General features: G+C 59.3%; 56 protein-coding genes, 4 tRNA genes and 2 pseudogenes (1 of these 62 cut by a window edge). 26 read left to right on the forward strand and 36 right to left on the reverse strand.

The window, feature by feature from the left end; all coding sequences use genetic code 11:
• Positions 1–1,216: retention module-containing protein (locus AACY02_RS03480; protein ID WP_339430770.1), on the reverse strand; the 1,216-nt coding region annotated here is incomplete at its 3' end.
• 533 nt (positions 1,217–1,749) lie between these two features.
• Between AACY02_RS03480 and AACY02_RS03485 the strand changes: the two genes are divergently transcribed.
• From AACY02_RS03485 to AACY02_RS03495, 3 genes are read left to right on the forward strand one after another with little or no spacing between them, the layout of a single operon-like run.
• Positions 1,750–3,108 (forward strand): TolC family outer membrane protein, encoded by a 1,359-nt coding sequence (locus AACY02_RS03485; RefSeq protein ID WP_339430771.1) that lies wholly within the window; start codon positions 1,750–1,752, stop codon positions 3,106–3,108.
• A 33-nt stretch (positions 3,109–3,141) separates the two neighbouring features.
• On the forward strand, positions 3,142–5,301 hold the full coding sequence (locus tag AACY02_RS03490; RefSeq protein ID WP_339430772.1) for a type I secretion system permease/ATPase: 2,160 nt from the start codon (positions 3,142–3,144) through the stop codon (positions 5,299–5,301).
• A 10-nt stretch (positions 5,302–5,311) separates the two neighbouring features.
• Positions 5,312–6,673, forward strand: coding sequence for an HlyD family type I secretion periplasmic adaptor subunit (locus AACY02_RS03495; RefSeq protein WP_339430773.1), 1,362 nt, complete (start codon positions 5,312–5,314; stop codon positions 6,671–6,673).
• 121 nt (positions 6,674–6,794) lie between these two features.
• Here the strand turns inward: AACY02_RS03495 and AACY02_RS03500 are convergent, their stop codons facing one another.
• Together AACY02_RS03500 and AACY02_RS03505 are read right to left on the reverse strand one after the other, a co-directional pair.
• Positions 6,795–7,391 (reverse strand): tRNA-uridine aminocarboxypropyltransferase, encoded by a 597-nt coding sequence (locus tag AACY02_RS03500; protein WP_339430774.1) that lies wholly within the window; start codon positions 7,389–7,391, stop codon positions 6,795–6,797.
• An 18-nt stretch (positions 7,392–7,409) separates the two neighbouring features.
• Positions 7,410–8,303: a LysR family transcriptional regulator gene (locus AACY02_RS03505; RefSeq protein WP_090282283.1), complete on the reverse strand. Its 894-nt coding sequence runs from the start codon at positions 8,301–8,303 to the stop codon at positions 7,410–7,412.
• 314 nt (positions 8,304–8,617) lie between these two features.
• On the opposite strand from AACY02_RS03505, the gene speB reads away from it, so the two are divergent.
• From speB to AACY02_RS03535, 6 genes are all read left to right on the forward strand, one after another.
• Positions 8,618–9,568: an agmatinase gene (speB, locus tag AACY02_RS03510; RefSeq protein ID WP_339430775.1), complete on the forward strand. Its 951-nt coding sequence runs from the start codon at positions 8,618–8,620 to the stop codon at positions 9,566–9,568.
• Between the two features lie 10 nt (positions 9,569–9,578).
• Positions 9,579–10,019 (forward strand): YybH family protein, encoded by a 441-nt coding sequence (locus AACY02_RS03515; protein ID WP_339430776.1) that lies wholly within the window; start codon positions 9,579–9,581, stop codon positions 10,017–10,019.
• Positions 10,020–10,094: 75 nt separating this feature from the next.
• Complete coding sequence (locus AACY02_RS03520; protein ID WP_339430777.1) at positions 10,095–11,606, forward strand: purine-cytosine permease family protein; 1,512 nt, start codon at positions 10,095–10,097, stop codon at positions 11,604–11,606.
• A 93-nt stretch (positions 11,607–11,699) separates the two neighbouring features.
• Positions 11,700–13,079 carry a sodium:solute symporter gene (locus AACY02_RS03525; protein ID WP_339430778.1) on the forward strand — a complete coding sequence of 460 codons (1,380 nt, stop codon included), beginning with the start codon at positions 11,700–11,702 and terminating at the stop codon, positions 13,077–13,079.
• An 86-nt stretch (positions 13,080–13,165) separates the two neighbouring features.
• Complete coding sequence (locus tag AACY02_RS03530; RefSeq protein ID WP_339430779.1) at positions 13,166–13,891, forward strand: MBL fold metallo-hydrolase; 726 nt, start codon at positions 13,166–13,168, stop codon at positions 13,889–13,891.
• Positions 13,892–13,934: 43 nt separating this feature from the next.
• Complete coding sequence (locus AACY02_RS03535; protein ID WP_339430780.1) at positions 13,935–14,183, forward strand: acyl carrier protein; 249 nt, start codon at positions 13,935–13,937, stop codon at positions 14,181–14,183.
• An 89-nt stretch (positions 14,184–14,272) separates the two neighbouring features.
• Here AACY02_RS03535 and AACY02_RS03540 read toward each other — a convergent pair whose 3' ends face one another.
• Both AACY02_RS03540 and ptrR read right to left on the reverse strand, forming a co-directional pair.
• Positions 14,273–14,401, reverse strand: coding sequence for a PA1414 family protein (locus tag AACY02_RS03540; protein WP_003184145.1), 129 nt, complete (start codon positions 14,399–14,401; stop codon positions 14,273–14,275).
• Between the two features lie 142 nt (positions 14,402–14,543).
• Positions 14,544–15,437 (reverse strand): putrescine utilization regulator PtrR, encoded by an 894-nt coding sequence (gene ptrR / locus AACY02_RS03545; protein WP_339430781.1) that lies wholly within the window; start codon positions 15,435–15,437, stop codon positions 14,544–14,546.
• 104 nt (positions 15,438–15,541) lie between these two features.
• Here ptrR and AACY02_RS03550 point away from each other — a divergent pair, with 104 nt between their 5' ends.
• Positions 15,542–16,723, forward strand: coding sequence for an MFS transporter (locus AACY02_RS03550; protein ID WP_339430782.1), 1,182 nt, complete (start codon positions 15,542–15,544; stop codon positions 16,721–16,723).
• Here AACY02_RS03550 and AACY02_RS03555 read toward each other — a convergent pair.
• The 3 genes from AACY02_RS03555 to AACY02_RS03565 form a co-directional block, all read right to left on the reverse strand.
• Complete coding sequence (locus AACY02_RS03555; RefSeq protein ID WP_221733691.1) at positions 16,671–17,600, reverse strand: DMT family transporter; 930 nt, start codon at positions 17,598–17,600, stop codon at positions 16,671–16,673. The two genes, AACY02_RS03550 and AACY02_RS03555, sit on opposite strands and share 53 nt — an antisense overlap.
• 249 nt (positions 17,601–17,849) lie before the next feature.
• Entirely contained in the window at positions 17,850–18,254 is a 405-nt protein-coding gene (locus AACY02_RS03560) for a DUF2177 family protein (protein ID WP_339430783.1), read from the reverse strand.
• A gap of 45 nt (positions 18,255–18,299) precedes the next feature.
• A complete protein-coding gene (locus tag AACY02_RS03565) occupies positions 18,300–19,136 on the reverse strand; it encodes a CvfB family protein (RefSeq protein ID WP_221733693.1) in 837 nt (278 codons plus the stop codon).
• 340 nt (positions 19,137–19,476) lie between these two features.
• Between AACY02_RS03565 and AACY02_RS03570 the strand changes: the two genes are divergently transcribed.
• From AACY02_RS03570 to AACY02_RS03580, 3 genes are all read left to right on the forward strand, one after another.
• Positions 19,477–19,665, forward strand: a complete 189-nt coding sequence (locus AACY02_RS03570) for a hypothetical protein (protein WP_016985943.1) — start codon at positions 19,477–19,479, stop codon at positions 19,663–19,665.
• Between the two features lie 209 nt (positions 19,666–19,874).
• Entirely contained in the window at positions 19,875–20,591 is a 717-nt protein-coding gene (locus tag AACY02_RS03575) for a TorF family putative porin (RefSeq protein ID WP_339430784.1), read from the forward strand.
• A 77-nt stretch (positions 20,592–20,668) separates the two neighbouring features.
• The gene (locus tag AACY02_RS03580) at positions 20,669–21,538 is read left to right on the forward strand and encodes a DUF6279 family lipoprotein (protein ID WP_339430785.1); all 870 of its coding nucleotides are present in this window, start codon (positions 20,669–20,671) and stop codon (positions 21,536–21,538) included.
• 52 nt (positions 21,539–21,590) lie between these two features.
• On the opposite strand, the gene AACY02_RS03585 is transcribed toward AACY02_RS03580, so the two are convergent.
• Complete coding sequence (locus AACY02_RS03585) at positions 21,591–21,983, reverse strand: transcriptional regulator (protein WP_339430786.1); 393 nt, start codon at positions 21,981–21,983, stop codon at positions 21,591–21,593.
• A gap of 176 nt (positions 21,984–22,159) precedes the next feature.
• Between AACY02_RS03585 and AACY02_RS03590 the strand changes: the two genes are divergently transcribed.
• The 4 genes from AACY02_RS03590 to AACY02_RS03605 all read left to right on the forward strand — a co-directional run bounded on the left by AACY02_RS03590 (position 22,160) and on the right by AACY02_RS03605 (position 24,905).
• Complete coding sequence (locus tag AACY02_RS03590) at positions 22,160–22,900, forward strand: DUF899 domain-containing protein (protein ID WP_339430787.1); 741 nt, start codon at positions 22,160–22,162, stop codon at positions 22,898–22,900.
• A gap of 268 nt (positions 22,901–23,168) precedes the next feature.
• A complete protein-coding gene (locus tag AACY02_RS03595) occupies positions 23,169–23,444 on the forward strand; it encodes a hypothetical protein (RefSeq protein ID WP_339430788.1) in 276 nt (91 codons plus the stop codon).
• 264 nt (positions 23,445–23,708) lie between these two features.
• Positions 23,709–24,293, forward strand: coding sequence for a papain-like cysteine protease family protein (locus AACY02_RS03600; RefSeq protein ID WP_339430789.1), 585 nt, complete (start codon positions 23,709–23,711; stop codon positions 24,291–24,293).
• A 12-nt stretch (positions 24,294–24,305) separates the two neighbouring features.
• Complete coding sequence (locus tag AACY02_RS03605; protein WP_339430790.1) at positions 24,306–24,905, forward strand: hypothetical protein; 600 nt, start codon at positions 24,306–24,308, stop codon at positions 24,903–24,905.
• A 61-nt stretch (positions 24,906–24,966) separates the two neighbouring features.
• Here the strand turns inward: AACY02_RS03605 and AACY02_RS03610 are convergent, their stop codons facing one another.
• Positions 24,967–26,307 carry a DEAD/DEAH box helicase gene (locus tag AACY02_RS03610; RefSeq protein WP_339430791.1) on the reverse strand — a complete coding sequence of 447 codons (1,341 nt, stop codon included), beginning with the start codon at positions 26,305–26,307 and terminating at the stop codon, positions 24,967–24,969.
• 190 nt (positions 26,308–26,497) lie between these two features.
• Here AACY02_RS03610 and AACY02_RS03615 point away from each other — a divergent pair, with 190 nt between their 5' ends.
• A complete protein-coding gene (locus tag AACY02_RS03615; RefSeq protein WP_339430792.1) occupies positions 26,498–27,796 on the forward strand; it encodes a mechanosensitive ion channel family protein in 1,299 nt (432 codons plus the stop codon).
• A 50-nt stretch (positions 27,797–27,846) separates the two neighbouring features.
• Here the strand turns inward: AACY02_RS03615 and AACY02_RS03620 are convergent, their stop codons facing one another.
• From AACY02_RS03620 to AACY02_RS03680, 13 genes are all read right to left on the reverse strand, one after another.
• Complete coding sequence (locus AACY02_RS03620; protein ID WP_339430793.1) at positions 27,847–28,713, reverse strand: carboxylate/amino acid/amine transporter; 867 nt, start codon at positions 28,711–28,713, stop codon at positions 27,847–27,849.
• A gap of 141 nt (positions 28,714–28,854) precedes the next feature.
• A complete protein-coding gene (locus AACY02_RS03625; RefSeq protein ID WP_339430794.1) occupies positions 28,855–29,451 on the reverse strand; it encodes a nucleotidyltransferase family protein in 597 nt (198 codons plus the stop codon).
• The gene (locus AACY02_RS03630) at positions 29,448–30,428 is read right to left on the reverse strand and encodes an XdhC family protein (RefSeq protein WP_339430795.1); all 981 of its coding nucleotides are present in this window, start codon (positions 30,426–30,428) and stop codon (positions 29,448–29,450) included. The genes AACY02_RS03625 and AACY02_RS03630 overlap by 4 nt, the downstream gene beginning before the upstream one ends.
• A complete protein-coding gene (locus tag AACY02_RS03635) occupies positions 30,428–32,749 on the reverse strand; it encodes a xanthine dehydrogenase family protein molybdopterin-binding subunit (protein ID WP_339430796.1) in 2,322 nt (773 codons plus the stop codon). The genes AACY02_RS03630 and AACY02_RS03635 overlap by 1 nt, the downstream gene beginning before the upstream one ends.
• Positions 32,746–33,216: a (2Fe-2S)-binding protein gene (locus tag AACY02_RS03640; protein WP_221733707.1), complete on the reverse strand. Its 471-nt coding sequence runs from the start codon at positions 33,214–33,216 to the stop codon at positions 32,746–32,748. The genes AACY02_RS03635 and AACY02_RS03640 overlap by 4 nt, the downstream gene beginning before the upstream one ends.
• A 247-nt stretch (positions 33,217–33,463) precedes the next feature.
• The gene (gene murB, locus AACY02_RS03645; protein WP_339430797.1) at positions 33,464–34,483 is read right to left on the reverse strand and encodes a UDP-N-acetylmuramate dehydrogenase; all 1,020 of its coding nucleotides are present in this window, start codon (positions 34,481–34,483) and stop codon (positions 33,464–33,466) included.
• Complete coding sequence (locus tag AACY02_RS03650; protein ID WP_339430798.1) at positions 34,480–34,944, reverse strand: low molecular weight protein-tyrosine-phosphatase; 465 nt, start codon at positions 34,942–34,944, stop codon at positions 34,480–34,482. Before AACY02_RS03650 ends, murB begins: the two co-directional genes overlap by 4 nt.
• Positions 34,944–35,708, reverse strand: coding sequence for a 3-deoxy-manno-octulosonate cytidylyltransferase (gene kdsB, locus AACY02_RS03655; protein ID WP_221733710.1), 765 nt, complete (start codon positions 35,706–35,708; stop codon positions 34,944–34,946). The genes AACY02_RS03650 and kdsB overlap by 1 nt, the downstream gene beginning before the upstream one ends.
• Positions 35,705–35,890, reverse strand: a complete 186-nt coding sequence (locus AACY02_RS03660; protein ID WP_187677807.1) for a Trm112 family protein — start codon at positions 35,888–35,890, stop codon at positions 35,705–35,707. Before AACY02_RS03660 ends, kdsB begins: the two co-directional genes overlap by 4 nt.
• Positions 35,891–35,912: 22 nt before the next feature.
• Positions 35,913–36,923, reverse strand: coding sequence for a tetraacyldisaccharide 4'-kinase (lpxK, locus tag AACY02_RS03665; protein WP_339430799.1), 1,011 nt, complete (start codon positions 36,921–36,923; stop codon positions 35,913–35,915).
• The gene (locus AACY02_RS03670; RefSeq protein WP_221733712.1) at positions 36,923–37,351 is read right to left on the reverse strand and encodes an ExbD/TolR family protein; all 429 of its coding nucleotides are present in this window, start codon (positions 37,349–37,351) and stop codon (positions 36,923–36,925) included. The genes lpxK and AACY02_RS03670 overlap by 1 nt, the downstream gene beginning before the upstream one ends.
• Positions 37,348–37,983: a MotA/TolQ/ExbB proton channel family protein gene (locus AACY02_RS03675; RefSeq protein WP_221733720.1), complete on the reverse strand. Its 636-nt coding sequence runs from the start codon at positions 37,981–37,983 to the stop codon at positions 37,348–37,350. The genes AACY02_RS03670 and AACY02_RS03675 overlap by 4 nt, the downstream gene beginning before the upstream one ends.
• 101 nt (positions 37,984–38,084) lie before the next feature.
• Positions 38,085–40,319: a DNA internalization-related competence protein ComEC/Rec2 gene (locus AACY02_RS03680; RefSeq protein WP_339430800.1), complete on the reverse strand. Its 2,235-nt coding sequence runs from the start codon at positions 40,317–40,319 to the stop codon at positions 38,085–38,087.
• Positions 40,320–40,455: 136 nt separating this feature from the next.
• On the opposite strand from AACY02_RS03680, the gene AACY02_RS03685 reads away from it, so the two are divergent.
• Entirely contained in the window at positions 40,456–40,974 is a 519-nt protein-coding gene (locus AACY02_RS03685) for a DUF2062 domain-containing protein (protein ID WP_339430801.1), read from the forward strand.
• Positions 40,975–41,049: 75 nt separating this feature from the next.
• Here the strand turns inward: AACY02_RS03685 and AACY02_RS03690 are convergent, their stop codons facing one another.
• The 4 genes from AACY02_RS03690 to AACY02_RS03705 form a co-directional block, all read right to left on the reverse strand.
• Positions 41,050–41,829 carry an ABC transporter permease gene (locus AACY02_RS03690; RefSeq protein WP_339430802.1) on the reverse strand — a complete coding sequence of 260 codons (780 nt, stop codon included), beginning with the start codon at positions 41,827–41,829 and terminating at the stop codon, positions 41,050–41,052.
• On the reverse strand, positions 41,826–42,758 hold the full coding sequence (locus AACY02_RS03695) for an ABC transporter ATP-binding protein (protein WP_339430803.1): 933 nt from the start codon (positions 42,756–42,758) through the stop codon (positions 41,826–41,828). Before AACY02_RS03695 ends, AACY02_RS03690 begins: the two co-directional genes overlap by 4 nt.
• 136 nt (positions 42,759–42,894) lie before the next feature.
• Entirely contained in the window at positions 42,895–43,518 is a 624-nt protein-coding gene (locus AACY02_RS03700; protein ID WP_339430804.1) for a glutathione S-transferase family protein, read from the reverse strand.
• Positions 43,519–43,561: 43 nt separating this feature from the next.
• On the reverse strand, positions 43,562–44,221 hold the full coding sequence (locus AACY02_RS03705; protein ID WP_339430805.1) for a transglutaminase-like domain-containing protein: 660 nt from the start codon (positions 44,219–44,221) through the stop codon (positions 43,562–43,564).
• Positions 44,222–44,469: 248 nt separating this feature from the next.
• Here AACY02_RS03705 and AACY02_RS03710 point away from each other — a divergent pair, with 248 nt between their 5' ends.
• Together AACY02_RS03710 and AACY02_RS03715 are read left to right on the forward strand one after the other, a co-directional pair.
• Positions 44,470–46,917 (forward strand): acyl-CoA dehydrogenase, encoded by a 2,448-nt coding sequence (locus tag AACY02_RS03710; RefSeq protein WP_339430806.1) that lies wholly within the window; start codon positions 44,470–44,472, stop codon positions 46,915–46,917.
• Positions 46,918–47,004: 87 nt separating this feature from the next.
• Positions 47,005–47,412: a PA2817 family protein gene (locus AACY02_RS03715; protein WP_339430807.1), complete on the forward strand. Its 408-nt coding sequence runs from the start codon at positions 47,005–47,007 to the stop codon at positions 47,410–47,412.
• 61 nt (positions 47,413–47,473) lie between these two features.
• Here the strand turns inward: AACY02_RS03715 and AACY02_RS03720 are convergent, their stop codons facing one another.
• Positions 47,474–48,472: a LysR family transcriptional regulator gene (locus tag AACY02_RS03720; protein WP_339430808.1), complete on the reverse strand. Its 999-nt coding sequence runs from the start codon at positions 48,470–48,472 to the stop codon at positions 47,474–47,476.
• Between the two features lie 90 nt (positions 48,473–48,562).
• Here AACY02_RS03720 and AACY02_RS03725 point away from each other — a divergent pair, with 90 nt between their 5' ends.
• The 3 genes from AACY02_RS03725 (at position 48,563) to AACY02_RS03735 (ending at position 50,689) form a co-directional block, all read left to right on the forward strand.
• Positions 48,563–49,189, forward strand: coding sequence for an alanyl-tRNA editing protein (locus tag AACY02_RS03725; protein ID WP_339430809.1), 627 nt, complete (start codon positions 48,563–48,565; stop codon positions 49,187–49,189).
• 89 nt (positions 49,190–49,278) lie between these two features.
• Positions 49,279–50,049 (forward strand): 2OG-Fe(II) oxygenase, encoded by a 771-nt coding sequence (locus tag AACY02_RS03730; RefSeq protein ID WP_339430810.1) that lies wholly within the window; start codon positions 49,279–49,281, stop codon positions 50,047–50,049.
• A gap of 1 nt (position 50,050) precedes the next feature.
• Positions 50,051–50,689 carry a LysE family translocator gene (locus tag AACY02_RS03735; protein ID WP_339430811.1) on the forward strand — a complete coding sequence of 213 codons (639 nt, stop codon included), beginning with the start codon at positions 50,051–50,053 and terminating at the stop codon, positions 50,687–50,689.
• A gap of 137 nt (positions 50,690–50,826) precedes the next feature.
• On the opposite strand, the gene AACY02_RS03740 is transcribed toward AACY02_RS03735, so the two are convergent.
• The 4 genes from AACY02_RS03740 to AACY02_RS03755 form a co-directional block, all read right to left on the reverse strand.
• Positions 50,827–50,902: transfer RNA gene (locus tag AACY02_RS03740), tRNA-Gly, on the reverse strand.
• Positions 50,903–50,905: 3 nt separating this feature from the next.
• Positions 50,906–50,981: transfer RNA gene (locus tag AACY02_RS03745), tRNA-Glu, on the reverse strand.
• A 104-nt stretch (positions 50,982–51,085) separates the two neighbouring features.
• Positions 51,086–51,161: transfer RNA gene (locus tag AACY02_RS03750), tRNA-Gly, on the reverse strand.
• Positions 51,162–51,163: 2 nt separating this feature from the next.
• Positions 51,164–51,239 (reverse strand) — tRNA-Glu (locus AACY02_RS03755).
• A 385-nt stretch (positions 51,240–51,624) separates the two neighbouring features.
• Here AACY02_RS03755 and AACY02_RS03760 point away from each other — a divergent pair.
• A complete protein-coding gene (locus AACY02_RS03760) occupies positions 51,625–52,383 on the forward strand; it encodes a hypothetical protein (RefSeq protein ID WP_339430812.1) in 759 nt (252 codons plus the stop codon).
• Between the two features lie 141 nt (positions 52,384–52,524).
• Here the strand turns inward: AACY02_RS03760 and AACY02_RS25925 are convergent, their stop codons facing one another.
• The 4 genes and pseudogenes from AACY02_RS25925 to AACY02_RS03775 all read right to left on the reverse strand — a co-directional run bounded on the left by AACY02_RS25925 (position 52,525) and on the right by AACY02_RS03775 (position 55,820).
• Complete coding sequence (locus tag AACY02_RS25925; protein WP_401160011.1) at positions 52,525–53,406, reverse strand: methyl-accepting chemotaxis protein; 882 nt, start codon at positions 53,404–53,406, stop codon at positions 52,525–52,527.
• Positions 53,386–54,492 (reverse strand): annotated as a pseudogene (locus AACY02_RS25930) (HAMP domain-containing protein); the annotation flags it as partial. The gene AACY02_RS25925 and the pseudogene AACY02_RS25930, both read right to left, overlap by 21 nt.
• 177 nt (positions 54,493–54,669) lie before the next feature.
• Positions 54,670–54,867 (reverse strand): annotated as a pseudogene (locus AACY02_RS03770) (PLP-dependent aminotransferase family protein); the annotation flags it as partial.
• Between the two features lie 191 nt (positions 54,868–55,058).
• Complete coding sequence (locus AACY02_RS03775; RefSeq protein WP_339430814.1) at positions 55,059–55,820, reverse strand: SDR family oxidoreductase; 762 nt, start codon at positions 55,818–55,820, stop codon at positions 55,059–55,061.
• A 237-nt stretch (positions 55,821–56,057) separates the two neighbouring features.
• Between AACY02_RS03775 and AACY02_RS03780 the strand changes: the two genes are divergently transcribed.
• Positions 56,058–56,191: the start of an NADP-dependent oxidoreductase gene (locus tag AACY02_RS03780; protein ID WP_339430815.1), read on the forward strand. Its footprint extends 871 nt past the window's final position; only the first 134 of its 1,005 coding nucleotides appear in the window; its start codon is at positions 56,058–56,060; its stop codon lies off the right edge, out of view.

The following is a 56,191-nucleotide window of genomic DNA, read 5'->3' on the forward strand; positions in this document are numbered from 1 at the left end:
CGGTGCCGTTGCCGCCGCCGTGCAGCGCTTTGAAATCCGCATCGCTGGTGTTCAGCGTGTAGGTGTAAGTGCCGTTGGCGTTCAATACCAACGTGCCGTAGGTGCCGGTGAATGTACCGGCCGTCACCGGCCCGGTGGGTACACGGTCGGCGCCTTGCACGTCGTTGGTCAGGACGTTGCCGGTCAGCGTGAGCAAGGTTTCCGAGGCGGTCGACGCGTTGCTGTCATCGAACGCTTTGGGCACGTCGTCGATGATGTTGATGTCCAGCGTACCGGTCGCGGTATCGCCATTGCTGTCGCCGGCGATCACGGTGAACTGTTCGCTGAGACTATTGGCGCCGCCACCCGTCGCATGGGTGTCGTTGCCATTGAGGGTGTAGCTGTAACTGACCACGCCGGTCGCCGCGTTGTAACCGGTGATGGTCAGGGTGTTGCCCAGTTGCGTGGTGACCGATTGCGGGAAACCGACGGCCACCCCACCGCTGATCACGTTGATGCCGCCGATGCTCAGACTGTTCAAACCGTCCGGTGCCGTTACCGTGAAGCTTGCGTTTTGGGTCAGCGCGCCAGCATTGGCCGCCGAGCCGTCTGGCAGATTCGCTTCGTTGAGTGTCAGTTCGCCCCCGGGCACGGCAAGGCCGGTGAGGGTCACGAGGTTGTTGACGGGCGGCACGACAGGCGCGGGGGTGCCATCGCCGTTATCGATCACAGCGTTGTGGCGCTCTTCGGGAAATTCGGGAATGCCATTGAACCCGGCAGTGGGGAAACCGATGATCGGATCAACCCGCCCGCCGACTTCCGTCAGCAAGACAAAACTGTGCCCGCCGCCCACTGCACCACCGGTATCGCCCGGGGCGTTGGGGCCAGCGGCGGTGGCTTCAGCGGTTTTGGTCGGGTCGTCACCGGCGGCGATGGCTTTCTGAATCTGCTCGACGTCAGTCAGTTGCGCTTCGCTCGGGGTCACAGCCTCCGGCGCGTTCACATGGGCGGCCTGATCGGCGAGCAATTGGCCGGTCATGGTCAGGCTGCTGTCGCGGCCCAGGGTCAAATCCTGGCCATTTTGCAGATGAACGGCGACGGCGCCTTCGGCCCCGGTGATCAGTTGATCGCCAGCAAACAAACGGTCGCCCTCGACCAAGGCGCGACGAGTGCCGTCAGTACCTTGCGCGAAAACCTGACCAATGACTTTAGTGACGATACCAATGAGCGTTGCCATGTGAATTCCTCCGCTGCCGACCACCGTCGGCACTGGTTCGCGAAGCAGCCCATGGCTCAATCGGGTTGTCGGGGCGACGCTCGCACCCTCGACAGTTCGTTTGGCCGGTGACGCCTCAAGGGGAAACTTCAGTGCTATCAAGCACTTGCAAACCCCGATTGAAGCAGCACACCGACTAACGCTACGTAACGGTGGTGAATCACCCAGGTGACAAAAATCTGTCACCCCTCAACCGCTACGCGTCCCTCCCCTTCAGCAGTACTTCGCCGTATGTCGCAAAGTGAATGGAACTTTCCTCAAGCCTTTTCGCGCTCCCTAAAGCACATAAAACAAAGGCTTTCGACCTGAACAATGTGCCGGTTTTTACAAAGCGCATAAGTTTTTTTCGGCATAAGCCTTATGAAAATTTTTTCTTAGCTACGCTTCAGGATGTTCTTAGCTCTGTTGTTACAAGAGTGAAACGCCTACAGCTAAAAATATCGCCAAATTTTTGGCGACAGTAACACACCATCAGGAATCAGGGAGATGCACCCATGCGCGTTCTAACCCCCCTCTGCAGCGCGGTTTTGCTGGCCATGGCTTGCACTTCTCAAGCTCAGGCCATGAACCTCACCGAGGCGATTCAAAGCACCATCGCCACGCACCCGGAACTGGCTTCACGCGTGGACGCACGCCTGGCTGCAGATGAACAAATCAAAGTCGCCAAGGGCGGTTTCTACCCGTCCGTCGATTTGAACGCATCCTACGGGCGCGGCTACAGCGACAACACCACGACCCGGTCGCTGGGTAACCACCACACCTCGATCCTCAACTACACACAGTCCGAATTGCGGCTGCGGCAGATGCTCTTCGACGGTTTCAACACCGCCAACGAGGTTGAACGCACCAAAGGCGTGTCCAACTCGCGCGCTTACTACGCGCAAGGCACCGCTCAGGATCTGGCCCTGCGCACCATCGAGGTTTACCTCGAAGTGCTCAAGCGCCGCGAACTGGTGACCCTGGCCCGCAACAACCTGCAGGCGCACTTGCGTGTAAACGACCAGATTGGCCTGCGTACCGAGCGCGGTGTTGGTAGCACCGCCGACTCCGACCAGTCGGGTGCCCGTAAGGCACTGGCGCAAAACAACCTCGATACCGCTGAAGTCGATCTGGCCGATGCCGAATCGAATTTCTACAGCGTGGTCGGGCGCATGCCCGACGAGCTGGAAGCGCCGGCATCGACCCGTGGCGAGTTGCCCGCCACCCTGCCGGAAGCCCAGCAGAGCATGGTCGAGAACAACCCGTATCTGAAATCCGCACAGGCCGATGTGCAGTCGGCAGAGAGCCAGTACGAAGTGGCCAAATCGCCGTTCTACCCTCGCTTCGACGCGGAAGCGGCAGTGGGCGCGAACAACAACGTGCAGGGTGACCAGGGCCACGACAACGAATGGCGCGTGGGCGTGGTGATGAACTACAACCTGTTCCGCGGCGGCAGCGACAAGGCACGACTGGCCTCCGATGCACACCAGATCAATCAGGCCATGGACATCCGCAACAACGCCCTGCGCCAGCTCAACGAGAACATTCACCTGGCCTGGAACGCCATGGTCAACGCCAAGAAACAAACCCCGACCGCCCGCGAATACGCCGAAACCACCAAACGCGTGCGCGCCGCGTATCAGGACCAGTTCGGCCTCGGCCAACGCACCCTGCTCGACTTGCTCGACAGTGAAAACGAGCTCTACAACGCCAACCGCCGCTACACCGAAATCCGTTACACCGAGGAATACTCGATGTACCGCGTGCTGGCGAACATGGGTCAGTTGCTGAGCAAGCAACGGGTGGTGCTGCCTGCCGACGCGATCGCTGCGACCGAGGTGAAAAACGAAGCGCGCTTGCCTGAACTGAAGTAAGTCCAATGAAGCGGTAACAGGGGAACAATCAATATGACCAGCATGGAACCCGGCCATTGCGGAGTCGATCCGCGGCTGAGCTTCGATGATCCGTTACTCGACGGTCTGTTGATCCTCTGCAAACTCCATGGCGCGACGGTCAGTCGCGCCAGCCTGAGTGCCGGTCTGCCGCTGAACAAACAACGCCTGAGCCTTGATCTGCTGCCCCGCGCCGCCGCCCGTGCCGGGTTACAGGCACGGTTGTTGCGGCGAGACCTGAACGACATTTCGCCGCTGAACCTGCCGCTTCTGTTGCTGCTCAACGACGGTCGCACCGCCGTGTTGCGGCGTTTCGGCGACGACGGCAAAGCGCTGATCCTGCCCAGTGAAGCCGATGGCGGCGAGCAATGGGTCAGTCGCGAAGAGCTCAGCGAGCACTACAGCGGCCAGGCCTTGTTCGCTCGACCTCGGCATGAACTCGAAGACCTGCGCTCACCGCTGGTGCCACGGGTACATGCATGGTTTCGCGACACCCTGAAGCTGTCGAAATGGCTGTACAGCGATGCAATTCTCGCCAGTTTCCTGATCAACCTTTTAGGCCTGATGGTGCCGCTGTTCGTCATGCAGACCTACGACCGCGTGGTACCCAATCAAGCCACCTCGACCCTGTGGGTGTTGTCGATCGGTCTGCTGATCGGCACCGGTTTCGAACTGGTATTACGGGTGGTGCGCGCGCACCTGCTCGACACCGCCGGCAAGAAAACCGACGTGATCCTTTCCGCGACGTTATTCGAGCGCATCACCGGCATGTCGATGAAGGCACGACCGGCGACCATCGGCGGTTTCGCTCAGAGCATTCATGACTTCCAGGGCCTGCGCGAATTTCTTACGGCGGTAACCCTGACCAGTCTGATCGACCTGCCCTTCGTGGTGTTGATGCTGGTGGTCATCGGCCTGCTGGGCGGCTGGCTGGTGATGATCCCGCTGCTGGCCTTCCCGATCACCATCGTCTTCGCGATGATCATTCAGGTGCGTCTGCGCGACACGGTGCAAAAAAGCCTGAGCCTGGGCGCTGAGCGTCAGGCGCTGCTGATCGAAACCCTCGGTGGCCTGGAAACCCTCAAGGCCTGCAGCGCCGAAAGCGAGCGCCAGCACAAATGGGAAAGCACCCACGGCGCCCTCACCCGCCTCGACAGCCACGCGCGCAACCTCTCGGCGCTGGCGACCAACGGCACGCTGTTCATTCAACAGTTTTCGGGGATGGCGACGATTGTCGCCGGGGTCTACAGCATCATCGCCGGCAACCTCAGTGTCGGGGCGCTGGTGGCAACCTACATGCTCGGCAGCCGCGTGCTCGCCCCCCTGGGGCAGATTGCCGGGCTGATCACTCGCTACCAGCAAGCGCAACTGACCATGAAAAGCACCGACGCGCTGATGTCGTTGCCACAGGAACGCGACGGCAAACAGCGACCGCTGGAGCGTACGCAACTGCAAGGCGCACTGGACGTCAGCGGTGTGACGTTTCACTACAACGGCCAGAATGCGCCGGCCCTGAGCAACGTCACTTTCAGCCTGAAGCCCGGAGAACGGGTCGGTATCATTGGCCGTAGCGGCTCAGGCAAAAGTACCCTGGCGCGGCTGGTGATGGGGTTCTACGAACCGGAGGAAGGCCAGTTGCTGCTCGACGGCCTTGACCTGCGGCAACTGGATGTCGCCGACCTGCGCCAGCAGATCGGTTACGTCGCCCATGACCTGCCGCTGCTGGCGGGCAGCCTGCGCGACAACCTGACCCTCGGCGCGCGCTACGTCAGCGATTCACGGATGCTTGAAGTGGCCGAACTGACCGGTGTCACCGAACTCGCCCGGCAGCATCCACAAGGCTTCGACCGCCCCGTCGGCGAGCGCGGGCAATTGCTGTCCGGCGGTCAACGCCAGGCCGTATTACTCGCTCGGGCATTGCTGCTCGACCCGCCCATCATGCTGCTCGACGAACCGACCAGCGCCATGGACAACAGCAGTGAGGACCTTCTGCGTCAGAAACTGCACAACTGGGTACAAGGCAAAACCCTGCTGCTGGTCACCCACCGCACCTCGATGCTGAGCCTGGTGGACCGGTTGCTGGTACTGGACAACGGCCGGATCGTCGCCGACGGTCCGAAAGAAGCGGTCATCGATGCGCTGCGCAAGGGCCGTGTCGGCTCGGCGGCGGTCTAGGAGTTGCCCCATGTCTGCTTCTTCAGATAGCAAATCACGCGGCTACTTCGACAGTTTCAGCAAAAGTGCCGAAGCCGATTTCATGCCGGAAACCGCCGGCGCCTCGTTGCAGGATTCGCCGCGCTGGTCGCGGATTACCGTGTGGCTGGCGGCGGGGTTGCTGATCAGCGCGCTGGTCTGGGCCAAGTTCGCGGTGCTGGAAGAAGTGACCATGGGCGAAGGCAAGGCGATTCCGTCGAGCAAGGTTCAGGTGATTCAGAACCTTGAGGGCGGCATCGTCACCGAGATTTTCGTCCGTGAAGGCCAGATGGTGAACAAGGGCGACACCCTGTTGCGTCTGGATGACACGCGCTTTTTATCGAACAAGGGCGAGAGCGAAGTCGACCGATATGCATTGACCGCACAGGTCGAACGGCTGGCGGCAGAATCGGAAGGTCGGCCGCTCAAACTCTCCGAAGAGGTCATCGCCAAGGCCCCGCAAGTGGCTGAAGACGAGCGCTCACTATACGAACAACGCCAGCGGCGACTGGCCAGCGAACAGCGCACCTTGACCGAACAGTTACGGCAAAAGACTCAGGAACTGGCGGAGTTCCGCTCCAAGCAAGGCCAATTCAGTTCAAGCCTGTCATTACTGCAACAAGAGATGAACATGTCCGAGCCACTGGTCAAGGCCGGCGCGGTATCGCCGGTGGAGATCCTGCGGCTCAAGCGCAGCGCGGTGGAAATCCGTGGCTCGCTGAATGCGACGACACTGGCGATTCCCCGTGCGGAATCGGCGATTGCCGAGATCCGCAGCAAGATCGACGAATCGGAGCAGACCTTCCGCTCGGAAGCCGCCAAAGAGCTGAATGAAAAACGCACCGACCTGTCGAAAATCACTGCAACCAGCATCGCCATCGACGACCGCGTCAGCCGCACCACCGTGACCTCACCGGTACACGGGGTGATCAAGCAATTGAAGGTCAACACCATCGGCGGCGTGGTCCAGCCGGGCAGCGACATGTTGGAAATCGTGCCGCTGGAAGACAACCTGCTGATCGAGGCCAAGGTGCGTCCGCAAGACGTCGCGTTCCTCCATCCGGGTCAGAAAGCCATGGTCAAGTTCAGCGCTTATGACTACACGATCTACGGTGGGCTCAGCGCCAAGCTTGAGCTGATCGGCGCCGATACCATCACTGATGACAAGGGCAACAGCTTCTACCTGATTCAGGTGCGTACCGATAAAAACCATTTGGGCGGGGATGTGAACCCCCTGCTGATCATCCCGGGAATGGTGGCGACGGTGGACATCATTACCGGGGAGAAAAGTGTGCTGGATTACCTGCTCAAACCAGTGCTCAAGGCCCGAACCGAGGCGATGCGCGAACGCTAGTGATTCCTGATTTTGTGATGATTGATCTGGCGCTTTCGCGAGCAAGCCCGCTCCCACATTTTGGAATGCGTTCCCCCTGTGGGAGCGGGCTTGCTCGCGAAAAGGCCGGCATTATCAACACCTATCTTTCGCCATGGTTCTTCTGAAAGGTCTCCTCCCCCATCGCCGCAATCTGCCCCTCGATCAACGCTTCAAACGGCTTGAGCAATGGCTCAAACGAGGCCGGTGCTTCCAGCGTGTGCAATGCCTGCACAATCGCCTCAACCGTCGACAACGCCCCCGGCCCTGGAGCCTTGCGCAACCGATAGCGCGACACCCCGCCCTCTGCCAGCGTCACACGTGGCAACGCCGCCAACAATGGATTGAGATGGAGCATTTTGCGCGCCTTGCGCCAGGTGCCATCGGGCACGACCAGCAACAGCGGTTGATCAGACTCACCATAGGCCTGCATCACCTGCGCATCGTCCGCCGGAAACAACAACCGCGCCTGATAGCCCGGTTGATTCAACAGCGTCGGTAAATCCTCGAACACCTCACCCACGATCAGCTCGGCGTTGGTCAAACCCAGCGCCGCCAAGCGCGCAGTATTGAGCGCATGATTGACCTCGCTGGGATGCTGCAACACCAACACTCGGGTGCGGCTATCGAGACGCGGAATCAGCGCGCACAGGCAATGGGTTTGTGGGCGCAGGCAGCGCGGGCATTGGGGTCTGGACATACTTCTTTTTCCTTCGAGCTACGCCTGATTGAGCTGGGCTTTGAGCAAATCGCGGAACGTCTGAATCAACGGCTCGCGGCTTCGGCCACGGCGCATGATCATCGAAAACGGCGCCTGATAACCGAAAGTCGCTGGCAGCAACACGCGCAAATCACCCTTGTCGGCCCAGGCCTGAGCGTAGTGTTCTGGCAGATACCCGATGTAGGCGCCGGACAGCACCAGAATCAGCTGCGCTTCCATACTTTCCACGGTGGCGGCGCTGTGTTTGAAGCCGTGACGTGCCAGTTCCGCCTGGCTCCAGTAGCCGCGACCGACCATGCGTTGCTGAGTGATGACTTGCTCGGGAATGCGCCGTTCGTTGAACAACGGGTGGCGACTGCTGCAATACAGCCAGTGCTGCTCGCGGTACAGCGGCATGTAGACCAGACCGCTCATGCGTGTGGAGAACGCGCCGATCGCCAGATCGAGGCGGTTGTCCTGTACGCCGAGTTGCAGTTCGTAGGGGCTCATCACCGACAGGTGCAAATGCACTGCCGGGTGTTCCTGACTGTAGGCGCCGATGGCTTCGGCGAAGGGCAAGGCCTTGTCGCTGACCGTGGAATCGATCACGCCGAGGTTGAGTGTGCCGCGCAACTCGCCCTTGAGCGCAGCGGCGTATTGCTCGAAACCTTCAAGTTCGCCGAGCAGGCGCAGGGTTTCCTGATGGAACAGCTCACCCTTGCTGGTCAGGCTGAAGCCGCCACGGCCGCGATGGCACAGCACCAGACCGAGCGCGGCTTCGAGCTGGCTCATGTAGGTGCTGATCGCCGAGGTCGACAGGTTGAGTTCCTGCTGCGCGTTGGCGAAACCCTGATGACGCACCACGCTGACGAAGATGCGCAACAGTTTCAGGTCGGGTAAAGCGTTGGCCATGTCTACTCCATGTTCCTGTCGAAACGCCTTAAATGTGGGAACGGGCTTGCTCGCGAAAGCGTCGGGCCAGCCGACATCCACGTTGCCTGACACACCGTATTCGCGAGCAAGCCCGCTCCCACTGAGGCGCCATGTTCACCCCGGTGAACGACAACGAGTCTATCTTCAGCCTCGCCGTTAGTTTAGAAAAATCTGAACTAAGTATTTGCCCGTAGCGATTCTTCCCCACCCCTGCATTTCGCAGAATCGGCCCACAGCGGTGCCCGCCAGCCGGCGCGCCGACATAAATAAAACAAGACGATGAGGCCCTACCCGTGGACAAAATTCTTCACCAACCACTGGGCGGCAACGAAATGCCGCGCTTCGGCGGCATCGCCACCATGCTCCGACTCCCCCATGTACCGAGCGCTGCCGGCCTGGACGCTGCCTTCGTTGGCGTGCCGCTGGACATCGGCACTTCGCTGCGCCCCGGCACCCGCTTCGGGCCACGTGAAATCCGCACCGAATCGGTGATGATCCGCCCTTACAACATGGCCACCGGCGCCGCGCCGTTCGACTCGCTGTCGGTGGCCGACATCGGTGACGTGGCGATCAACACCTTCAACCTGCTCGACGCCGTGCGCATCATCGAAGAAGCCTACGACAACATCCTCGAGCACAACGTCATCCCGATGACCCTGGGTGGCGACCACACCATCACCCTGCCGATCCTGCGTGCCATCCACAAGAAACACGGCAAGGTCGGTCTGGTACACATCGACGCCCACGCTGACGTCAACGATCACATGTTCGGCGAGAAAATCGCCCACGGCACCACCTTCCGTCGCGCCGTCGAAGAAGGTCTTCTGGACTGCGATCGTGTGGTGCAGATTGGTTTGCGCGCGCAGGGTTACACCGCTGACGACTTCAACTGGAGCCGTGATCAGGGTTTCCGCGTGGTGCAGGCCGAAGAGTGCTGGCACAAGTCGCTGGCACCGCTGATGGCCGAAGTGCGGGAGAAAGTCGGCGGCGGTCCGGTGTACCTGAGCTTTGACATCGACGGCATCGACCCGGCCTGGGCGCCTGGCACCGGCACCCCGGAAATCGGCGGTCTGACGACCATTCAGGCGATTGAAATCGTTCGCGGCTGCCAAGGCCTCGACCTGATCGGTTGCGATCTGGTAGAAGTTTCGCCCGCTTACGACACCACCGGTAACACCTCGCTGCTGGCCGCCAACCTGCTGTACGAAATGCTCTGCGTACTGCCTGGCGTAGTTCACCGCTGAGGGTCGGGTCATGAGCGAACGTGATCAGGTATTGAAAGCGGCCGCCGAGCTGGTGTGCGCCTTCGCCCGTAACGATCGCGAGGCTTACTTCGGCGCGTTCAGCGCTGATGCGAGTTTCGTGTTCTACACCCTCGAACAGCCGCTGCTGTCGCGCGACGCCTATCAGGCGTTGTGGGACAACTGGCGCGCCGAGGATGGCTTTGAAGTGCTCTCGTGCACTTCGAGCAACGCCTTCGTCAGCCTGCAAGGTGACGTGGCGATTTTCATCCATGACGTGGCCACCGAGCTGCGCATGCAAGGGGAGCAACACTTCAGCCAGGAGCGCGAGACGATTGTTTTCAAGAAACAAGCGTCGAGCCTAGAACAACAAGGCCTTTGGCTGGCCTGTCATGAACATTTATCCGCGATGCCGGAAGGGCTGCCATCCCTAGGGTCTGCTGACGTTGGGTGACGACCGCGACGGAGACCCTACCCAAACAGGTGACGCTCACACACGATGAGCGCGCCTTTATGATCGGAGCAGATCATGAATAACAACAACAACGACCAAAGCCTTACGCAAATTGAAACCCACGGGGTCGAACAGATCCCGGACAACGAACGCACCGCAGGCCCGACGGATTTGTTCCGGATGATCTTCGGTGGTTCCAACACCTTTGCCACCGCCGTGCTCGGCAGCTTCCCGGTGCTGTTCGGCCTGTCGTTTCAGGCTGGCGTCTGGGCGATTGTCTCGGGCGTGCTGCTGGGCTCGCTGATCCTCGCACCGATGGGCCTGTTCGGCCCGCTCAATGGCACCAACAATGCCGTGTCGTCCGGTGCGCATTTCGGCGTGCACGGGCGGATCGTCGGCTCGTTTCTGTCGCTGTTGACCGCCATCGCATTCTTCTCGCTCTCGGTGTGGAGTTCGGGCGATGCGCTGATCGGCGGTGCGAAACGCTTGATAGGCTTGCCGGAAACCGACCTGACACTGGGTTTGGCCTACGGCCTGTTCGCGATCCTGGTACTGACCGTGTGCATCTATGGCTTCCGCTTTTTGCTGTGGGTGAACAAGATCGCGGTATGGAGCGCCAGCCTGCTGTTTCTGCTGGGCGCGGTCGCTTTCGCCGCTCCTTTCGACGCGCAATACGCCGGCACGGTCAGTCTCGGTCAGCCCGGTTTCTGGGCCGCGTTCATCGGCGCCGCACTGGTGGCCATGAGCAACCCGATTTCCTTCGGCGCGTTCCTCGGCGACTGGTCGCGCTACATCCCGCGTGACACCTCCAAGCAGCGGATCATGGCCGCCGTCGTGCTGTCGCAGATCGCCACGTTCATCCCGTTCCTGTTCGGCCTGGCCACCGCGACCATCGTCGCGATCAAGGCGCCGGACTACATCGCGGCGAACAACTATGTGGGCGGTCTGCTGGCGGTGTCGCCGAGCTGGTTCTTCCTGCCGGTGTGCCTGATTGCGGTGATCGGCGGCATGTCCACCGGCACCACATCGCTGTATGGCACCGGGCTGGACATGTCCAGCGTGTTCCCTCGCGTACTGTCGCGGGTCAAGGCGACGTTGCTGATCGGCGTGCTGTCGATTGCCTTCATCTTCATCGGGCGCTTTGCGGCGAACCTGGTGCAGAGCGTGTCGACATTCGCCGTGCTGATCATCACCTGCACTACGCCGTGGATGGTGATCATGATCATCGGCCTGCTGGTGCGTCGTGGCTTCTACTGCCCGGACGACCTGCAAGTGTTCACGCGCGGCGAACAGGGCGGACGCTACTGGTTCAGTCACGGCTGGAACTGGCGTGGCCTGGGCGCCTGGATCCCGAGTGCGGCGGTCGGCCTGTGCTTCGTCAACCTGCCGGGGCAGTTCGTCGGCCCGCTGGGTGAAATGGCCGGCGGCATCGACATCAGCCTGCCCGTCACCCTCGGCCTGGCTTCGGTGGTGTACCTGACGCTACTGCGCCTGTTCCCGGAACCGCGCGACGTGTTCGGCCCGCAGGATGCCCGAAACCAGGGCGCAAACGCGCCGGCTAAAGCGTCGTTGCGCCAGGCCGCCTGAAGAAACACATAACCCCTGTGGGCGCGGGCCCGCTCCCACAAGGGCAAATCGATTCGAGCCTCACATAAAAAAGACAATCGGAGACACGCCATCATGGCTTTGGATTTAATCGTCGTACTCATCTACGCCGCCGCGATGCTGATTCTGGGCTATTACGGCATGCGCAAAGCCAAGACCCACGAAGACTATCTGGTCGCCGGTCGTAACCTGGGCCCGAGCCTGTACATGGGCACCATGGCCGCAACTGTACTGGGTGGCGCGTCCACCGTCGGCACCGTGCGTTTGGGTTATGTGCACGGTATTTCCGGGTTCTGGCTGTGCGCAGCACTGGGTTGCGGCATCGTTGCGCTGAACCTGTTCCTCGCCAAGCCACTGCTGAAACTGAAAGTGTTTACCGTCACCCAGGTGCTGGAAAAACGCTACAACCCGATGGCTCGTACCGCCAGCGCCACCATCATGCTGGCCTACGCCTTGATGATCGGCGTGACCTCGATCCTGGCGATCGGCACCGTGTTGCAAGTGCTGTTCGGCCTGCCGTTCTGGATGTCTGTGCTGCTGGGTGGCGGCATCGTCGTGATCTATTCGACCATCGGCGGTATGTGGTCGCTGACCCTGACCGACATCGTCCAGTTCGCCATCCAGACCGTCGGCCTGATGTTCCTGCTGCTGCCGATCTGCCTGTACCGCGTCGGTGGCTGGGATCAACTGGTGGCGCAATTGCCGGCCGCCAGCTTCAGCTTCACCAGCATCGGCTGGGACACGATCATTACCTACTTCATGATCTACTTCTTCGGCATCCTGATCGGTCAGGACATCTGGCAGCGTGTGTTCACCGCCAAAAGCGAGAAAGTCGCGAAGTACGCCGGCACTTCGGCCGGCATCTACTGCATCATCTACGGCCTGGTCTGCGCCCTGATCGGCATGGCTGCACACGTCCTGATCCCGGATCTGGACAACGTCAACAACGCCTTCGCCGCCATCGTCAAAGTCTCGCTGCCGGACGGCATCCGGGGTCTGGTGATCGCTGCTGCACTGGCCGCGATGATGTCCACCGCCAGCGCCGGCCTGCTCGCCGCATCCACCACGCTGACGGAAGACCTGCTGCCAAAACTGCGCGGCGGTAAACAATCCAGCGTGGCCGTCAGCCGCCTGTTTACCCTGTTGACCGGCGTTGCGGTGCTGGGCATCGCACTGGTGGTCAATGACGTCATCAGTGCCCTGACCCTGGCCTACAACCTTCTGGTCGGCGGCATGCTGATTCCATTGATGGGGGCGATTTTCTGGAAACGCGCGACCACCGCAGGCGCGATCAGTGCGATGACCCTGGGTTTCGCCACCTCCTTGATCTTCATGTTCAAGGACGGGATGGACGCCAACTCGCCGATCTATTACAGCCTGGGTATCAGCCTGGCAAGTTTCGTGCTGGTCAGCCTGTTCTCGCGCCGCCCTGCGATGGTGGCGAGTGCGCTATAAGCTTTGATGTAACCACTTGATGCTTTCTTCGACGGGTGTGGCGTCGGTTGCCACACCCGTTTTTTTTCGTTTTAAGGAATGTACTGATGAAGATTGTTTCTCGCGATCAGTGGTTCGAAGTGCAAACCCTGAGTGACGGCATCCGCCTGATTCACGAGCCGTACATCCGCCCGTTCTACCGCTGCAACCTGTGGCACGTTCAGGGCCGCGACAAGGATTTGTTGCTCGACAGTGGTTCAGGGCTGGTCAGCCTGCGCGAGCAACTGCCATGGCTGACCGAGCGGCCACTGGTGGCCGTGGCCAGCCATTGCCATTTCGACCACATTGCAGGCCATCACGAGTTTGCCGAGCGGCTGGTGCACCCTGCCGAGGCCGACATCCTTGCCGCGCCGGATGGTGAAAACGATTTGAGCCGAGCTTTCGTCGGCGATGACATGTTCGAAGCACACCCGGATTGTCCGCTGTGCTACGCCGAATATAGGGTCAAAGCGGCACCGGCGACCGGGTTTGTCGAAGACGGGGATGTGCTGGATCTGGGCAACCGCACGTTGCAGGTGCTGCACACGCCGGGGCATTCGCCGGGCGGGATCAGCCTGTTTGAAGCGGCGACACAAACACTGTTCAGTGGCGACATCATCTACGACGGGCCGCTGATCGAAGACGCCTACCATTCGAATCTGGACGATTACGCCGCCAGTCTGCGACGTTTGCAGGCGTTACCGATCCGTACCGTGCATGGTGGACACTTCGGCAGTTTTTCCGGTGAGCATTTGCGCTTGATGATTGACGAATGGTTGCGCCGACATCAGTGAGGCCTGCTGTAATCAAGCAAAACAATGACTAGAACTGTTTGCCATGAGAAGAGCTGCCGTGCGTGCCGCTGTGCATCGGTTCATTCGCCGACTGCTGGAAAACCGCGAATTCGATGACCACACCCGTCTGGTGCAATTGGGACTGGAGAAAGCGGATATCGAGGATCTGATTTTTCATCTGGAGGATGAATTCGGACTGACGGCATTCACCGCCGAAGAAGATCAACTGCTCAAGACTGCGAAGACCGCGAATGACTTGAGCCGGTTTTTACTGATGATTGCGCGGCACTGAATGCAGAAGATCGCAGCCTTCGGCAGGTCCCACACCGCTCTGTGTGGGACCTGCCGAAGGCTGCGATCTCTCGATCAATTAATGAGGCATTACCGCCGACGCGGCTGACGCCGACGCTGTTCGTCGTCTGTGCGAATCGGTACCGGTTGCAGAGGCGGTTCGATCAAGCCGAGGGCAACACCCAAATCGTGCAGCCAATTCTGAATTTTCTCTTTCATCGTAATGCCCCCTTCAGGGTGGTGCCGAGCGACCGGAATTCTGAGGCCGCCTCGCACTGATAATAGTCCGAAGTCCTGCGCAATGCTCGGCCTAATCCGCAATGATCTGTTACTGAATAGAACAGAATCCGTTGCCATCGGTTCAAGCCGTTTCACGGGTTTCAACCAGAGCCGCAGGATAGACGGCCTGCTGCACTTCAATCCACGCATTGAGGTTGGCGCCCAGCATGCCCTTGCGCCACATGAGCCACGTTGTCGCACGCTCGAACGGTTCGGCCAGCGGATGCACCGCGACGCTCTCGCGCCCAGGCAAACTGGCCAGCATCGACTCCGACATCAGCGCCACACCGCTGCCGGCAATCACGCAGGCGAGCATGCCCTGATAGGACTCGATCTCCATCGCCCGTCCCATCGCCGCATGCGAGTGAGAGAACCATGCCTCCAGACGCATGCGATAGGAGCAGCCCTGGCGAAAGGTGAACACCGAGCGCCCTTCTACATCCTGCGCACTGTAAACCGGCGGATGATCAGCTTCGGTGATCAGCACCAGCCGCTCCTCGCACAGCGGCACGCCGTCGAGCCCGGCCAGTTCGAGCGGGCCGTCCACCAGCGCGGCATCCAGACGTCCGGTAAGCAGGCCTTCGAGCAGTTCACCGCTCGGCGCCGACTGCACTTGCAGGTTCACCGCCGGGTATTGCTTGTGATAACGCGCCAGCAACGCCGGCAGATGGATCGCCGCCGTGCTGTACATGGTGCCGAGCACAAAGTCCCCGGCCGGTTGTCCGCCCATCACCGCCGCGCGGGCCTGATCCCTTAGGGCAAAGAGTTTGCCGGTGTAGTCCAGCAGGACTTTTCCCGCAGGCGACAGTTGCAAACGCTGACGCTCACGAACGAACAATTCGACACCCATTTGCTCCTCGAGCTGTTTAAGCCGAGTCGACAGGTTCGATGGCACGCGATGCAGCCGTTCGGCCGCGCGAGTGATCGAACCTTCCTCGGCAACCGCCTGAAAGATCCGCAGTTGGCTGAACTCCACAACCTTTCTCCAGAACAGAACAAGTTAATCACTATTATTCAATTTTAAAGAAAGTCAATCAGTCCTAGCCTGACGGTCGTTACTCTTTCAATGGAATCCAGACCATGTCGCCGCTGATTCGCTTATCCGCTTGTTTCGTTGCCCTGATGCTGGCCATGGGCATCGGGCGTTTCGCCCTCACTCCACAAATGCCGCACCTGCTCAGCGAGGGACAGATCGACCTGACTGCCGCCGGTCTGATTGCGGCGGCCAACTACCTCGGATACTTGCTCGGTGCCGTGGACGCGATGTTTGCCCACCGTCCGCAACAGGTTCAGCGCCGACTGCACGGCGGTCTGTGGTTGTGCGTGCTGCTGACACTGGCCTCGTTCTGGGCTGACGGCTTCTGGTCGCATCTGGTTTTGCGCTTTGGCACCGGCGTGGCGAGTGCCTGGGTCTTGGTGATGATCACCTCGCTGAGTCAGCCGCTGGCGGCGGCGGCCGGTCGTCCACGGCTTGGGGCCTTGGTATTTGCCGGACCGGGGCTGGGGATTTTTCTGACAGGGTTGCTGGCGCTGGTCTCACATCTGCTGAACCAGACGTCCGCGACGTTGTGGCTGATTTATGCCGCAGCCGCGTTGGTAATGATGTTGGGGGTGTGGCGCCTGCTGCCGCAACCAACCACCGCCAAGACCATTGCGGCAACCTCCGTCAGTCCGTCGAGTCGTGGCATTGGTCGGTTGGCGGTGATTTACGCACTCTACGGCCTCGGCTACATCATCCCGGCCACGTTCCTGTCGCAGATGGCCACCGCGCAGTTTCACGGGCAATGGCAGGCAGATTTGCTCTGGCCGTGCTTCGGCCTGGGCGCGACCATCGGGGTGCTGCTGGTGAGTCTGCGCCGTCACGATCCTCGGACCACGCGTCACTGGTTGATGGCGACGTTGTGGCTGCAAGCGGCCGGTGTTTTTGCCTGCCTGTCGGGCAGCGGTTGGGGCCTGGCACTGGGCGTCATCCTGTGCGGCACGCCGTTCCTGGCCTGCATGCAGCTAGTCATGCAACGCTCGCGGGAACTGGCGCCCCACACCATCCAGCGCAACGCCGGCATGCTCACCGCTTGCTTCGCCGTCGGCCAACTCAGCGGCCCGTTATTGGCCGCGTTGAGCAGCCATTTCAGCGGTGGCTTGCAGCCGGCGCTGGTCATCGCCGGATGCGGTTTGTTGATTGCCGGCGGACTGGCGATGCAATCGACTACTACTGGCCGAGCGCTTTGCGCAAACGCCGACGCAACCACTGCTCAGCGCTGACGAAAGTGATGCCGAGCAACACCAGTACCGCGCCGATGACGAAGTTCAGGCTCAGTCGCTCGCCGAGCAGCAACACACCGAAGGTGACCCCGAACAGCGGCGTCATGAATGAGAACACCGCCAGATTCGCCGCCAGATAACGGCGCAACAGCCAGAACCACACCAGATAACTGAAGAACGACACCACCAGCCCCTGGAACAGCACACTGGCCACCGCCACGGAGGTCAGGCTGACATGGGTGATCTGGCCGCTGAACAACGCGATCAACAACAGGCCGATGAAGCCGACGATCAACTGATAGAACAGGGTCAGTGTCACCGGAGCATCCGACAGGCGTGAGGCGCGCACCACCACGGTGGTCGCGCCCCAACAGGCGCCGGCCAACACACCGAAGGCATCGCCCAGCAACATGCGACGGTCGATGTTATCCCACGACACACCGCCGGCGAAGGCCAGCGCAATGCCGATGAATGCCAACACAATCCCCAGCCACTGCAAGGGCCGCAGACGCTCACTGGCCAACAGAAAATGCACGCCCAGCGCGGTGAAGATCGGCGCGGTGTAGAGGAACACCGACATGTGCGCAGCGGTGGTCAGTTGCAAACCTTCGCTGATAAAGAAGAACTCCAGGCCGAACAGTGCACCGGCCAGCAAACCGCCGCGCCAGGTGCTGCCGACCTGATCCCAGCCACCCTTCCAGCAGATGAGCAAGCCTACCAGCAACGCGGAAATCCCTGACCGCCCGGCTGCCTGCATCACCGGCGCGATATCCGGTGCGGCCCACTTGATCATCACTTGCTGCACGCCCCAGATCAGACACAGGCCGATCATCACCTGCAAGGCAAAACGGTCGGCATTGCGCCGCTCGGCACTCACCGCAACACCTCGAACACACACAACATGGCAGCCATCCAATGGTCAAAAACAGTGCCGAGGATTATCAGTCAGCCAGACAGAAAAAACCGTCCGGAAAAGACATTTAATTCTTCCATTGCGTCAGCAGTGAATGGCTGGTGAAGACAGTGCCTCCCACAGATGTTTGTGTCGAACGCAGGACTCGTGAACGACATCAATCACGGTGGGAGCCGGGCTTGCCCGCGAAGAGGCCCGTTCAGACAATAAAGATCAATGATGCGAAGCGCATAACCTGCGAGCCACCGAAAACCCGACAGTACACGCCACAGCGGTGGCAAACGCCCCCCACATCCAATCCATCAACGTCACCTGCACCGACCATCCGCGCAATGTCGCCCAATTGGTCAGGTCATACGTGCCATACGCCACCAGCCCCAACAACGCGCCCATCTTCGCTGCCCGCTGCCAACTCGATGCCGGCAACACCACAAACACCACACACCCGAAAACGTACAGCCAATAAAAAACCGCTGCCGGAACCAGCAGCGGTTTTTCGAGCATCAGTGAACCGAGCAGTTCACGATAGGTCGGCGCCATCAACAGGCCGAGCCAGATGCCGTCGAGCAACAGAAACGTCACCAGCGTGGCGACATAGGCAATCAGCGCTTTTTTCATTCAACCGACCTCAAGTAAGCCCATGAAACATGGGCCACGCAAGGCTCAGGTTAGTTCAATGCGATCAGCATGAATGACGATCTTGCCTTCCTTGTACAGCGAACCGATAGCCTTCTTGAAGTTGCCTTTGCTGACGCCAAACAGGCTAGTGATCAACACCGGATCACTCTTGTCGCTGACCGGCAGTGTGCCGGCGTTCTCGCGCAACTTGGCGAGGATTTTCGAGTTCAGGCTGCTGGCCGCTTCCTGGCCAACCGGTTGCAGGCTCAGGCTGATCTTGCCGTCGGCGCGCACTTCCTTGATGAAGCCTTTCTCGATCATGCCGGCGCGCATGAACTTGAAGATTTCGTTCTTGTGGATCAAACCCCAGTGCTTGTTGTTGATGATCGCCTTGAAGCCCATATCGGTGGCTTCGGCGACCAGCAGATCAACTTCCTGGCCCTGGCTGTAGTTGGCAGGGGTCTTGTCGAGATAGCGATCCAGCCGCGCGGTGGCGGTGATACGACGGGTGTGTTTGTCGAGGTAGACGTGCACCACGCAATATTCGCCGGCCGTCATCTGACGCTTTTCTTCGGAATACGGCAGCAACAGATCCTTCGGCAGCCCCCAATCGAGGAACACACCGATGCTGTTGACTTCAACAACTTTCAGACTGGCAAATTCACCTACCTGAACTTTTGGTTTTTCTGTGGTAGCGAGAAGTTTGTCTTCGCTGTCCAGATAAACAAAAACGTTGAGCCAGTCTTCATCTTCGCTGGGAATATCTTTCGGGATATAACGATTAGGCAAAAGAATTTCGCCGTCAGCACCGCCGTCCAGATATAAACCGAAGTTAGTGTGTTTAACCACTTGCAAACTGTTGTAACGCCCGACTAAAGCCATTTCCAGAACCCTCATTGCGTGGGCGGCATTCTACCCGTTTTGCCGTGAACGATGGCCGGCAGATTCCCAGGTTTCAGTAAAATCTGCGCAAAGCCTTGATTTTCCTTGGGCTCGGCTGCGCGGGTTGCCGCTCGTCAGGCCGGTTTGGCGCATTACGGCAGCTCGCCACAGCCCGGTGGAATATAAGTGATGTTATTTAAAACAGCAGGTTAGCCGATTATTTCGAGTATTGAATCGAGCGTAATGCCGTCACGGGATGGGTTATTCCGAGGGATATTTAACAAGCTATTGTCAAGTTATTCCTGTACGATGCCTGGCCGAGTTACTTTTCTACAGGTTAATGGCCGCCATGCGTGTAAAAGCATCCACCAGCAAAGCAAAGCCAGCTCCAGCCGTTGAAACCAGCGAATCGATCAACGATCAGATCGCCGCGTTCCTCAAGTCTGGCGGCGAGATTCAGCAAATTGCCAAAGGCGTCAGCGGCCAGACGTTCGGCCCGTCCAAGCAGATCAGCCTGGGCAAGAAGTAACACCCGGTTTTACCCCCGTCCAGAGGCGCTTTGAGCTTCGAAGCGTCTGGACTGGCACCACGCAATACTCCCCCCGTTTAAAACAAACAAATACTCATAAATCGACGAACGGACATCAATGCCGATCATTCGCCGGTATCCTTGCACGCGTCTGGATCAAGCGTTTCAGCAGGCCCGCCGCCCTGCGCTCGCTGTTCATGGAGTGACGCATGCGCAAATCATCCTGTTTATTGCTCTCAAGCCTGATGGCTTGCACAGCTGTGCATGCGCAGGTTTTCCAGCGTGAACTTGGCGACTTCGACCTGAAACTCGACACCACACCCAGCCGCAGCATGGCCCAGGGCCTGGTCAAACCGGCGGTCGCTGGCTCGTTTCATGGCGGGCTCGACCTCAGCCACGACAGTGGCCTGTATTTCGGCCAGTACGCGCCGAGCATGGGCATCACGCCGGGCAAGAACCTCGAAATCGATTCCTATGTCGGTTTTAAACAACCTTTCGATCAAACCCTCGGCTATGAAATCGGGATGATCCACTACAGCTATCCCGAGGTAGACACACTCGACAGCCAGGAACTGTTCGGTGGCCTGACCCTGCTCGGCAGCCGTTTCGGCATCGCCCTGAGCCACGACCCGGACAAACAGAACAACACGTTGTTTGCCGATCTTGGCGGCAACCAACCGTTCGGCATCGGCGTCAGCATGAAATACACCACCCACCAGTTGAACACGCCCGTGGCCGTTGACGGCGGTTATGTCAGCAACTTTACCGATTGGTCGGTGAAGCTGTCCCGGCCGTTAATGGGCGTCGATCTCAACCTGATCTACAGCAACTCCAGCCTCAGCGGCAGCGATTGCTCGGCCTACTCCGGACACAACAGCCAGTGCGACGGCCTCGTCACATTCAAGGCCGAGCACGCATTCTATTGATCGGCTGAACTGCCGGGTTCACTGTGCGTTCACATAAGAATCAGATCCCCAAGGCTGGCTATCGCAAGGATTCGCCCATGTCTCGCTGGTTCAAACATATCGCTACCCTCTTGATCTTCACCCTTGCCCTCGGCGCCTGCAGCCGCGTCGGCCTGGCTTATCGCAACCTCGACGTGATCATCCCGTGGACGCTCAGCGACTACCTGGACATGAACGGCGAGCAGAAAGGCTGGTTCAACGAACGCCTCAAAGAACACCTGAGCTGGCACTGCAGCACGCAATTGCCAGAGTATCTGGACTGGCTCGACCGCCTGCAAACGATGGTTGAAAACAATCAGGTGACCGACACAGCGCTGCAGACACGCACGGAAGAAGCCAAGCAGGCGATTGATCAAACCGCACGGGAAATCACTCCGTCAGCCATCGAGTTGCTGCAAGGCTTGGATGACAAACAGGTCGCGGAAATGAACGACGCATTTGCCAAGGATTTGCGTAAACGCCAGCGGGAATATTTGAACCCGCCGCTTGCCCAGCAGATCGCCGAACGCGGCGCACGCATGGTCAAACGCCTCAACGACTGGCTCGGGCCATTGAGCGTCACTCAAGAACAGCGGGTAATGGCGTGGTCGACCGCGCTGGGCGACCAGAACACCCAATGGATCGCCAACCGCGCACATTGGCAGCAGCAGTTCAGTAACGCCGTTGCCCAGCGTAAAAGTACCGAATTCCCACAGCGAATCGAGACACTTCTGGTCAACCGCGAGCGTTTATGGACAACGGATTACCAGAAGGCCTATGCGAACACCGAAGCGCAAGCGCGCTCGCTGGCGGTGGATCTGATGGCCGAGAGCACACCGCAGCAGCGTCAGCGGTTGCTCAAGAAAATCGAAGGGGTGCGTAAAGACTTCAATGACCTCAAATGCCTCAAGGCCACACAAAAACCTTGAATCAGACCACAAACCAATGTGGGAGCGAGCAAGCCCGCTCCCACAAAGGCTATCAGGCAATCTGCGCCTTGGAAGCCACCTCATCAAACGTCGCTTCATCCAGCGCATCTCCCTGCTCGTCCAGCACCTGCCGCGGATGATCATTTCCGGGAATGCTGCTGTCGATCAAGCTCAGCAGGCTTGATCCGCGTGGCGTCAGAATGAAATTGCTGCCGGTACTGCCCATATGATCCGGGCGCGGTTCGATAAATCCACGATCAAGCAACAAGCCTTCATATTCGCAGGCCACCGTTTTCAGGTGATCCAGATTCTCAATCGGCTCGCCTGCACTGGCTTTCTCGGCCGCATAGTCCTCGGCGTATTTTCGAGGGGCGAAACTTTCGCCAGCACTGTTCTGCACTTCATGCAGCAAGCGTTCAATCAAATCCCAGTTATAAGTCGTCATCCTGATTCAACCTCCGGTGCGCGTGATTTGGGGCGCTGTCATAGGTTGTGACCGGTGCCTGTCGCCGCCGTTCAGCCGCATTTCACGCCGCGACCGACCGGCGGTCTGTCGAATTGATCGAGGGTTAAACGACTAGTCTGACAAAGACGGTTTCAACCCCCGCAGGAGAAATCATCATGAACGTTGAGAATCATCCGGTGGTATCGCGCGAAGAATGGCTCGCTGCGCGCAAACAACACCTGGCCGAAGAAAAAGCCTTCACCCGCGAGCGCGACCGCTTGAGCGCCAAACGCCGCGCATTGCCTTGGGTCAAAGTCGACAAGGACTACCGCTTCCACGGCCCGAACGGCGAGCTGAAACTGACTGACCTGTTTGGCAAACACAGCCAGTTGATCGTCTACCACTTCATGTTTGCCAAGGACTGGGAGGAAGGCTGTCAGGGGTGTTCGTTTCTGTCCGACCACATCGACGGTGCCAATCTGCATCTGGCGCATCACGATATTGCCGTGGTCGCGGTTTCCCACGCACCGTTCGAGCAGTTTCAGGCCTTCAAACAGCGCATGGGCTGGAGATTCGACTGGGTGTCGTCAGACGGTTGCGATTTCAACTATGACTTTGGCGTGTGTGCGCGCGCTGAAGATGTCGCTGCAGGAAAGGCTACGTATAACTACGAAAAGACTGACAGTGCCGAGGAAGAAATGCCCGGCCTGAGCGTGTTTTATCGTGATGCAAAAGGAGACATTTTCCACACCTACTCAACCTATGCCCGCGGTCTGGACATGCTGGTGGGTGCCTACAACTACCTCGACCTCACGCCCAAGGGCAGGAATGAGGACGAGATCATGGAGTGGGTGCGGCATCATGATCGGTATGAGTCGGCAATCAAGTCTCAATGCTGTCATGGGAAAGAAGGTTGAACAAAGTAGCCAAAGCGGGGGCCCATGGCCATCCGCTGTTTACTTAGAGAACGGGGCAGATTTGTTATCTGAATTGCTAATCGCTACGGCTCTGCAAGAGCGCCATTCTGATCATCGAAGATAGCAGCGATCTCAAAATAGTGACCATCCAACAGATAATTTCGACCCGATCAAGTCAATGGGTTCAGCACGTTTGTTGCGCTGAACTTTATCCCTGAAAAGCTCCTCAACCGGTTAACCCGCCTTAACCGGAACGAAGGCCTACCCCATGAAAACCCTGATCAAGCTCACCCTCGCCGCCACGCTCGCCTGCGCCCTGCCCGTCTGGGCTTGCACGCCGGAAGAAGCCACCGCCAAACGCGAACAACTGGCCAAGGAAGTTGCGAAGCTCACGCAGCAGAATCCGACCAAAGCCAAAGAAATGAACGACGAACTAAAGAAAATGGACCTGGGCACGGCCAGTGCGGATCTGCCAGACAAATGTCAGTTGATCGATCAGCGCTTGAAAGAGCTGGATTCGGCCGAGAAGAAAACCGAGGGTTAATCACCGCAGAATCAAAAGATCGCAGCCTTCGGCAGCGCCTACACCGCCCCCTGTAGTAGCTGCCGAAGGCTGCGATCTTTTGACTCTAAAAATGCATCAATGCATTTTTTACTTGCATAAACGCATACATGGACTAAGGTTATCTCGAGCAAGGAGATCGGCACCGTTCATCGCAGATGAAAACCTTTAACCACCGATCGCTCGGCAACACCGCTACAACCACACAAGCTGGACGCTTGTTTTCACTCATGGAGGATTGAAAAAATGTTAACCAATGAAGCAACCCGATTCACCGGCGAAACGCTGCCAAGGTGCTTGAGCAGCCATCTGCTTGACCCGCAACTGGTCGAAGTCGAAGCGGCTGAACAGATCAACGCCCTCGCCACTGCAAGCCTCAATTTCAGCATGCAGAAACAGACCCAGACCAACTGGTGCTGGGCCGCCGTTTCCGCTTCGGTCGGCAACTATTACGGCACCGGGTCCTGGACCCAGTGCGGTGTGGCCAGTTCGGAACTGAATCGCAACTGCTGCAATCAGCCGGGGCCGTGCAACGTTTACGGCTATCTGGATTCCGCCCTGCGCACCACGCGCAGTTACAACGGCATGAATCAGGGTTCGCTGCAGATGTCGGCCATCCAGAACCAGATCAACATGGGCCGTCCGGTCGGCCTGCGCTGTGCCTGGTACGGCGGCGGTGCGCACTTCCTGACGATCTATGGCACCAACGGCAACTACGTGCTGGTCGCCGACTCGATCTATGGCTATTCGACCCGTGCGTTGAACGCTTTCCCCGGTTCGTATAACGGTGGCGGCAACTGGACCCACACTTACTTCACCGCCAAAAACTAGGAGGGCGACATCATGCAACTGACTTATCCAAAGGCGCCTTCCAACGGCGTTCAGACACTGCGTCCGGCGCTGCAAGCCGCACTGCAAACCCAAGGCTTCGGCGCCAATCGCCAGTTTGCCAATGCAGCACCTGCGAAAATCAGCCTCAGCGAAGCCTATCGCGGCTACTCATTGAGTCTGGATGACCTGAGCACCGGCAAAGGGCTGAAAGACGCCAAGGTGGGCGACTGGCATTACCTGGTGTTCGCCGATGGCGTGACGATTGCCGATGCGCAACTGGCCGATGTACGCGGTCACGTCGAGTTCGCCTCGTTGAACCACGGGACGCTCGCCGCCGCGACTGTCGGAGCGCTGAAACTGGCCGAACAGTCACCACAACTGCAGGGTAAAACCGTTGAGCTGCGGGTGTTGTTTGTTTCAGCGCTGCACGTTGTGGCGATCTGGCTGCACGCCGACGGTGAAGATGTGCTGATTCCAATCGATCCAACGCCCAAAGAACTGGCGGGCACCCGGTTGTACAGCGAGGCGGCGCTGCTCGCCCTGCTGAAGCCGGCCGCTGACACGGCAAAGCAACGTTTTGATGCCGACACCAGCGGGCAGCTCGGGAGCTGACAAATCCCGGCCGTAAAAAACCCGGACACTGTCCGGGTTTTTTGTGTGCGCCTGAAACGACTTACTCAGCCGCAGGCTCTGCCGGCTTGCGGCGCTTGAGCGGGGCCATGCCGTCGCTGCTCACCAGAGAGTCCGGCTTCGGACGATTGACGCTCTTGCGCTTGGTCGGCGTCTTGGCGGCGGTTTTCTTCTTGTCGCCCTTGGCGTCGGTCTTTTTCTTCTTCACGCCGACGGCTTTGCCCGAGGCCTTGACCTTTTTCGGCCCGCCGTAGGTGCCTTTGACTTCCTTGACGGTGCGGCGCTCGAAGCTTTGCTTCAGGTAGCGCTCGATGCTCGACATCAGGTTCCAGTCGCCATGGCAGATCAGCGAGATCGCCAGACCGTCGTTACCGGCACGACCGGTACGACCGATGCGGTGTACGTATTCGTCGCCGCTGCGTGGCATGTCGAAGTTGATAACCATATCCAGACCATCGACGTCCAGACCACGGGCCGCGACGTCGGTCGCTACCAGAATCTTCACCCCGCCCTGCTTCAGACGATCGATCGCCAGTTTGCGATCCTTCTGGTCTTTCTCGCCGTGCAGCACGAACGCCTTGTATTCCTGAGCCACCAGACGACCATAGATGCGGTCGGCCATGGCGCGGGTGTTGGTGAAGATGATTGCTTTCTGATAGGTCTCGTTGGCCAGCAGCCAGTTCACGATCTGTTCTTTGTGCTGGTTGTGGTCAGCGGTGATGATCTGCTGACGGGTGGTCGAGTTCAGTTGGCTGACCGCGTTGAGCTGCAAGTGCTCAGGGTTGTTCAGCACCTTGGCGATCATCTCGCGCAGGCCGGAACCGCCGGTGGTGGCGGAGAACAGCATGGTCTGCTGACGGTTCGGGCATTCATCGACCAGACGCTGCACGTCTTCGGCAAAACCCATGTCGAGCATGCGGTCGGCTTCGTCGAGCACCAGCACTTCAACTTCTTTCAGGTCGAGGTTGCCGGCGTTGAGTTGCTCGATCATCCGGCCTGGGGTGCCGATGAGGATGTCCGGCACCTTGCGCAGCATGGCGGCCTGCACCTTGAAGTCTTCACCGCCGGTGATCAGGCCGGACTTGATGAAGGTGAACTGCGAAAAACGCTCAACTTCTTTCAGGGTTTGCTGGGCCAGTTCACGGGTGGGCAGCAGGATCAGCGTTTTGATGCTGACGCGGACCTTGGCCGGGCCGATCAGGCGGTTGAGGATCGGCAGTACGAAAGCGGCGGTCTTGCCGCTACCGGTTTGCGCCGTCACCCGCAGGTCACGCCCCTGGAGCGCCAGCGGAATGGCCGCGGCTTGCACAGGCGTTGGCTCGACAAATTTCAGCTCGGCCACGGCTTTAAGCAGGCGTTCGTGCAGGGCGAATTGGGAAAACACGGGTGCTACCTCGAAGATATGCAAAAAAACAGCTGCATAGGTTACCGGTTTCGAGCGCTCAGGCCGAGTTTCTTTATACAAACGGTGCTAATCAGTGTTTTTTTGTTGCCTGATTTGTCTCTTACGGTAATACACAGCGTCTTAAATGCTCTAATCGCCCATCGCGTCTTACAGAAGAATCGTTTCTCTTATGGATTTCAAACAGCTCTGGCTCAACGCCCAGGACCTCTGGGGCACCCTGGAACAGCATCCACTCTTGCAGGCCGGCCTGGCTTTGGCAGTGTTGCTGGTGATCGCGCTGGTACTCGGACGAGTGGCGCGCTACCTGATCCTGCACGCCAGCCGCATGCTCGGCCGCCAGCCTTCGCTGCACTGGATCAACGATTTTCGCCACAACAAGGTGTTTCAGCGTCTGGCGCAAATGACGCCATCGCTGGTCATCCAGTTCGGCCTGCATCTGGTGCCCGAACTGAGTGACACCGCCATGACCTTTCTGGGCAACGTGGCGCTGGCGTTTACCATCCTGTTCCTGTTGCTGTCGGTCACCGCCCTGCTCAACGCCTTGCTCGACATCTATGCACGCACCGAACACGCCCGCACTCGCTCGATCAAGGGCTATGTGCAACTGGCGAAAATGGTCTTGTACGTGTTTGGCGCAATCATCATCGTCGCCACCCTGATCGACCGTTCGCCACTGTTGCTGCTCTCGGGTCTGGGCGCGATGTCGGCGGTGATTCTGTTGGTCTACAAGGACACGCTGCTGTCGTTCGTCGCCAGCGTGCAACTGACCAGCAACGACATGCTGCGGGTCGGCGACTGGATCGAGATGCCACAAGTCGGTGCCGATGGCGACGTGGTCGACATCACCCTGCACACGGTCAAGGTGCAGAACTTCGACAAGACCATCGTCTCGATCCCGACCTGGCGCCTGATGTCCGAGTCGTTCAAGAACTGGCGCGGCATGCAGCAGTCTGGCGGGCGGCGGATCAAACGCTGCCTGTTCATCGACGCCAGCGGTGTGCGTTTCATTCGCGATGATGAAGAAGAGAAGCTGAGCCAGGTACATCTGCTGACCGACTACATGGGCCGCAAGAAAGCCGAGCTCAAGGCGTGGAACCAAGCCCAGGGCAATGTCGCGGCGATGTCCGCCAATCGTCGACGCATGACCAACCTTGGAACGTTCCGCGCTTATGCGCTGGCGTATCTGAAAAGCCACGCAGAGATCCAGCCGAACATGACCTGCATGGTCCGTCAGATGCAGACCACGGCTCAAGGCATTCCCCTGGAAATCTACTGTTTCACCCGCACCACGGCGTGGGCCGATTACGAGCGGATTCAGGGAGATATTTTTGACTATCTGCTGGCGGTGTTGCCGGAGTTTGGCCTGAGCCTGTATCAGCAGCCAAGCGGCGGGGATCTGCGGACGGGCTTGCTGCCGGCGGTGTTGGGTGCAAGCCACATTCCCGAAGCCCAGAAACACTTGATGTAACACCGCGAAGCAAAAACGGTGGGAGCGGGCTTGCTCGCTCCCACAGTGGGTTATGCGCTGGCCAGTGGTTTGCGGATCCCCAACCGGCTGATCCACACCGCTGCCAGAATCACACTCGCGCCGAGGAACAATCTTCCAAGCGCCTCATGCTGATTCCAGATCAGCAGATTCAGCAGCAAGCCCAACGGTACATGCAGGTTGTTCATCACCGCCAAAGTCCCGCCGTTGACCAGGCACGCTCCCTTGTTCCACCAGTACATGCCCAACGCCGTCGAGACCAGACCGAGGAACAGCAACACCCCCCATTGCAGCGGCGCTTCCGGCAGGAAGTTGGCTTTGCCGAACATCAGGAACGCTGGCAACACCACCGCCAGCGCACCGAGATAGAAGAAGCCGAAGCGCCGGTAATGCGGCAGATCGCTGGGATGTTTTGCCACCAGATGCTTGTACAGCACCTGCCCGGCGGCGTAGGTGAAGTTGGCCAGTTGCAGCAGCAGGAAGCCCATGAAGAAGTCCGGGTTGACCCGGTCGAAACGAATCACCGCCGCGCCGCCCACCGCCACCAGTGCGGCGACCAGCGCCCATGGGTTGAAGCGGCGATTCAGCGCATCTTCGATCAGCGTTACGTGCAACGGCGTGAGGATGGTGAACAGCAACACCTCCGGCACCGTCAACACCCGGAAGCTCAGGTACAGGCAGACGTAGGTCACGCCGAACTGCAAGGCGCCGATCAGCAGCATGCCGCGCATGAACGCCGGCTCCACCGAACGCCAGCGGGTCAGCGGGATGAACACCAGCCCGGCCAGCACCACACGCACCAGCACCGCAAAGTAACTGTCGACATGACCGGCCAGGTATTCACCGATCAGACTGAAAGAAAACGCCTGGATCAGCGTGACAAAAAGTAGATAGCCCATGCTCGCCTCTGTTTCGAATGGCGGCGACGATAGCGGGTTTTGTCGTGAAGCGGATAAATCGCAGGCAAAAAAACCTCGAAAAAACTGCCTGGTCAGTCCCCTCGCCTTTCGGGTGAGGGCTATCAAGAACCCCCAATAAGCTCAAGCTTGAGCAAAGACCAAGGCTTGCGGCACATCGATGTCCCAAAGCACCCCGGGATCCTCCACCACCACCTCCACCACCCGTCCCTGCTTGAACAAAGGCCTGGCACCGCGCTCACCCGACAACGCCTGCAACCGCGCCCCCAACGAACGGCCGAACCCGACTGGATGCCCAAACTCGCCATCCAGCACCGGCACGCTCACCGCATCATCGGCCATCGCCGCCACCACCTGCTCGATACTCGACGGCAAGATAAACGGCATATCCCCCAGCACGATCAGCCAGCCATCCACATCCGGACACGCCGCCACACCCGCTGCAATACTGTCGCCCATCCCGGTCGATGCAATTGACAGCACCTCGCAACCATAAGCCTGCGCCATGCGCATCGCCTGCGGCCGCGCTTCAGTCGTCACAAGGATTCGCTTGTCGAGACTGGCCGGCAGATTGACCAAGACCTGCTCGATCACCGAGCGCACGGCGCCATCACGACCCGCGCAATCAGCCAGTAACTTATCCTTGTCGGCGCCCGCCACTTCGCGAAAGCGACGGCCCTCGCCCGCTGCCAGCACAATCACAGCAATGGATCGACTCATGCGCCCTCCACTGCCCTTTTCTGTTTCAGCTCGACGCCGTTTTTGATCGCGACGATTTCTGCCAGCAAGGACAAAGCAATTTCCGCCGGCGAATGACTGCCGATGTGCAGCCCGATCGGACCGTGCAATCGACTGATGGCCTGTGCCGACAAGCCTAGCTGGGCCAGATTTTCCCGACGCTTCTGGCTGTTGACCCGTGACCCCAGCGCGCCGACGTAAAAAGCTCGCGAGTCGAGCGCGGTGAGCAGCGCCATATCATCCAGGCGCGGGTCGTGAGTCAGCGCGACAATCGCCGTGCGTTCGTCGGTCTGAATGCTCAACACTGCATCATCCGGCATGCCGGGGACGAAACGACCGTGATGCTCTTCCCAGCCATAGACGAACTCGGTGCGCGGATCGCAGATCAACACCTCGAAATCCAGCAACCGCGCCATGTCCGCGACGTAACGTGACAATTGCCCGGCACCGATCAACAGCAGACGCCAACGCGGGCCATAGATGGCACGCAGGGTTTTGCCGTCGAAGAGCAGCGAATCGGACTGGCTGGCTGGCGACAACACCACTTCACCGGTGTCGATATTCAGCTCGCGCGCCACAATCTCGTGGGCTTCGCAACGTGCGAGCAATTCGGCCACCCACGCCGAATCGCCGACGCGCTCTTCAGTCAGACGCAACGTGCCACCGCAAGGCAAGCCGAAGCGCGCCGCTTCTTCACGGGTAACGCCGTAAGTGATCAATTGCACGGGCGGCCCGTCGGTAGCGATGCGTCCGTCGTGCAGACGGGCGATCAAGTCATCCTCGACACACCCGCCCGACACCGAGCCGATCACCACGCCATCTTCGCGCAACGCCAACATCGCGCCAGGAGCCCGGGGCGCGGTGCCCCAGGTCTGCACCACGCTGAACAGCACGACCCGCTGCCCGGCGCGGCGCCATTCGAGCACGCTGCGCAGGACGTTCAGGTCGACGCTGTCCATCACGCTTTCGCCTTCTGCCAGCCCTGCAACTGATAACGCACCGGCAGGTTCCGGATGCGTTGGCCGGTCGCCGCAAAAATCGCGTTGCACAACGCCGGCGCGATAGGCGGCACACCTGGCTCACCGACGCCGCCCAATGGCACATCACCCGGCGGCGTCACCAGATGCACCGCGACGTCCTTGGGCGCCAGCGACATGCGCGCCACTTCATACATGTGGAAGTTGTCTTGTTGAACCTTACCGTCCTTGAAGCTGATTTCACCCAGCACCGCGTTCCCCAGGCCCATGACACACGCGCCCTCGAACTGCGACCGGATGCGTTCAGGGTTGATCTGCGGCCCGCAATCCACAGCGATGTCAGCCTTGTGCACGATCAGCGTGCCGTCATCCTTGACCTCGACCTCAATCACCGCTGCCACGTAAGTCACGAAGCTGTAATGCACCGCCAATCCCAGACCACGGCCCTTGGGCAGTTTGCGCCCCCAACCGGCCGCCTTGGCAGCGGTTTCCAGCACGGTGCGCATACGCCCGGTGTCGATCGGATAACGCTCAGGGGATTCGCCGTAGTTCCACTCTTCACTCAACGTGCGCGGGTCGATCTGCCGATCCGGGCCAAGCAGCTTGATCTGGTACTTGAGCGGATCCTCACCGGCCTTGTGCGCCAGTTCGTCGACAAAGCTCTGGATCGCGAAACCATGGGGAATGTTCGACACCGAGCGATACCAGCCAACCCGCGTATGCACCGTGGCTTCGGGGTTTTCCAGACGCACATTGGGAATCGCATACGCCATGTTGGTGAAGCCCATGCCCAACTCGAACGCCGCTTCATGATTCATGCCCGGCGCGAACAGCGCGGTAATGCTTGGCGCCACGGTGCGGTGCAACCAGCCGGACGGCATGCCGTCCTTGTCGACGCCAGCCTTCAGGTATTCAGCGGACACGGTGTGGAAGTACGAATTGTGAACGTCATCTTCGCGCGTCCACTGTACCCGCACGGCTTTGCCGGGGAATTGCTTGGCGAGGATTGCCGCTTCGATGACAAAGTCGGGTTTCGACTTGCGACCGAAACCGCCGCCGAGCAAGGTGACATTAACGGTCACGTTGTCGAAAGGCAGCCCTAAACGCTCGCTGATTCGCTCACGGGTAACCTGCGGTGCCTGACTCGGCGCCCAGGCTTCGCAGTGGCCGTCCTGGTAGCGGGCAATCGCGACCATTGGCTCCATCGGCGCTTGCGCCAGATGTGGCAAATAATAAGAGGCTTGAAGGGTGCTCGCGGCGCCGCTCATGGCTTTGTCGATATCGCCAGTGTTGCGCACCACTTTGCCGGGTTTCAGCGAAGCGGCTTCCAGTTCCTTGCGGTAGGCAACCGAGTCGTAACTGGCGTTCGGGCCGTCATCCCACTCGATCTTCAGCGCCTCGCGCCCCTTGATCGCAGCCCAGGTGTTACTGGCGACCACCGCCACTCCGCCCAACGGCTGGAACTCCGAGGGCAACGGACGACTTTCGATCTGCATCACTTTAAGCACGCCGGGGACCTTCAGCGCGGCGCTGTCATCCAGCGATTTGACCTTGCCGCCATACACCGCTGGCCGGGCAATGGTGGCGTACAACATGCCATCGAAATGCACATCGGCGCCGTACACCGCGCGCCCCTTGACGATGTCATCACCGTCGATGGCTTTGGAGCCCTCCTTCCCGATGTAGCGAAATTCGGACGGCTGCTTGAGGCGCAGACTGTCACGCGCCGGCACCGCCAACGCACTGGCCGCAGCGGCAAGTTCGCCATAGCCCAGCTCACGGCCGGACGGTTTATGCAGCACTTTGTGCAACTGTGCATGACACTCGCCAACCGGCACTTTCCACTGCTCGGCCGCCGCTTGTTCCAGCATCGTCCGGGCTGCCGCGCCGCAGCGGCGCATCGGTTCATACCAGTGGCGCATGCTGCGCGAACCGTCAGTGTCCTGGTTACCGAAACGCACTTCATCGCCCGGTGCCTGCTGGACTTTGACGTGAGCCCAATCGGCCTCCAACTCGTCGGCCACCACCATGGTCAGACTGGTACGCACGCCCTGGCCCATCTCGGAACGGTTGCAGACCACGGTCACGGTGCCATCCGCGGCGATGCTGACGTAAACCTTCGGATCGTCGATCCAGCCGTTGGGCATGCCGTCGGCGCCGAACTTCTTCGGTTTGTCCTCAGCCAACGCATCCTGCCAACCCCAACTCGCTGCCAACACCAGTGCACCGGTGGCGGTGGCGCCTTTGAGAAAACCGCGACGGCTGAGATTGCTCAGGGCGAAATCATGGGGTAGACGACTCATGCCTTGGCCTCCTTCAAATGAGTGGAAGCCTGACGGATCGCGGTTTTGATTCGGTTGTAGGTGCCACAGCGGCAGATATTGCCAACCATCGCTTCTTCGATCTGTTGGTCGCTCGGGTTCGGGTTGGTTTTCAGCAATGCAGTGGCCGACATGATCTGCCCGCCCTGACAGAAACCACACTGGGCCACGGCGCTGTCGAGCCAGGCTTGCTGGACGACTTGCCCGACCGGATCAGCGTGCAGGTTGTCGATGGTCGTAACGTTCTGCCCGACGACCGAGCCGATCGGCGTGATGCAACTGCGTGCCGGCAAGCCGTCGATATGAATCGTGCACGCGCCACACAAGCCCATGCCGCAGCCGAACTTGGTGCCGTTGTAACCGGCGACGTCGCGAATGGCCCACAGCAGCGGCATGTCTTCGGTGACGTCAAGGGAATGGTCTTGACCATTGAGTTTCAGGGTAATCATGGGCACGCCCGCATATTCATGGAGGTTATGGGGTCGAGCAATCTGCTGCCGAAAAAGCAACGGAGGGTTCACGCAGATCGACTCAGGCTAATGCGGCTCTCTTGTGCCGACGGGAACGCCTGCACCGGGCCTTTGATGGAGCAAATGGCTGGTATCGTTAGCTCACTAAGTTAACCCAGCGTTAACAAAAAAGCCCTGCACTTTTTAATCGGTGCAGGGCTTGGGATGGTGTTCTGCAAGCGTAGCCTCAATAACGATTGGGCTCCATTTCAAGCTCGACATTGAAACGCTCGGCAATATCGTTCTGGATACGTTGCGCCAGATCGAGCAATTGCAGGCCTGTCGCCGTCCCGTAGTTGACCAGCACCAGCGCCTGCAATTTATGCACACCGGCATCGCCCTCACGAAAACCTTTCCAGCCTGCGCGCTCGATCAGCCAACCGGCCGCCAGCTTCATCTGCCCGTCTGGCTGCGCGTACGCCACCAGATCCGGGTGCTGCTCCTTGATCTGCGCCACCCGCGCCGCCGACACCAGCGGGTTTTTGAAGAAGCTACCGGCATTGCCGAGCACTGCCGGGTCCGGCAGTTTTTCGCTGCGTATGCTGCAAATGGCGCGGCTGACGTCGGTGGGCGTCGGCTGTTCGATGCCCTGTTCGGTCAAGCGCTGACGCACCGGGCCGTACTCCAGGTGCAGATGTGCCACGCGATCGAGTCTGAAGCGCACCCGCAGAATCAGCCAACGCCCCGGCTCCTGTTTGAACAGGCTGTCGCGGTAGGCGAAGTTGCATTCTTCCAGGGTGAAATCGCGCAGCTCGCCGCTCTGACGATCCAGCGCGGTGAGCCCGGCAAATACATCCTTGATCTCGACACCGTAGGCACCGATGTTCTGCATCGGCGCTGCACCAACGGTGCCGGGAATCAGGCTGAGGTTTTCCAGTCCGGAGAAACCCTGTGCCAAGGTGTGTTGCACAAACGCATGCCACGGTTCGCCCGCTTCGGCTTCAATCACCACACGGTTGCCGTCATCACTGATCACGCGGATACCGCGTGTGGCCATGCGCAGCACCAGCGCCGCAATGTCAGCGGTCAGCAGCAAGTTACTGCCGCCACCGATCACCAGCAACGGCACCTGGTGAGCAGCAGCATAGCTCAGCGCCTCACGCACCTCGGCGTCGCTGTGGGCTTCGGCATACAGTTGCGCCTGCACATCAACGCCAAAACTGTTGAACGGTTTCAGGGAAACCCCGGGTTGCACCTGCAAACTCATAACCGGCCCTTCACTTCGATCAACAGTTGGTCACACGCCGTCTCGATCAGATCCAGCACCTGCTCGAAGCCCTGATCGCCGTCGTAGTACGGATCTGGCACGTCATCGACCACACCGGCATAACGACGCAGGAACAGATCCAGTTCGGCCTTGCCGGTGGACGGCTGCAAGGCCTTGAGGTTGCGCAGGTTGCTGTTGTCCATGGCCAGGATCAGGTCGTAACGGGCGAAATCGGCACGGCTGACCTGTTGCGCGCGTTGCGCCGACAGGTCATAGCCGCGCACTTTGGCCGCGGCCTGGCTGCGCTTGTCCGGCGGGTTGCCGACGTGCCAGTCACCAGTACCGGCAGAAGCCACTTCAACCTGATCCGCCAACCCGGCCTCACGCAGTTTGCGGCGCAGCACGCCTTCGGCAGTCGGTGACCGGCAAATGTTGCCCAGGCACACAAACAGAACGCGCATCAGGCCTCCAGCAGGCGACGGACGCGCTCGAGGTCTTCGGCGGTATCGACACCGGTCGGCGGCGCGATCAGAGCGTCAGCCACATGAATACGCACGCCATGCCACAAGGCACGCAGTTGCTCGAGGGATTCGGTGTTCTCCAGCCAGCACGGGCCCCAACTCACGAAGTCCTGCAAGAAACCAGCACGGTAGGCATAAATGCCGATGTGGCGACGGTACGGCACGCCTTCGGGCAGTTGCTCGCGGCTCTTGGCGAAGGCATCGCGGGCCCACGGCAACGTGGCACGGCTGAACGTCAGCGCCAGGCCGTTGAGGTCGCTGACAACCTTGACCACGTTCGGGTTGAACAGGGTTTCCACGTCTTCGATGGGCTCGGCCAACGTGGCCATGCGCGCCTCGGTGTGGGCGGCGAGATTGGCGGCGACCTGATCGATCACGCTCGGTGGGATCAGCGGCTCATCGCCTTGCACGTTGACCACGATCGCGTCGGGTTCAAGCCCCAGTTTCGCCGCGACCTCAGCCAGACGATCGGTGCCGGAGTTGTGATCTTCACGGGTCAAAACCACTTCGGCGCCAAACCCTTTGCACGCCTCAACGATGCGCGCATCGTCCGTTGCGACCACCACGCGGGTGGCGCTGCTTTTGCTCGCCTGTTCCCAGACGTGCTGGATCATCGGTTTGCCGGCAATCAACAGCAGCGGTTTACCCGGCAACCGAGTGGAGGCGTATCGCGACGGGATGACAACGGTGAAGGCTGTGGTCATTTATCCAGGCGCTCGTCGGTGGTCAAGGTGCGGGCTTCGGTCTCGAGCATCACCGGGATGCCGTCGCGGATCGGGTATGCCAGACCGGCGCCCTTGCTGATCAGTTCGGTCTTGTCGGCGCTGAGCTTGAGCGGGCCTTTGCAGATAGGGCACGCGAGGATGTCGAGCAATTTGGTGTCCATGAACATTCCCTGGATAAAAGAGTTAAGGCAAAAGACGATCCGGCAACAGGCGCATCAGTTGTGTGTCGAACCAGGCCACAAAGGCCGGCGACGGCACCGCATCGACCGCCAGGTACCACCAGTCGGCAGCAGCGAAGGCACGGCACTTCACCGCGTCCTTTTCGGTCATCACCAATGGCAATGACGGTGTGAAATTCAAGGCCTGCACGCTGTATTCGGCGTGGTCGGCAAACGCATGGGGGACTGCTCGCCAGTCTAGCGCTTCGAGGGTATTGAAGAAACGTTGCGGATTGCCGATCCCGGCGACCGCGTGCACAGCCTGACCGGCCGGAAAATGATCGAGCGGCATACGTTTGCCGCTGCGCAGATTGACCAGTGCGGTGGGTTGCAGACGGAAGGCGAAACCGTCGTCGCGATCATCGAGCGCACCGTTGAACAGCACACCATCGACGCTTTGCAGACGTTCAATCGGCTCGCGCAATGGCCCGGCAGGCAGGCAGCGCTTATTGCCCAGGCCTCGGGCGGCGTCGATCAGCACCAACTCCAGATCCCGGGCCAAACGGTAATGCTGCATGCCGTCGTCGGACAGAATCAGATCCAGCGGTTCGCTTTCGAGCAAGGCTTTGACGGCGGCGCTGCGATCGGGGTCGATCATCAGCGGCACGCCGGTGCGCTGAACGATCAGCAGCGGTTCATCGCCCGCGATATCGGCGCTTTGATCAGCCTCGACTCGCCATGGCAGTTGCGCAGGCTTGGCGCCGTAGCCACGGCTGACCACGCCCACACGCAAACCGCTGCGCCGGCAGTGTTCGATCAGCCAGAGAATCATCGGTGTCTTGCCCGTGCCCCCGACGGTGATGTTGCCGACCACGATCAGCGGCACTGGTGGCTGGTAGATTTCACCTTCGCCATCAAGAAAACGCTGGCGTTTGTTGACCACCACGCGGCGGTACAACATTTCCAGCGGCCGCAGCAGCGTCAGGGCCGGGTGCCCCTGATACCACGCGGCGAGCAAGCGATCAGACAGGCTCATCAGGATTTGGGCGCCGCCTCGACCGTGGTCATGCGCAGATGGCTGAAACCGAGCTTGCCGGCCGCGTCCATGGCAGTGATCACCGATTGGTGTTGAGTTTTGCCATCGGCACTGATCGACAACGGCAGGCTGGTGTCGCCGTTGGATTCTTTCTGCATGGCTTCCATCAGGGTGGCCAGATCGTTTTTCGGCAGAATCTTGTTGTTCACCGAAAACACGCCCTCGGCGCTGATGGCGACGTCGATCTGTTTGACCTGCTGATCTTCGGCGGGCGAGCCGCTGACCGCTTCCGGCAAATCGACGCGCAACTGGGTTTCACGGGTAAAGGTGGTGGTCACGACGAAAAACAGCAGCAGGATAAACACCACGTCAATCAGCGACGCGAGGTTGATGTCCACGGTTTCCCGGGGTTTGCGACGGAATTTCACGCTTTGCCCTCAGCCAGATCGACGTCACGGTCGCCCTGCACCACTTCAACCAGTTTGATCGCCTCCTGCTCCATGCCCACCACCAGTTCATCGATGCGGCGCTGCAGGAAACGGTGGAAGAAAACCGCCGGAATACCGACCATCAGGCCCGCTGCGGTGGTGATCAGCGCTTTGGAAATACCGCCAGCCAACACCGAGGCGTTGGTGCCCATGCCGGAACCGGTGAACGCGCTGAAAATATCGATCATGCCCAGTACGGTGCCGAGCAGGCCCAACAAGGGCGCCATGGCGGCGATGGTGCCCAGTGCATTTATGTAGCGTTCAAGCTCGTGAATGACCCGGGCAGCGGCCTCTTCGATGCACTCTTTCATGATCTCGCGACCATGTTTGGAGTTGGCAAGGCCTGCGGCGAGGATTTCCCCCAGCGGCGAATTGGCGCGCAATTCCTTGAGTTTTTCTTTATTGAGCTGCTTGTCCTTGATCCAGACCCAGACCTGACCCAGCAGATGCTCGGGAGTGACGCGACTGGCGCGCAGGGTCCACAGGCGCTCGGCGACAATCGCCATGGCCGCGATGGAACTCAGAATGATCGGCAACATCATCCAGCCGCCGGATTTGACCAATTCCCACACAGTGACAGTCCCCTCGAAAAAGTGCGCCACTTTACCATACCGGTTCATGATTAAGACCCGCCGCCCCGACGACCGTGACGTCGCCTTCGTCCACGCCCCGATCAATGGGTCAATGACGGTGGATCACGCCAGAAACGCTGCTGTTGGCGCATTGTCCAGGGTGGCCTGAAGCGGCCCAATTGCAGATGAATGGCGCCCTGTTCAGCACTGTCATAAATGCGCAGCCCCTGTTTGCGATAGCGTGCCAGCACCGTCGGGTGGGGGTGGCCAAACGAATTCCCGTGACCTCGGGAAATCAGCACGGCGCCGGGCTTCAACACTTTCAGCAAGGCCATCGATGAAGAACTGCGGCTGCCGTGGTGCGGCGCTTGCAACCATTGCGTCGGGACTGCCAGCGGGCTGTCGAGCAGGACACGTTCGGCATGGGTGTCGATATCGCCGGTTAACAGCAGGCGCTCGCCGTTGGCCTCGACCTGTAATACGCAGGAGCGCTGGTTGCTGTCGCGGGCATCCGCCCATTGCCACAGGTGAAAACCGACGCCATCCCACTGCCATCGGCGGCCACTTTCACAAGCTTCGGCGTTCAGTTCGGCTGGCAGCCCGGGCGGATCGCCGCTGATGACTCGATCCACCTTCAAGTGGCGCGCCACTGCCAGAGCACCACCGGCATGATCGGCATCGGCGTGGCTGAGCAGCATCAAGTCGAGCTTCTCGACCCTCCATTTGCGCAAGGCGGGCAGCACAACGCGTTCGCCGAGGTCCAAATCACCGAAACGCGGCCCGGCGTCGTAGAGCAAGGTGTGATGCCGGGTGCGGACCAGAATCGCCAGCCCCTGGCCGACGTCGAGCTGCCAGATGTCGGCCAAGCCTTCGTCCAATCGCTCGCGTGGCGGCACGACCAGAACCAGCAGTAACGGCCAGCCCAGAGGACGCATCGGTACACCGCGCGGCAGCAGTAACAGCAAGGCGCCTAGACTGCCCATGGCTAACGCCCACGCGGGAATCGACGGTGCAATCCACGCAGGCCATTGCCCGGCAATCAACGCCAAGGCTCGAAACAACCCGTCGATCAAACCGCCGGCCGCCCATAACAGGCCTTCGCCGACATACGGCACGGGTAACAATAAAGTGCCGAGCAATGCCGGCGGCAACACCACCAGACTGATCCAAGGCACCGCCAGCAAATTCGCCAACGGCCCACTCAGGCTGATCGGCAAGCTCAGCACCATCAGCACTGGACACAAACCGATTGCAATCAGCCACTGCGCCCGCGTCCAGGTTTGCCACCAACGCCAGCCTCCGAGACGACCGCCAAAGGTAAGGATCAGCACCGCCACCGCCGCGAACGACAACCAGAAACCGGGGCGCAAACCGGCCAGCGGATCAAGCAACAGCACGGCGTTGAACGCCAGCAACAGCGGCCACCACGCGCCGAGATGGCGAAAGCGCAGGCGCCACAACAGCACCAGCCCGACCATTACGCAGGCCCGGCGCACCGGCACGTCGAACCCGGCGAGCAGCCCGTAACCAAGCGCCGCGGCGAACGCCAGCGCACAGGCCCATGGCAGCCACGGCCAACGCAGCGGCCACAGCCCATAACGGGCCAACCCGGCAACCACCAGGTACATCACCGCCGCCAGCATTGCGATGTGCTGGCCGGAAATCACCAGTAAATGGACGGTGCCGGTGTCCTGCAGAATCTGCCAATCGTCGCGGCTGAGCCCAGAGCCATCGCCCAGCACCAGCGCGGCCAATGCGCCGGCCCGACCCTGAGCGTCCACCGCGAGCAAGCGCTGACGAATGCTGTCGCGCCACGCCCACCGCGCCTCGGCCAAACGCCGGCCATCCTTGATCGTACCGGTCGCACCGATGCGTTGCGCCAGCAGCCAGGCTTCGTAATCGAAGGCATCCGGATTGAGCAAACCGGCCGGGCGTTTGAGCTTGACCGCCAGGCGCCAGCGCTCGCCACTGTTGACTGGTGGCCCGGCGTACCAGGCCAGACGCATCAGTGACGGCAGTTTCTCGTGACGCGAGCGCGCATCAGCCAATTCGAAACGCACCACACCGTCGCCATTGTGCGGCAGACCAACCACCCGCCCCTCAAGCCAGCGGGTTTCGCCGTCCAGACGGGTTGAAAGTCGCTCATCCAGCGCCCATTGCGCGCCGACGCAGGCCCAAGTGAAACCAAACAATAAAAATGCCAATGGATAGCTGCGAAACGGCAGCAACATCAACCCCACCACCGCCAGCAACACGGCCAACCCGACCGGCGGCAAAGCCGGCAAAACTATCGGGGCCAGCAGACCGACTGCCAACGCCATCATCCCTGTGCGCATAAGCCCGTCCTTGAGAGTCGCGCACTTAGGCATAGCGGGTCTTGGGCACGACCGTCGTCAACAATTGTCACAAAGTCTGAATGGGCGGTTCGTAGAATCCAGACATACTTGCCGCCTTAATCGACCGAGAAGCCTTATGCCCCGGCGCTTATTCAAACGCTACATGCCCGACCCAACGAGGATCAGGGAACACAAATCCTTACGATTTCTCGGCAAGTTGCTGCATGACCCGAACCTCTGGCACCTCAATCGCCACTCGGTCGCTCGAGCAATGGCAGTGGGTCTGTTTACCGCATTCCTACCGATCCCGTTGCAGATGCTGGTGGCCGCAGCGCTGGCAATCAAGGTGCGCGGCAACCTGCCAATTGCTGTGAGCCTGGTCTGGCTGACCAATCCGATCACCATGCCAGCGGTGTTTTTTTGCACTTATAAGGTGGGTGCGTGGCTGATGGACGTGCCGATACGGCATTTGCCCGATCAACTGACCTGGGAATGGATAAGCGGTGAGCTGTCGACGTTGTGGCAACCGTTTTTGCTCGGTTCGGTGCTGTCCGGGTTGGTGCTGGGCGCCCTCGCCTACTTCGTGGTCATGATGTATTGGCGCTGGTGGGTCGCACGGCAATGGGCGCGGCGCAAGAAAAACCGAACGCCTTGAATGCAAAACGGCCTGCGCAATGGAGGCCGTTTTTTGTGGTGCCCGGACTAGCCAGGCATGCAACTGGGCATAGCGTCAGGTCCGCATCCCGCGCCCGCTCACCAGTAAACGCGCGCAACCGAAATACAACACCACCGTCGCCACCAGCATGAAGGTGATCGCAATACCGATGCGGATATCCGAAACACCGAGGATGCCGTAGCGGAAGGCGTTGACCATGTGCAGCACCGGATTGGCCAGCGACACCGTCTGCCAGAACGGCGGCAGCAAAGTGATCGAGTAGAACACGCCGCCCAGATACGTCAGCGGTGTCAGCACGAAGGTCGGGATGATCGAAATATCATCGAAATTGCGCGCAAACACGGCGTTGATAAAGCCCAGTAACGAGAAAATCGTCGCCGTCAGCACCACCACCAGAAGGGTCACGCCCAGGTGATGCACCTGCAAGTGGGTAAAGAACAGCGACAGGAGGGTGACGATCACACCCACCATCAACCCGCGCAGCACGCCACCACAGGTATAGCCGATCAGGATTGTGTGCGGCGAGACCGGCGAGACCATCAACTCTTCGATGGAACGCTGGAACTTGCTACCGAAGAAGCTCGACACCACGTTGCCGTAGGAGTTGGTGATCACCGACATCATGATCAGCCCCGGCACGATGTACTCCATATAAGTGAAGCCACCCATGTCGCCGATCTGCCGACCGATCAGGTTACCGAAGATCACGAAGTACAGAACCATGGTGATCGCCGGCGGCAGCAGGGTTTGCGGCCAGATCCGGGTGAAGCGTTTGACCTCGCGGTAAACAATGGTTTGGAGCGCGACGAGGTTGGGACGGAATTCGGAACTCATACCGCCACCTTCGACAGATTTTTCTCCACCAGGGACACGAACAGCTCCTCAAGGCGATTGGTTTTGTTGCGCAGGCTCAACACTTCGATGTTCTGCAGAGCCAGTTGGCCGAACAACGCGGTGATGCCCATGGATTTGTCGACCTGCACCTCCAGCGTGTGTGCATCCACCAAACGGGACGGATAGCCGACCAGTTGCGGCGCGACGCTCAAATTGCCCTTGAGGTCGAGCAGGAAGGTTTCCACATGCAGTTGGCCGAGCAACTGACGCATGCTGGTGTTCTCGACAATCGTGCCGTGGTCGATGATGCCGATGTTGCGGCACAACTGCTCAGCCTCTTCCAGATAATGCGTGGTGAGGATGATGGTGATGCCTTTCTGGTTAAGTTCGGTGAGGAACGTCCACATCGAACGACGCAGTTCAATGTCGACGCCGGCCGTCGGTTCGTCGAGGATCAACAGGCGCGGCTCATGCACCAGCGCCCGAGCAATCATCAAGCGGCGCTTCATGCCGCCCGACAGCGAACGCGAAGGCACATCGCGCTTGTCCCACAGGCCGAGCTGGGTCAGGTACTGCTCGGCACGTTCCTTGGCGATTTTCGCCGCAATGCCGTAGTAACCGGCCTGGGTCACGACGATGTCGAACGTCTTTTCGAACTGGTTGAAGTTGAATTCCTGGGGCACCACGCCGATCGAGCGCTTAAGCGCGGCCGGGCTCTTGTCCAGGTCATTGCCAAAGATATTCACCGTGCCGCTGGTCTTGTTCACCAGGGTGGAAAGAATGCCGATGGTCGTGGATTTGCCGGCGCCGTTGGGGCCGAGCAAGGCGAAAAAATCACCTTCGGCGACGTCCAGATCGATACCACTCAAGGCCTGGAACCCGTTGCCGTAGGTTTTGGTTAGCTGCCGGATGGACAGAGCGGAACTCATATCTGATTTACGCACCATGGTGAAGGGAGGAAAGAGAGAAATAAGGGCAAGCGGCGAGGGATACAACCGCAGCGCAAGAGCGCAATGGTGCTTGCCCCCGCCGCACAAGTACAGTCAAGTGTGTCGATAGTAATTATCAAGTCAACGCGGTCATGACGGCTTTTTTGTAGGCCGGACGCTGTTTGAGCCGCTCGTACCAGGCTTGCAGATGCGGTTGCGGAGCCCGCTCGATGGGCATCTCGAACCAGGCATAAATGAAACTGCCGAGCGGAATATCGCCCATGCCGATTTCTGTTCCGCCGAGGTAAGGCTGGCAGGCCAAAGCAGCGTCGGCCATGCTCAAAAGCTCGTTACATTGCGTGATCGCCGCGTCGATAGCCGCCCAATCCTGCTGGTCGGCCGGTGTCCGCAAAACGCCCCAGAACACGGTGCGGAAGGGACCGGCAAAACTCGAAGTGGTCCAGTCCATCCACTTGTCAGCGATAGCCCGGGCTTGTGGGTCTGCCGGGTACCAGGCACTGTCAGGCGCATGTTTGGCCAGCAGATAGCGGACGATGGCGTTGGACTCCCACAGCACAAAACCGTCGTCTTCGATCACCGGCACCCGGCCATTCGGATTCATCGCCCGGTACTGCGGCGTGTCGACCACACCGAACGCGCCACCCGCATCGATCGCCTCGTAAGCCAGGCCGAGTTCTTCGGCGGCCCACAATGGCTTCCTGACATTCGATGAGTTTTTCCGTCCCCAGATCTTCAGCATGACCGCCTCTTTGCAAATGCGTGGGCAGGCAGCATACGCCGGATCAGAGGCGGCTGACATTACTCTGCATGTCGCCCAATAGTGGCGGCTGTTGATCGCCGAACAGGTGCGGATAACATTTTTCCAGATGCTCAAAGAAGAAGGTTTGCGGCACATCGGCGAACTGGCCGTGATCGACCAGGTACTCCATCAACTGCGCACCGTCCCGGTTGTACGGGTGGAAAACACTGTCGTTGATACCGTCAAAATCCAGTGGCGCGACGTTGAACAGTTCGCAGAGTTTCTGGTTAAACGCAGGCGTCGCCTTGACCCAGCGGTCACCAAGAAACAGCTCGGTGTAACCGTGCATGGCGAACACATCGCTCTTGAGCAGTTCAAGCAAACGCGGGGTCGACAGATGATTGCGCACATCCGCCAGACCGATGCGTGCCGCAATCGCGCAATGTCGCGCGCAAGCGGCCAGCAGCGTGGCTTTTGGCACGCAATAGCTCTCTCCCGTTGCCAAAGCGTAACTGCCGCGCAACGTCTGCGGATCCCGACTGAAGGTGTAAGGGTTGTAGCGCACCGCCTCGCGCACGGCGTAGTAGAGATTGATCGCCTGCTTGAGCGGATCACCGCTGGCGCCACGGTGCTGTTCGGCGAACTCCACCACCGCCGGGTGGTCACTATCGATGAAGCGGCCGGGACTCAGATACTCGTGCATGACGGCAATCTCCTGGGTGAGCCCCGAGTCTAGCGACCGCTCAAGCACAGAGATAACGACGTTTCGGCCAAACATGCACGCAAAGTTGCGCAGTGAACGAACGATTTCCCACGCGTGTTGCCCACCGAACCTACGAAAACCGTCAGAGGTTTCCCACGATTTCAATCACCATGGTCTGACCACCCGGTTTTACAGATGCCGTCTAAGCTCTGAAGGGTCGATTTGCCTTGGTTCACGGAGGACTGAATATGCTGTTGTTGTGGATACTGGTTTTGGTCGTTGGCGTGGCGTATCTCGCCCACCGGCGAATTTCCCCGCTGCCCGCATTGGGCATCGTTGCCGTCTACCTGCTGGCGATGGGGATTTTCAGCCACGCACCGGACTGGCTGTTGCTGGTGCTCTGGATCGTACTGGCGATGGTGGCCGCGCCATTGGTGCTGCCTGACCTGCGCCGCCAATATTTCAGTGCGCCGCTGTTCAACTGGTTCCAGAAAACCCTGCCGCCGATGTCGCAGACCGAACGCGACGCGATCGATGCCGGCACCGTCTGGTGGGATGGCGAGCTGTTCAGCGGTCGTCCGGACTGGGAAAAACTGCTGTCCTATCCCAAGGCGCAACTGAGCGAAGAAGAACAGGCCTTTATCGATGGTCCGACCGAAGAGCTCTGCGCGATGGTCACTGACTGGCAAATCGGCCAGTCGATGGATCTGCCGCCCGAAGCCTGGGCGCATATCAAGGAACACGGCTTTTTCGCCCTGATCATTCCCAAGGAATTCGGCGGCAAGGGCTTTTCCGCCTATGCCCACTCGCAAGTAGCGATGAAACTTGCGACCCGCAGCGGCGATCTCGCCTCCACCGTGATGGTGCCCAACTCCCTCGGCCCGGCAGAACTGCTGCTGCATTACGGCACCGACGAACAACGCAATCACTACCTGCCACGGCTGGCCCGTGGCGACGACATCCCGTGCTTCGCCCTCACCGGCCCGCTCGCCGGTTCCGACGCAGGCGCGATGCCGGACACCGGAATCATCTGCAAAGGCCAATGGGAGGGTCAGGAAGTCCTCGGCCTGCGCCTTAACTGGGAAAAGCGCTACATCACACTGGGTCCGGTCGCCACGTTGCTCGGCCTCGCGTTCAAAGCGTATGACCCGGATCACCTGCTGGGCGACAAGGAAGACCTGGGCATCAGCCTTGCGCTGATTCCAACCGATACCGCAGGCGTGGAGATTGGTCGCCGTCACCTGCCACTGGGCGCTGCGTTCATGAACGGCCCGAACTCGGGCAAAGACGTGTTCATCCCGCTGGACTTCCTGATCGGCGGCCAGGAGATGCTCGGCAAAGGCTGGATGATGCTGATGAACTGCCTGTCGGTCGGCCGTTCGATCTCGCTGCCGGCAGTGGGTACGGGTGCAGCCAAGTTCACCAGCCTGGTGACCGGGCAATACGCGCAGATTCGTGAACAGTTCAATGTGCCCCTGTCGGCCTTCGAAGGCATACAGGAAGCCATGGCGCGCATCGGCGGTAACGCGTGGATGATGGACGCTGCGCGAATGCTGACCGCCAACGCGGTCGATCTGGGCGAAAAACCGTCAGTCCTGTCGGCGATCCTCAAGTACCACCTGACCGAACGCGGCCGTGAATGCATCAGCCACGCGATGGACGTACACGGCGGCAAGGCGATCATCATGGGCCCGAACAACTACCTCGGGCGTAGCTGGAACGGCGCGCCGATCTTCATCACCGTGGAAGGCGCGAACATTCTCTCGCGTAACCTGATGATCTTCGGTCAGGGTGCGATTCGTTGCCATCCGTTCGTGCTCAAGGAAATGGCCCTCGCCGGCCGCGAGGACAAGGATCAGGCACTGAAAGAATTCGACGGCCTGCTGCTCAAGCATATCGGTTTCGCCGTGAGCAATGCCGCCAGCACCCTGGTGTTGAACCTGGGTTTGGGCCACTTCGAACCTGCGCCGGGCGACAAGATCAGTCAGGGTTACTTCCGCGCGCTCAATCGTCAGGCGGCAGCCTTTGCCATGCTCGCCGACTTCAGCATGATGCTGCTGGGGGGCGAACTGAAACGCCGCGAGCGTCTCTCGGCACGTCTTGGCGATGTGCTGAGCAACCTGTATCTGGGGTCCGCTGCGCTCAAGCGTTTTCACGATCTGGATTCGCCAGGGTATATGGAACCGCTGTTGCGCTGGGCCATGGAAGAAAGCCTTTTCCAGTCGGAGCGTGCTCTCGATGAGCTGCTGAGCAATTTCCCGAACAAGATATTTGGCTGCATTTTGCGGGTCATCGTGTTTCCGTTCGGCCGGCGCCACAAAGGCCCATCGGACAAACTCGGTGCCGAAGTGGCGAGCATTATTGGTCGAACCAAAGGCGATCCGGCGCTGGAAGAGTTGCTTGCCGGCTGCTATCGCCCGCAATCGGCAGAGGATGCCGTCGGCGCACTGCAACACGCCAGCGACCTGCTGAGTGCTGTGCAACCGCTGCAGAAAAAACTGCACACTTCGTTGAAAAGCGGTCAGGTCAAACCGGTCGCCGGCGAAAACGCGATCGATGCAGCGCTTGAGGCTGGGGTTCTCCAGGCAGCGCAAGCGCAGAGCCTGCACGAAGCCGAAGCGGCACGGCGCAAGGTGATCGATGTCGATGATTTCGACAAAGAGCAGTTGGTGCTGGCCGACGGCAAAGTCCGCTAATCCTTCAACGTGTAGCCGTTTATTTGTGAAAAACGGGCGCAGGGGCTTTATACTCCCGCGCCCGTTTTGCTCTTGAGGACTTATCTCGTGTCCAACGTCGTCGCCGACCATCTTGTTTTGCTCGACCACCTGCGCAGTATTCTGGTCGCCGTAGGTGAGGCCGATCAGGTTCCCGAAGAAAGCCACGCCCTGTTCCTGGAGCGCTTCGACGAATTGCTGGCGTCACTGCCGATCGATCCGATCGAAAGCCAATACCTGGGCCAGGACATCCTGACTCAAGTGATTACTCGCTATCCGCAAATTGCCCACCTGATCCCACGGGATCTGCTGTGGTTCTTCGGTGGCGACTGCCTGCACTACCTGGCCGATGAAGAAATCGACCTGTATCAGGCCCTGGAAGAACGCCGCTACGAAGCCGAACAAAACGACGAACCGTTCGACTGGAATCAGGAAAAGCAACTGATGGCAATGTCCGCTCAGGACAGCAAGCACTGATTTTCTTTCGGTAATGAAAAGGCCCGCCTGGTTGTCCGCGGGCCTTTTTTTTGAGTTGCCGTTAGAGCAGCCCTTCACTCTCAGGCAATTCATAGACCATCGCAGCATTACTCGCACCGCCCGATTTACCGGGCTTGCTCAAGGTCGGCTCCTTCTCCAGGCACTCCACCAGGTAGTCGATGAACACCCGCAGCTTCGGCGGCAAATAACGCGTCGGCGAATGCAGCAGCCAGAGTCCGCCATGGTAAGAAGCCAGGAAGCTCCACTCTGGCAATACCTGCACAATCAACTTCTGCTCCAGGGCATACCGTGCGGTGAAGTACGGCAGGCTGCCAATTCCAATATGCTGCAACACCGCTCCCAGCCTCACGCCAGTGTGATTGGCGGCATATCGGCCACGCACGCCGACCGTCACGGCGTTGCTGCCTTTTTTGAATTTCCAGCGCGCATCGCTTGGGGTTTCCCCAAGATAAATACAGCTGTGATCGAGCAAGTCGTGAGGGTGCTTTGGCGTGCCGTTTTCAGCCAGGTATTGCGGAGTTGCGCAGAGCAAATGGTCAATCGTCAACAATTGACGCCCGACCAATCCGGCGGGTGGCCGATCGGTGATGCGAATCGCCAGATCGACATGATCGTCGATCAGATCGACCTGCCGGTCTTCCAGTAACAACTCCACATCGACCTTGGGATAACGGCGCAGAAATTCGGGCATATGCGGATGAATCACGAAACGCCCCACCGCTTTCGGTACGCTGACCCGCACCAGCCCTTCAGCCTCATGGGTGAACTGGCCGCTGATTTCCATCACGGACTTGGCAGCGCTGACCATTTCCTGACAGCGCTTGAACACCTCTTCGCCCCCATCACTCAGGCGCAGTTTGCGCGTGGTGCGCTGCAGCAACCGTGTGGCCAACGCTTTTTCCAGTCGGGAAATGCTGCGGCTTATCGCTGAAGGCGACGATCCGAGTTGGCGGGCGGCTTCAGAAAAGCTGCCGGTTTCCACGACCTTGACGAAAATCGCCATTTCACCGAGTAACGGCAGCGGTAGATTTATGCTCACAGCGCACAAGTCCTTTGATGTTTGAACGGATTATCACGTTATTGCACGATTCATATAATAAAAATAGAAACTTTAATAAGGGCATGGAATATGACGCTTCGCCTCTTTTTCCATAGTGATGACCTCAAGGCCAATGTAGAAGTCCTCGACTGCACGCCCCACGAGAACGAATTCGCGGTAGAACTGCGCGCTACCCTGTTTCATCCGCAAGGTGGCGGCCAACCCTGTGATACCGGCTGGATCGGCGCAAGCCAGGTGCTGCGCGTAGTGCAAGAAGCAGATCGAATCATCCATTTCGTTGATCGACCGGTCACGCTCGGCATGACCTGTATTCGCGTCGACGAAGATCGCCGCTGCTTCAATACTCGCCTGCATTCGGCCGGGCATTTGATCGGGCACTTCGTCCAGGCCATGGGGTGGACGCCTGTCAAAGCGCACCACTGGCCGAATGAAGGCCGCGTGCAATTCAAGCCAGGTGATGCCGCACAGGAAGTTGACGCACACACCGTTCAACTCGGTATCGATCAGTGGATCGAGCACGATCTGCCACGCCTGACCTCGCTGCGCGAAGGCGCGCGGGAAATCGGTTTTGGTGAACTGCCAGCCTATGGCTGCGGTGGCACCCATGTACGAAGCCTGAAGGATCTGGGCACAGTCACGATCGCGTCCCTTTCACAGAAGAAAGGCACATTGTCCGTCCACTACAGCGTGGATTGAGCATTTCCGGACATTGCTCCGCGCAATGTCCGGCGCCGGGGAACCGCATTCGCCGGTTCCGTTGACTATCGATAGATGGACCTAAAAAAATGATGCTAGACGTCGAGCGTCTCGATGAGACGTGCATAAAAAAACTGGCCAACGAAGAAGTCCTCGCCATTCGCGTCAAAGGCTTTTTGCCCGAACCGCTGGCAATCCAGATTGGCGACAAGATTCTCGCCCCAGGCTTTGAGGGCTACATCAACGCACCGAGTATCGGCCGTATCGGTATGGCGTTTTACGAGGCGGAAAACCAGCCGCTGCTGATCGAGGATTACTTCGAACGCGCCACCAGCAACATCGCCGAACTGCGTAATCGCTGCGCCCCCTACTCTTCACCGGTCGACACACTGCGCTGCATGCTCGACGAGTCGTGGCCGGCCGGTGCGCATCTGGAAAATCTATACGGTCGCAAAATGTATGTAGGCCTGTCGCGTGTCGTAAAACCCGGCGTGTGCTTCCTCGCCCACCACGACATTTTCGCCAAGGACGCACCGGAGAGCTTTCAAGCGCGCAGCCTGGAAGCACAGTTTGCCTGCAACGTGTACCTGAACATGCCGACCGAAGGTGGCGCGTTGCAGATGTGGGACGACGACATAACGCCCGAACTGTTCGACGAAATGCGAGGCGACAGTTACGGCATCGACCCGACCCTGCTTGGACCGCCCACACTTGAGGTTCGGCCCGAACCCGGCGATTTCATCATGTTCAATTCGCGCTGCATGCACTCGGTGACTCCGGGTGTAGCGGATCCGCGCTTGAGCCTGTCCTTCTTTGTCGGCTATCGCGGCAATGCTTCACCCCTGACCTTCTGGAGCTGAAATGTTATCGAATTACCTGGGCGAGTTTCTGGCGCTGGCCACCATCCATTTTCTGGCCGTGGTCGCTCCCGGCCCTGACTTTGCGGTCACTATTCGCCAGAGTGTGCGCTTTGGCCGCTTGGTCGGGATTTGCACGGCGCTGGGCATTGGGGCGGGGATTTCCGTGCACGTTCTGTACACGCTGCTCGGTGTCGGCGCACTCATGCACACCACGCCGTGGCTGCTGACCGCGGCTAAAGTGGTGGGGGGCGCCTACATTCTGTATCTCGGTGTCAGCCTGATCCGCAGCAAACCGAAAACCACCCTCGATGGCGAAAAAACAGCGGAGCAAACGTTGGTTGAGCAATCTCTGTTCAAGGCGTTCAGTACCGGTTTTCTGACCAATGCCACCAACCCCAAGGCGACGCTGTTTTTCCTCGCAATCTTCACCACGATCATCAGCGCCAGCACGCCCCTGCAAATCCAGGCGTTCTATGGTCTGTGGATGTGTTTTGTAAACGCGTTGTGGTTCGTCATCGTCGCGCTGTTCTTCTCCAGCAACAAAGTGCGTTTGCTGTTCATGCGCATGGGGCATTGGTTCGAACGCACCATGGGCGTCGTGCTGATTTTGTTTGCCGGCCGACTGATGCTGTCCTGGTAATCCGAACTGAAACGCAAAAGGCCCGCCGAATCTCTTCGGCGGGCCTCTTTTTTTGACTGACTCGATGACTTCAATCCGTAAAGTAAAAACACACGCATACAAAAACGCCGCTCAATAGAGCGGCGTTTTTGTGAAATTGGAGCGGGAAACGAGACTCGAACTCGCGACCCCGACCTTGGCAAGGTCGTGCTCTACCAACTGAGCTATTCCCGCAAATGGCGTCCCCTAGGGGACTCGAACCCCTGTTACCGCCGTGAAAGGGCGGTGTCCTAGGCCACTAGACGAAGGGGACACGCTACCCGGAACACATGGTGTGTGTTTCGGTGTCCAGACCCGCATCCGAAGACTTGGCTCTGGTTTCACTCAGCTCCGCCCGAAAGCAGTGCTGTTTAAAATTGGAGCGGGAAACGAGACTCGAACTCGCGACCCCGACCTTGGCAAGGTCGTGCTCTACCAACTGAGCTATTCCCGCATTGGCGTCCCCTAGGGGACTCGAACCCCTGTTACCGCCGTGAAAGGGCGGTGTCCTAGGCCACTAGACGAAGGGGACACACTACAACATTCACTCCCTGCTTCGTTTCGCTGTGTGCTTTACGCTGCAAGTGGCGCGCATTCTATGGATGGATTGAGAGGTCGTCAACCCCCTGATATAAATTTATTTAAATCAATGACTTCGACCTGCTTTACGAAGCCAATCGGGCTTTTCCGTCGCCCGGCGTTTGACGCCTATATTCCGGCGGTCGACAAGACGTTATAGTCCACCGCACAGTGATGGCAATCTGCACATCAAGGGCCAGCATTCATATAAGCAACAAACGGCCGATACAGATTGCACCTGCCGATCCAATTCGTCGAGCGGCGCTAGGCGCATAAATGCCCCAGCCACTACACTCGCATGTGAACCCTATAAAGAGGTCTTACCGGTGACACCACTCATGATCACCCTGCTAGTCATAGCCGGGATAGCAATTCTGATCGCCATTGGCTATATGAACCATGTGGTGGAAAACAGCAAACTGGAGAAGGCCCGCACCAAAGTCGAACTCAACGACCGCCTGCGTCGCTGCGGCGAACTGACCGAGACCTTTCCAGGTCAATTCATGACGCCTGCACTCAAGCTGCTGCTGACCCGCCTGGAACTCAATGTCTGCCAGCGTCTGTTGAATCTTGAGAAAACCAGTGCGACGACTAAAGCACGCATCACTGAACTGAGCGCACTGGTGGCCCAAGGCGAGTCGATCCCGATCAACAACCCGCCGGCACCGATTCTGACCGAAGCCAAAGCCAAAGACGTGCGTTTCCTGCTCGAAGCCCTCCACGGACAGATCACCCGTGCCGCCCATGACGGCTTCCTGCCGCCGAACGAAGCCAAGCACTGGGTTCGCGAAGTCCGCCACATTCTGGTGCTGCTGCACATTGAGTTTTTCAACAACCTCGGCCAACAAGCTTTGCAACAAAACCAACCTGGCCAGGCCCGCCTCGCCTTCGAGCGCGGCGTGCAATACCTGCGCAAACAACAGGATCCGCAGATCTATTCCGAACAGTTGCAATACCTGGAAAAACTCCTCGCCCGCGCCAATGCCCAAGTCATGGACAAGATTGCGCCAGTTGAAGGAGAAGAGAACCAACTGACCGCTGGCCTCAAAGATGCCGAAACCGATGCGGACTGGAAGAAGAAAGTGATCTACGACTGATCGCTGACGTTGAAAGCTAAGCCACCGAGAGGTGGCTTTTTTGTGGTCATGCGGTTGGGGCCCAGCCTCACAGAAGTTACATCCCTCTTCGCGAGCAAGCCCACAGTTTGAAGCGAGTACACCTGCCAGGTCGTCAAGTCATCAAAGCCGAAAATGCCCGACCATCCCGCGCAACTCGCCCCCCAACTGCGCCAGTTCAACACTCGAGGCTGCATTCCCACGCATTGCAATCGACGACTGATCGGCACTCGCGCGAATACTCGTCACACTGCGATTGATCTCCTCCGCCACTGAACTCTGCTCCTCGGCCGCCGCCGCAATCTGCTGATTCATCTGCTGAATCAGCGAAACCGCCGCCGCAATACTCCCCAACGCACTCTCCGTCTGCAAGGCATCACTGACGGCCAGCTTCACCAGTTCACCACTGCTCTGAATCTGCTGCACCGAAGAATGCGCCGCCGAGCGCAAAGCACTGACCAAGCGCTCGATCTCCTCAGTCGATTGCTGCGTACGCCGGGCCAAAGCACGAACCTCATCGGCCACCACTGCAAAGCCCCTGCCCTGCTCACCGGCCCGCGCCGCTTCGATTGCCGCATTCAATGCCAAAAGATTGGTCTGCTCGGCCACGCTTTTGATCACCTCCAGCACCGTACCGATATTCTGGATTTCAGCGCTGAGGCTTTCGATACTGGAACTGGCCGAAGTCGCCGAATCAGCCAGTTGCTCGATCCGCGCCATGCTCTGGCGCACGACCTGCTGACCACTTTCGACCTTGTCATCCGCCGTCTGCGCCGCCAACGCCGCCTCTTCCGCGTTGCGCGCAACATCGTGAACAGTAGCGGTCATCTGATTCATGGCCGTGGCCACCTGCTCGGTTTCTTCCTTCTGACTGCTGACCTCAAGGTTGGTCTGTTCGGTCACGGCCGACAGCGATTGTGCCGAACTGGCCAACTGCTCAATACCGGCCTGCAACCCGCTGACAATCGTGCTCAAGCCCGCCCCCATCTGCTGCATCGCCAACATCAGTTGGCCAATTTCATCACGACGGGTGACCTCGACCGTTGCACTCAGATCTCCGGCAGCAATCTGCTGCGCGACTTGAATCACGCTGCGCAACGGCGCGACGATCAAACGGGTAATCACCCACGCAGCGATCAAACCGACAAGCAGTGCCAGCGCCGATGAGCCAATGATCAGCAGCGCGTTCTTCTTAAGTTCAGCCTGCATCGCGCTGTCTTGCGCGACATAAGCCTGATTCACCCGCTCTACCACCTGCGCAGCACGCTCGTGCAATTGTTCATAAACAGTCTTTTCCTGAGCCAGCAGCCCGGTGTACTCAGCCAGTTTTTCGTTGAAACCTGCGATGTGCCCCAAGACTTCATTGAGCACCGTCAGATAGCCTTCGTCCTTGACCGTGGACTTCAACTCATCAGCCTGCGCCTGGGCTTGGGCAGCCTGTTCGATTTTGCCTTTGTCGGCATTGTCGGCATCACCTTTGCGGCTTTGATCCAGTCGAACCCGTGCCTCATTCATCGCTTGCAGCATCAGCTTCGACACCTGACTGACCTGACTGGCCTGCTCAATGAATTGCGCGCCATCCTTGCCCTCGGAATCCTTCAAGGTATACGCACCGTCGTCCGCCAGCCCGGCCTGCAACAAGTCGAGATTGTTGGCCACACTGGAAACCGACCAACTGGCCATTTCCAGCGCCAGATCCTTGGCCTGGGTCAGCGAAACGAACTCATCGAATGCCTTTCGATAGGCCGCCAGCGACTGCTCGACATCCGTCATCACTGGCACGTTGACCGGTGATTGCGCCTTGAGCTCATTGGCCCGGGCAATAAGCCCGTCCACGCCCTCACGCACGGCATCGGCGGTTTTAGGATCACCGCGCAAGGCGTATTCCTGCTCGAGCAAGCGAACGTTGAGCAGGCCGCTATTGAGCGAGGACATCTGTTTGAGCCCGTCGAAACGCTGGCTGATGGTTTGCAGAGACCAGACACCAATGGCTGCCACCAGCGCGGTCAGCAGCAAGACCAACGCAAACCCGATACCCAGTTTTTTTGCCATACCAAGGTTGGCAAAACGTGCTTGCACGGCCGAAATCATTGCGCGTAGTCCCCTGCCAAAGTCTGTTGATGAAGAGTCGCAATGGCCATGAACCAGCACAAGTCTCTGGCGTCGGAATAATGGCAAAAAGCTACGCCCGCGTCGTTTTCAGAACACTTGAGGTCGATCCGAACCGGTATTGCGAAAAAACTGGCGGGCGCGCGGATCACAGGCGTAAAGAACGCCTTGCGCTACCAACCGCTCACAAGCCTCGACGACACATGACTGACTGAGCAGATTACCCCGGGCGATTTGCCGAACAGAGGGCAAGCGGGTAGCCGGCGGTACCCCGCTTTGCAGGATCCAGTCAGTCAGTCCGTCAACAATCTGCTGTACGACCGGCACCATTGCCTGTCGATCAATTCTCAATTCCATGAGCAAGCAAACTCCTGTCCGTTTTGCTGGCGGCAGTAAATCACAGCCACGCCGCACAGGCTGTGCGACAACGCCGCCAAAAGCGACCGTTCTAATCATTTGATACACATTGTTTATCGGTTTAACGGAACTGACGGCGGTCCATAAAAAGAAAACCCGCACGAAGGCGGGTTCTTTCAAGCGGCGCTTTTTCAGAACGCGGTGACACCACCGTCCACGGCCAAAGAATGTCCCGTGGTGAACGCGGCACCATCGCTGCACAGATACAGCACGGCACTGGCGATCTCTTCGACCTTGCCGATGCGGCCTACCGGATGCATGGCGTTGGCAAACTCGCCCTTCTTCGGATCAGCCTCGTAGGCACGGCGAAACATATCGGTATCGATCACGGCCGGGCATACCGCGTTGACGCGGATTTTCTTCTTCGCATATTCGATGGCTGCCGATTTGGTCAGACCGATCACCGCGTGTTTCGATGCTGCATAGATGCTCATCTTCGGCGCAGCACCCAGCCCGGCCACCGAGGCAGTGTTGACGATTGCTCCGCCGCCCTGCGCCAGCAACAGCGGCAACTGGTATTTCATGCACAGCCAGACGCCTTTGACGTTGACGCCCATGATCGCGTCAAACTCATCCATCGAGCCTTCGGCCAGCTTGCCTTTCTCGATTTCGATCCCGGCATTGTTGAAGGCGTAGTCGAGGCGGCCGTAAACATTGATCACCTCTTCCATCAGGTTTTTTACGTCGTTTTCGTCGGTGACATTGCAACGCACAAAAGTGGCGTCACCGCCCGCTGTACGAATCAGCGCCACCGTGCCCTCGCCCCCTGCCGCATCCAGATCGGCCACCACCACTTTCAGGCCTTCGGCGGCGAAGGCCTGTGCGGTCGCACGGCCAATGCCGTTGGCCGCACCAGTGACTACGGCAACCTGACCGGAAAACGTCATGCTCATTGTTATGTCCTCGAACGGGTAAATGCAGGGGATGGGTTCAAGTGCAGCATAGCCACAGGGTTCTACCAGACGTCAGCACTATCAAAAGCCTGTTTAGGCGCCCATGCGCCCCAGTGATAGAACCCCGTAGATCACTATCACTGCACTGGATCGATGTGCATTCGCCGCATCAGCCAACCTTGCGACATCGCCGGTGAAGGTCTATCAACAAGGCTTAATTCAATTCGAGAACCTGCCATGACTTCCCAGACCAATCGCCAGTTCCTGCTCGCCAAACGCCCGGTGGGCGCTGCCACCCGCGAGACCTTCACTTATCAGGAAGTGCCGGTCGGTGAACCGGCTGCGGGACAGATTCTGGTCAAGAACCAATA

The organism is Pseudomonas sp. EA_65y_Pfl2_P78, assembly GCF_963970495.1.
Classification (GTDB): domain Bacteria; phylum Pseudomonadota; class Gammaproteobacteria; order Pseudomonadales; family Pseudomonadaceae; genus Aquipseudomonas; species Aquipseudomonas baetica_A.

Excerpts from the sequence above, each read along its gene's own strand:
- AACY02_RS03640 (WP_221733707.1), bottom strand. The coding sequence starts at position 33,216 with ATGATTACCCTGAAACTCAATGGTCAAGACCATTCCCTTGACGTCACC.
- AACY02_RS03575 (WP_339430784.1), top strand. The coding sequence starts at position 19,875 with ATGCGCAAATCATCCTGTTTATTGCTCTCAAGCCTGATGGCTTGCACA.
- AACY02_RS03495 (WP_339430773.1), top strand. The coding sequence starts at position 5,312 with ATGTCTGCTTCTTCAGATAGCAAATCACGCGGCTACTTCGACAGTTTC.
- AACY02_RS03505 (WP_090282283.1), bottom strand. The coding sequence starts at position 8,303 with ATGGCCAACGCTTTACCCGACCTGAAACTGTTGCGCATCTTCGTCAGC.
- AACY02_RS03660 (WP_187677807.1), bottom strand. The coding sequence starts at position 35,890 with ATGGACACCAAATTGCTCGACATCCTCGCGTGCCCTATCTGCAAAGGC.
- AACY02_RS03585 (WP_339430786.1), bottom strand. The coding sequence starts at position 21,983 with ATGACGACTTATAACTGGGATTTGATTGAACGCTTGCTGCATGAAGTG.
- AACY02_RS03705 (WP_339430805.1), bottom strand. The coding sequence starts at position 44,221 with ATGCACGAGTATCTGAGTCCCGGCCGCTTCATCGATAGTGACCACCCG.
- AACY02_RS03735 (WP_339430811.1), top strand. The coding sequence starts at position 50,051 with ATGTTATCGAATTACCTGGGCGAGTTTCTGGCGCTGGCCACCATCCAT.
- AACY02_RS03650 (WP_339430798.1), bottom strand. The coding sequence starts at position 34,944 with ATGCGCGTTCTGTTTGTGTGCCTGGGCAACATTTGCCGGTCACCGACT.
- AACY02_RS03700 (WP_339430804.1), bottom strand. The coding sequence starts at position 43,518 with ATGCTGAAGATCTGGGGACGGAAAAACTCATCGAATGTCAGGAAGCCA.
- AACY02_RS03625 (WP_339430794.1), bottom strand. The coding sequence starts at position 29,451 with ATGAGTCGATCCATTGCTGTGATTGTGCTGGCAGCGGGCGAGGGCCGT.
- AACY02_RS03570 (WP_016985943.1), top strand. The coding sequence starts at position 19,477 with ATGGCCGCCATGCGTGTAAAAGCATCCACCAGCAAAGCAAAGCCAGCT.
- AACY02_RS03615 (WP_339430792.1), top strand. The coding sequence starts at position 26,498 with ATGGATTTCAAACAGCTCTGGCTCAACGCCCAGGACCTCTGGGGCACC.
- AACY02_RS03530 (WP_339430779.1), top strand. The coding sequence starts at position 13,166 with ATGAAGATTGTTTCTCGCGATCAGTGGTTCGAAGTGCAAACCCTGAGT.
- AACY02_RS03695 (WP_339430803.1), bottom strand. The coding sequence starts at position 42,758 with ATGAGTTCCGCTCTGTCCATCCGGCAGCTAACCAAAACCTACGGCAAC.
- AACY02_RS03620 (WP_339430793.1), bottom strand. The coding sequence starts at position 28,713 with ATGGGCTATCTACTTTTTGTCACGCTGATCCAGGCGTTTTCTTTCAGT.
- AACY02_RS03730 (WP_339430810.1), top strand. The coding sequence starts at position 49,279 with ATGATGCTAGACGTCGAGCGTCTCGATGAGACGTGCATAAAAAAACTG.
- AACY02_RS03690 (WP_339430802.1), bottom strand. The coding sequence starts at position 41,829 with ATGAGTTCCGAATTCCGTCCCAACCTCGTCGCGCTCCAAACCATTGTT.
- AACY02_RS03635 (WP_339430796.1), bottom strand. The coding sequence starts at position 32,749 with ATGAGTCGTCTACCCCATGATTTCGCCCTGAGCAATCTCAGCCGTCGC.
- AACY02_RS03565 (WP_221733693.1), bottom strand. The coding sequence starts at position 19,136 with ATGGCTTTAGTCGGGCGTTACAACAGTTTGCAAGTGGTTAAACACACT.
- AACY02_RS03500 (WP_339430774.1), bottom strand. The coding sequence starts at position 7,391 with ATGTCCAGACCCCAATGCCCGCGCTGCCTGCGCCCACAAACCCATTGC.
- AACY02_RS03605 (WP_339430790.1), top strand. The coding sequence starts at position 24,306 with ATGCAACTGACTTATCCAAAGGCGCCTTCCAACGGCGTTCAGACACTG.
- AACY02_RS03560 (WP_339430783.1), bottom strand. The coding sequence starts at position 18,254 with ATGAAAAAAGCGCTGATTGCCTATGTCGCCACGCTGGTGACGTTTCTG.
- AACY02_RS03760 (WP_339430812.1), top strand. The coding sequence starts at position 51,625 with ATGATCACCCTGCTAGTCATAGCCGGGATAGCAATTCTGATCGCCATT.
- AACY02_RS03485 (WP_339430771.1), top strand. The coding sequence starts at position 1,750 with ATGCGCGTTCTAACCCCCCTCTGCAGCGCGGTTTTGCTGGCCATGGCT.
- AACY02_RS03710 (WP_339430806.1), top strand. The coding sequence starts at position 44,470 with ATGCTGTTGTTGTGGATACTGGTTTTGGTCGTTGGCGTGGCGTATCTC.
- AACY02_RS03520 (WP_339430777.1), top strand. The coding sequence starts at position 10,095 with ATGAATAACAACAACAACGACCAAAGCCTTACGCAAATTGAAACCCAC.
- AACY02_RS03680 (WP_339430800.1), bottom strand. The coding sequence starts at position 40,319 with ATGCGCACAGGGATGATGGCGTTGGCAGTCGGTCTGCTGGCCCCGATA.
- AACY02_RS03535 (WP_339430780.1), top strand. The coding sequence starts at position 13,935 with ATGAGAAGAGCTGCCGTGCGTGCCGCTGTGCATCGGTTCATTCGCCGA.
- AACY02_RS03685 (WP_339430801.1), top strand. The coding sequence starts at position 40,456 with ATGCCCCGGCGCTTATTCAAACGCTACATGCCCGACCCAACGAGGATC.
- AACY02_RS03725 (WP_339430809.1), top strand. The coding sequence starts at position 48,563 with ATGACGCTTCGCCTCTTTTTCCATAGTGATGACCTCAAGGCCAATGTA.
- AACY02_RS03490 (WP_339430772.1), top strand. The coding sequence starts at position 3,142 with ATGACCAGCATGGAACCCGGCCATTGCGGAGTCGATCCGCGGCTGAGC.
- AACY02_RS25925 (WP_401160011.1), bottom strand. The coding sequence starts at position 53,406 with ATGTTGGCGATGCAGCAGATGGGGGCGGGCTTGAGCACGATTGTCAGC.
- AACY02_RS03590 (WP_339430787.1), top strand. The coding sequence starts at position 22,160 with ATGAACGTTGAGAATCATCCGGTGGTATCGCGCGAAGAATGGCTCGCT.
- AACY02_RS03595 (WP_339430788.1), top strand. The coding sequence starts at position 23,169 with ATGAAAACCCTGATCAAGCTCACCCTCGCCGCCACGCTCGCCTGCGCC.
- lpxK (WP_339430799.1), bottom strand. The coding sequence starts at position 36,923 with ATGAGCCTGTCTGATCGCTTGCTCGCCGCGTGGTATCAGGGGCACCCG.
- AACY02_RS03540 (WP_003184145.1), bottom strand. The coding sequence starts at position 14,401 with ATGAAAGAGAAAATTCAGAATTGGCTGCACGATTTGGGTGTTGCCCTC.
- AACY02_RS03630 (WP_339430795.1), bottom strand. The coding sequence starts at position 30,428 with ATGGACAGCGTCGACCTGAACGTCCTGCGCAGCGTGCTCGAATGGCGC.
- AACY02_RS03525 (WP_339430778.1), top strand. The coding sequence starts at position 11,700 with ATGGCTTTGGATTTAATCGTCGTACTCATCTACGCCGCCGCGATGCTG.
- kdsB (WP_221733710.1), bottom strand. The coding sequence starts at position 35,708 with ATGACCACAGCCTTCACCGTTGTCATCCCGTCGCGATACGCCTCCACT.
- AACY02_RS03580 (WP_339430785.1), top strand. The coding sequence starts at position 20,669 with ATGTCTCGCTGGTTCAAACATATCGCTACCCTCTTGATCTTCACCCTT.
- murB (WP_339430797.1), bottom strand. The coding sequence starts at position 34,483 with ATGAGTTTGCAGGTGCAACCCGGGGTTTCCCTGAAACCGTTCAACAGT.
- AACY02_RS03515 (WP_339430776.1), top strand. The coding sequence starts at position 9,579 with ATGAGCGAACGTGATCAGGTATTGAAAGCGGCCGCCGAGCTGGTGTGC.
- AACY02_RS03775 (WP_339430814.1), bottom strand. The coding sequence starts at position 55,820 with ATGAGCATGACGTTTTCCGGTCAGGTTGCCGTAGTCACTGGTGCGGCC.
- AACY02_RS03550 (WP_339430782.1), top strand. The coding sequence starts at position 15,542 with ATGTCGCCGCTGATTCGCTTATCCGCTTGTTTCGTTGCCCTGATGCTG.
- AACY02_RS03600 (WP_339430789.1), top strand. The coding sequence starts at position 23,709 with ATGTTAACCAATGAAGCAACCCGATTCACCGGCGAAACGCTGCCAAGG.